At 35.9% G+C, this 57,671-nt stretch carries 62 protein-coding genes, 1 tRNA gene, 1 pseudogene and 1 other annotated feature (2 of these 65 cut by a window edge); of the genes and pseudogenes, 21 read left to right on the forward strand and 43 right to left on the reverse strand.

Translation table 11 applies throughout. From position 1 onward, the window contains the following. Positions 1-578, reverse strand: the 5' end (the start) of a protein-coding gene (gene argS, locus BN999_RS04600; protein ID WP_096270203.1) for an arginine--tRNA ligase. 1,102 nt of this gene lie to the left of the window's left edge; 578 of the gene's 1,680 nt are visible here — the first part of the coding sequence; its start codon is at positions 576-578; its stop codon lies beyond the left edge, outside the window. A 72-nt stretch (positions 579-650) separates the two neighbouring features. Then, positions 651-878 (reverse strand) — a binding site (T-box leader). A gap of 141 nt (positions 879-1,019) precedes the next feature. Here argS and BN999_RS04605 point away from each other — a divergent pair. Beyond that, the gene (locus BN999_RS04605; RefSeq protein ID WP_096270204.1) at positions 1,020-2,285 is read left to right on the forward strand and encodes an AAA family ATPase; all 1,266 of its coding nucleotides are present in this window, start codon (positions 1,020-1,022) and stop codon (positions 2,283-2,285) included. A gap of 116 nt (positions 2,286-2,401) precedes the next feature. Continuing rightward, positions 2,402-2,707 carry a hypothetical protein gene (locus tag BN999_RS20980; protein WP_255247399.1) on the forward strand — a complete coding sequence of 102 codons (306 nt, stop codon included), beginning with the start codon at positions 2,402-2,404 and terminating at the stop codon, positions 2,705-2,707. Here the strand turns inward: BN999_RS20980 and BN999_RS04615 are convergent. Beyond that, positions 2,650-3,126: a hypothetical protein gene (locus BN999_RS04615; RefSeq protein ID WP_096270205.1), complete on the reverse strand. Its 477-nt coding sequence runs from the start codon at positions 3,124-3,126 to the stop codon at positions 2,650-2,652. The genes BN999_RS20980 and BN999_RS04615 overlap by 58 nt on opposite strands. Positions 3,127-3,215: 89 nt before the next feature. Between BN999_RS04615 and BN999_RS04620 the strand changes: the two genes are divergently transcribed. Beyond that, the gene (locus tag BN999_RS04620) at positions 3,216-4,709 is read left to right on the forward strand and encodes a nitrate/nitrite transporter (RefSeq protein ID WP_096270206.1); all 1,494 of its coding nucleotides are present in this window, start codon (positions 3,216-3,218) and stop codon (positions 4,707-4,709) included. Between the two features lie 430 nt (positions 4,710-5,139). Here the strand turns inward: BN999_RS04620 and narI are convergent, their stop codons facing one another. The 7 genes from narI to BN999_RS04655 all read right to left on the reverse strand — a co-directional run bounded on the left by narI (position 5,140) and on the right by BN999_RS04655 (position 12,755). Then, positions 5,140-5,835 carry a respiratory nitrate reductase subunit gamma gene (narI, locus tag BN999_RS04625; RefSeq protein ID WP_096270207.1) on the reverse strand — a complete coding sequence of 232 codons (696 nt, stop codon included), beginning with the start codon at positions 5,833-5,835 and terminating at the stop codon, positions 5,140-5,142. 36 nt (positions 5,836-5,871) lie between these two features. After that, complete coding sequence (gene narJ / locus BN999_RS04630; RefSeq protein ID WP_096270208.1) at positions 5,872-6,474, reverse strand: nitrate reductase molybdenum cofactor assembly chaperone; 603 nt, start codon at positions 6,472-6,474, stop codon at positions 5,872-5,874. Continuing rightward, positions 6,471-7,979 carry a nitrate reductase subunit beta gene (gene narH / locus BN999_RS04635; protein WP_096270209.1) on the reverse strand — a complete coding sequence of 503 codons (1,509 nt, stop codon included), beginning with the start codon at positions 7,977-7,979 and terminating at the stop codon, positions 6,471-6,473. Before narH ends, narJ begins: the two co-directional genes overlap by 4 nt. Continuing rightward, positions 7,969-11,646 (reverse strand): nitrate reductase subunit alpha, encoded by a 3,678-nt coding sequence (locus tag BN999_RS04640; RefSeq protein WP_096270210.1) that lies wholly within the window; start codon positions 11,644-11,646, stop codon positions 7,969-7,971. The genes narH and BN999_RS04640 overlap by 11 nt, the downstream gene beginning before the upstream one ends. Further along, on the reverse strand, positions 11,647-11,916 hold the full coding sequence (locus BN999_RS04645) for a hypothetical protein (protein ID WP_096270211.1): 270 nt from the start codon (positions 11,914-11,916) through the stop codon (positions 11,647-11,649). 62 nt (positions 11,917-11,978) lie between these two features. After that, complete coding sequence (locus tag BN999_RS04650) at positions 11,979-12,296, reverse strand: hypothetical protein (protein ID WP_096270212.1); 318 nt, start codon at positions 12,294-12,296, stop codon at positions 11,979-11,981. Between the two features lie 42 nt (positions 12,297-12,338). Then, positions 12,339-12,755, reverse strand: a complete 417-nt coding sequence (locus BN999_RS04655) for a hemerythrin domain-containing protein (protein ID WP_096270213.1) — start codon at positions 12,753-12,755, stop codon at positions 12,339-12,341. A gap of 463 nt (positions 12,756-13,218) precedes the next feature. On the opposite strand from BN999_RS04655, the gene BN999_RS04660 reads away from it, so the two are divergent. After that, complete coding sequence (locus BN999_RS04660) at positions 13,219-13,806, forward strand: cell wall hydrolase (RefSeq protein ID WP_096270214.1); 588 nt, start codon at positions 13,219-13,221, stop codon at positions 13,804-13,806. A gap of 90 nt (positions 13,807-13,896) precedes the next feature. Here the strand turns inward: BN999_RS04660 and BN999_RS04665 are convergent, their stop codons facing one another. The 5 genes from BN999_RS04665 to BN999_RS04685 form a co-directional block, all read right to left on the reverse strand. Further along, entirely contained in the window at positions 13,897-14,256 is a 360-nt protein-coding gene (locus tag BN999_RS04665; protein ID WP_096270215.1) for a VOC family protein, read from the reverse strand. Between the two features lie 14 nt (positions 14,257-14,270). Next, positions 14,271-15,221, reverse strand: a complete 951-nt coding sequence (locus tag BN999_RS04670) for an RNA polymerase sigma factor (RefSeq protein WP_096270216.1) — start codon at positions 15,219-15,221, stop codon at positions 14,271-14,273. Between the two features lie 230 nt (positions 15,222-15,451). Next, positions 15,452-15,763, reverse strand: coding sequence for a DMT family transporter (locus BN999_RS04675; RefSeq protein WP_096270217.1), 312 nt, complete (start codon positions 15,761-15,763; stop codon positions 15,452-15,454). Beyond that, positions 15,763-16,104 carry a DMT family transporter gene (locus BN999_RS04680; protein ID WP_096270218.1) on the reverse strand — a complete coding sequence of 114 codons (342 nt, stop codon included), beginning with the start codon at positions 16,102-16,104 and terminating at the stop codon, positions 15,763-15,765. The genes BN999_RS04675 and BN999_RS04680 overlap by 1 nt, the downstream gene beginning before the upstream one ends. A gap of 131 nt (positions 16,105-16,235) precedes the next feature. Then, positions 16,236-16,829, reverse strand: coding sequence for a TetR family transcriptional regulator (locus tag BN999_RS04685; protein WP_096270219.1), 594 nt, complete (start codon positions 16,827-16,829; stop codon positions 16,236-16,238). A 205-nt stretch (positions 16,830-17,034) separates the two neighbouring features. Here BN999_RS04685 and BN999_RS04690 point away from each other — a divergent pair, with 205 nt between their 5' ends. Both BN999_RS04690 and BN999_RS04695 read left to right on the forward strand, forming a co-directional pair. Beyond that, complete coding sequence (locus BN999_RS04690; protein WP_096270220.1) at positions 17,035-17,493, forward strand: CBO0543 family protein; 459 nt, start codon at positions 17,035-17,037, stop codon at positions 17,491-17,493. 19 nt (positions 17,494-17,512) lie between these two features. After that, the gene (locus BN999_RS04695) at positions 17,513-18,037 is read left to right on the forward strand and encodes a CBO0543 family protein (protein ID WP_096270221.1); all 525 of its coding nucleotides are present in this window, start codon (positions 17,513-17,515) and stop codon (positions 18,035-18,037) included. Between the two features lie 23 nt (positions 18,038-18,060). On the opposite strand, the gene BN999_RS04700 is transcribed toward BN999_RS04695, so the two are convergent. Beyond that, a complete protein-coding gene (locus BN999_RS04700) occupies positions 18,061-18,486 on the reverse strand; it encodes an OsmC family protein (protein WP_096270222.1) in 426 nt (141 codons plus the stop codon). Positions 18,487-19,011: 525 nt separating this feature from the next. Between BN999_RS04700 and BN999_RS04705 the strand changes: the two genes are divergently transcribed. From BN999_RS04705 to helD, 3 genes are all read left to right on the forward strand, one after another. After that, positions 19,012-19,800 (forward strand): nucleotidyltransferase domain-containing protein, encoded by a 789-nt coding sequence (locus tag BN999_RS04705; protein ID WP_176481872.1) that lies wholly within the window; start codon positions 19,012-19,014, stop codon positions 19,798-19,800. 139 nt (positions 19,801-19,939) lie between these two features. Then, the gene (locus BN999_RS04710; RefSeq protein WP_096270224.1) at positions 19,940-20,317 is read left to right on the forward strand and encodes an SLAP domain-containing protein; all 378 of its coding nucleotides are present in this window, start codon (positions 19,940-19,942) and stop codon (positions 20,315-20,317) included. 147 nt (positions 20,318-20,464) lie between these two features. Then, entirely contained in the window at positions 20,465-22,741 is a 2,277-nt protein-coding gene (helD, locus tag BN999_RS04715) for an RNA polymerase recycling motor HelD (RefSeq protein ID WP_255247400.1), read from the forward strand. Between the two features lie 65 nt (positions 22,742-22,806). Here the strand turns inward: helD and BN999_RS04720 are convergent. The 10 genes and pseudogenes from BN999_RS04720 to BN999_RS04760 form a co-directional block, all read right to left on the reverse strand. Then, positions 22,807-23,650, reverse strand: a pseudogene (locus BN999_RS04720) (AraC family transcriptional regulator). 121 nt (positions 23,651-23,771) lie between these two features. Beyond that, positions 23,772-24,428: a reverse transcriptase-like protein gene (locus BN999_RS04725; RefSeq protein ID WP_096270225.1), complete on the reverse strand. Its 657-nt coding sequence runs from the start codon at positions 24,426-24,428 to the stop codon at positions 23,772-23,774. Between the two features lie 115 nt (positions 24,429-24,543). After that, the gene (locus BN999_RS04730) at positions 24,544-25,713 is read right to left on the reverse strand and encodes a hydroxymethylglutaryl-CoA synthase (RefSeq protein WP_096270226.1); all 1,170 of its coding nucleotides are present in this window, start codon (positions 25,711-25,713) and stop codon (positions 24,544-24,546) included. A 124-nt stretch (positions 25,714-25,837) separates the two neighbouring features. After that, complete coding sequence (locus BN999_RS20515) at positions 25,838-26,011, reverse strand: hypothetical protein (RefSeq protein ID WP_217988461.1); 174 nt, start codon at positions 26,009-26,011, stop codon at positions 25,838-25,840. Positions 26,012-26,078: 67 nt separating this feature from the next. Continuing rightward, entirely contained in the window at positions 26,079-26,369 is a 291-nt protein-coding gene (locus BN999_RS04735; RefSeq protein ID WP_096270227.1) for a HesB/YadR/YfhF family protein, read from the reverse strand. Between the two features lie 709 nt (positions 26,370-27,078). Beyond that, positions 27,079-27,480: a VOC family protein gene (locus BN999_RS04740; protein ID WP_096270228.1), complete on the reverse strand. Its 402-nt coding sequence runs from the start codon at positions 27,478-27,480 to the stop codon at positions 27,079-27,081. Positions 27,481-27,489: 9 nt separating this feature from the next. Next, positions 27,490-27,978 carry a GNAT family N-acetyltransferase gene (locus BN999_RS04745; RefSeq protein WP_096270229.1) on the reverse strand — a complete coding sequence of 163 codons (489 nt, stop codon included), beginning with the start codon at positions 27,976-27,978 and terminating at the stop codon, positions 27,490-27,492. Positions 27,979-28,000: 22 nt separating this feature from the next. Further along, positions 28,001-28,594, reverse strand: coding sequence for a GNAT family N-acetyltransferase (locus tag BN999_RS04750; protein WP_096270230.1), 594 nt, complete (start codon positions 28,592-28,594; stop codon positions 28,001-28,003). Next, the gene (locus BN999_RS04755; protein WP_096270231.1) at positions 28,578-29,099 is read right to left on the reverse strand and encodes a DNA topology modulation protein; all 522 of its coding nucleotides are present in this window, start codon (positions 29,097-29,099) and stop codon (positions 28,578-28,580) included. Before BN999_RS04755 ends, BN999_RS04750 begins: the two co-directional genes overlap by 17 nt. Further along, complete coding sequence (locus tag BN999_RS04760) at positions 29,096-29,668, reverse strand: histidine phosphatase family protein (protein ID WP_096270232.1); 573 nt, start codon at positions 29,666-29,668, stop codon at positions 29,096-29,098. Before BN999_RS04760 ends, BN999_RS04755 begins: the two co-directional genes overlap by 4 nt. Positions 29,669-29,861: 193 nt before the next feature. Between BN999_RS04760 and BN999_RS04765 the strand changes: the two genes are divergently transcribed. The 5 genes from BN999_RS04765 (at position 29,862) to BN999_RS04785 (ending at position 34,953) form a co-directional block, all read left to right on the forward strand. Further along, positions 29,862-30,587 (forward strand): Crp/Fnr family transcriptional regulator, encoded by a 726-nt coding sequence (locus BN999_RS04765; protein ID WP_096270233.1) that lies wholly within the window; start codon positions 29,862-29,864, stop codon positions 30,585-30,587. A gap of 246 nt (positions 30,588-30,833) precedes the next feature. After that, positions 30,834-32,066: a hypothetical protein gene (locus tag BN999_RS04770; RefSeq protein ID WP_096270234.1), complete on the forward strand. Its 1,233-nt coding sequence runs from the start codon at positions 30,834-30,836 to the stop codon at positions 32,064-32,066. Positions 32,067-32,093: 27 nt separating this feature from the next. Continuing rightward, positions 32,094-33,254 carry a hypothetical protein gene (locus BN999_RS04775; protein ID WP_096270235.1) on the forward strand — a complete coding sequence of 387 codons (1,161 nt, stop codon included), beginning with the start codon at positions 32,094-32,096 and terminating at the stop codon, positions 33,252-33,254. A gap of 85 nt (positions 33,255-33,339) precedes the next feature. Beyond that, positions 33,340-34,230: an ABC transporter ATP-binding protein gene (locus tag BN999_RS04780; protein ID WP_096270236.1), complete on the forward strand. Its 891-nt coding sequence runs from the start codon at positions 33,340-33,342 to the stop codon at positions 34,228-34,230. Between the two features lie 30 nt (positions 34,231-34,260). Continuing rightward, positions 34,261-34,953: an LptM family lipoprotein gene (locus BN999_RS04785; protein ID WP_096270237.1), complete on the forward strand. Its 693-nt coding sequence runs from the start codon at positions 34,261-34,263 to the stop codon at positions 34,951-34,953. 208 nt (positions 34,954-35,161) lie between these two features. On the opposite strand, the gene BN999_RS04790 is transcribed toward BN999_RS04785, so the two are convergent. The 8 genes from BN999_RS04790 to BN999_RS04820 all read right to left on the reverse strand — a co-directional run bounded on the left by BN999_RS04790 (position 35,162) and on the right by BN999_RS04820 (position 41,574). Continuing rightward, positions 35,162-35,722 (reverse strand): hypothetical protein, encoded by a 561-nt coding sequence (locus BN999_RS04790; RefSeq protein WP_096270238.1) that lies wholly within the window; start codon positions 35,720-35,722, stop codon positions 35,162-35,164. Between the two features lies 1 nt (position 35,723). After that, positions 35,724-36,356: an SCO family protein gene (locus BN999_RS04795; RefSeq protein ID WP_096270239.1), complete on the reverse strand. Its 633-nt coding sequence runs from the start codon at positions 36,354-36,356 to the stop codon at positions 35,724-35,726. 74 nt (positions 36,357-36,430) lie between these two features. Continuing rightward, the gene (locus tag BN999_RS04800) at positions 36,431-38,104 is read right to left on the reverse strand and encodes a cbb3-type cytochrome c oxidase subunit I (RefSeq protein ID WP_096270240.1); all 1,674 of its coding nucleotides are present in this window, start codon (positions 38,102-38,104) and stop codon (positions 36,431-36,433) included. An 18-nt stretch (positions 38,105-38,122) separates the two neighbouring features. Continuing rightward, the gene (locus tag BN999_RS04805) at positions 38,123-38,590 is read right to left on the reverse strand and encodes a cytochrome c oxidase subunit II (RefSeq protein WP_096270241.1); all 468 of its coding nucleotides are present in this window, start codon (positions 38,588-38,590) and stop codon (positions 38,123-38,125) included. Positions 38,591-38,607: 17 nt separating this feature from the next. Beyond that, on the reverse strand, positions 38,608-38,763 hold the full coding sequence (locus BN999_RS20520; RefSeq protein ID WP_176481874.1) for a hypothetical protein: 156 nt from the start codon (positions 38,761-38,763) through the stop codon (positions 38,608-38,610). Between the two features lie 693 nt (positions 38,764-39,456). Continuing rightward, the gene (locus BN999_RS04810) at positions 39,457-40,479 is read right to left on the reverse strand and encodes a multicopper oxidase domain-containing protein (RefSeq protein WP_096270242.1); all 1,023 of its coding nucleotides are present in this window, start codon (positions 40,477-40,479) and stop codon (positions 39,457-39,459) included. A 291-nt stretch (positions 40,480-40,770) separates the two neighbouring features. Beyond that, a complete protein-coding gene (locus BN999_RS04815; RefSeq protein ID WP_096270243.1) occupies positions 40,771-41,169 on the reverse strand; it encodes a cupredoxin domain-containing protein in 399 nt (132 codons plus the stop codon). Positions 41,170-41,334: 165 nt separating this feature from the next. Continuing rightward, on the reverse strand, positions 41,335-41,574 hold the full coding sequence (locus tag BN999_RS04820; protein WP_096270244.1) for a DUF2249 domain-containing protein: 240 nt from the start codon (positions 41,572-41,574) through the stop codon (positions 41,335-41,337). Between the two features lie 155 nt (positions 41,575-41,729). Here BN999_RS04820 and BN999_RS04825 point away from each other — a divergent pair, with 155 nt between their 5' ends. Next, positions 41,730-42,419, forward strand: a complete 690-nt coding sequence (locus BN999_RS04825) for a Crp/Fnr family transcriptional regulator (protein ID WP_096270245.1) — start codon at positions 41,730-41,732, stop codon at positions 42,417-42,419. 156 nt (positions 42,420-42,575) lie between these two features. Here BN999_RS04825 and BN999_RS04830 read toward each other — a convergent pair whose 3' ends face one another. Continuing rightward, positions 42,576-43,712 (reverse strand): TIGR04053 family radical SAM/SPASM domain-containing protein, encoded by a 1,137-nt coding sequence (locus BN999_RS04830; RefSeq protein WP_096270246.1) that lies wholly within the window; start codon positions 43,710-43,712, stop codon positions 42,576-42,578. Between the two features lie 201 nt (positions 43,713-43,913). On the opposite strand from BN999_RS04830, the gene BN999_RS04835 reads away from it, so the two are divergent. After that, complete coding sequence (locus BN999_RS04835; RefSeq protein ID WP_096270247.1) at positions 43,914-45,395, forward strand: multicopper oxidase family protein; 1,482 nt, start codon at positions 43,914-43,916, stop codon at positions 45,393-45,395. An 84-nt stretch (positions 45,396-45,479) separates the two neighbouring features. On the opposite strand, the gene BN999_RS04840 is transcribed toward BN999_RS04835, so the two are convergent. Together BN999_RS04840 and BN999_RS04845 are read right to left on the reverse strand one after the other, a co-directional pair. Beyond that, positions 45,480-46,307 carry an SDR family oxidoreductase gene (locus BN999_RS04840; RefSeq protein ID WP_096270248.1) on the reverse strand — a complete coding sequence of 276 codons (828 nt, stop codon included), beginning with the start codon at positions 46,305-46,307 and terminating at the stop codon, positions 45,480-45,482. A gap of 50 nt (positions 46,308-46,357) precedes the next feature. Further along, positions 46,358-47,584: an MFS transporter gene (locus tag BN999_RS04845; RefSeq protein ID WP_096270249.1), complete on the reverse strand. Its 1,227-nt coding sequence runs from the start codon at positions 47,582-47,584 to the stop codon at positions 46,358-46,360. 187 nt (positions 47,585-47,771) lie between these two features. On the opposite strand from BN999_RS04845, the gene BN999_RS04850 reads away from it, so the two are divergent. Then, positions 47,772-48,635, forward strand: a complete 864-nt coding sequence (locus tag BN999_RS04850; protein ID WP_096270250.1) for an ABC transporter permease subunit — start codon at positions 47,772-47,774, stop codon at positions 48,633-48,635. Continuing rightward, positions 48,628-49,545, forward strand: a complete 918-nt coding sequence (locus BN999_RS04855) for an ABC transporter permease (RefSeq protein ID WP_096270251.1) — start codon at positions 48,628-48,630, stop codon at positions 49,543-49,545. The genes BN999_RS04850 and BN999_RS04855 overlap by 8 nt, the downstream gene beginning before the upstream one ends. Before the next feature lie 134 nt (positions 49,546-49,679). Here BN999_RS04855 and BN999_RS04860 read toward each other — a convergent pair whose 3' ends face one another. The 3 genes from BN999_RS04860 to BN999_RS04870 form a co-directional block, all read right to left on the reverse strand. Further along, positions 49,680-50,834, reverse strand: a complete 1,155-nt coding sequence (locus BN999_RS04860) for a hypothetical protein (RefSeq protein ID WP_096270252.1) — start codon at positions 50,832-50,834, stop codon at positions 49,680-49,682. A 286-nt stretch (positions 50,835-51,120) separates the two neighbouring features. Continuing rightward, positions 51,121-51,480 carry a response regulator gene (locus BN999_RS04865; RefSeq protein ID WP_096270253.1) on the reverse strand — a complete coding sequence of 120 codons (360 nt, stop codon included), beginning with the start codon at positions 51,478-51,480 and terminating at the stop codon, positions 51,121-51,123. Between the two features lie 191 nt (positions 51,481-51,671). Continuing rightward, a complete protein-coding gene (locus tag BN999_RS04870) occupies positions 51,672-52,340 on the reverse strand; it encodes an HAD family hydrolase (protein ID WP_096270254.1) in 669 nt (222 codons plus the stop codon). Positions 52,341-52,470: 130 nt separating this feature from the next. Between BN999_RS04870 and BN999_RS04875 the strand changes: the two genes are divergently transcribed. Beyond that, entirely contained in the window at positions 52,471-53,298 is an 828-nt protein-coding gene (locus BN999_RS04875; RefSeq protein WP_096270255.1) for an alpha/beta fold hydrolase, read from the forward strand. An 80-nt stretch (positions 53,299-53,378) separates the two neighbouring features. Here BN999_RS04875 and BN999_RS04880 read toward each other — a convergent pair whose 3' ends face one another. From BN999_RS04880 to BN999_RS04895, 4 genes are all read right to left on the reverse strand, one after another. After that, the gene (locus BN999_RS04880; protein WP_096270256.1) at positions 53,379-54,089 is read right to left on the reverse strand and encodes an MOSC domain-containing protein; all 711 of its coding nucleotides are present in this window, start codon (positions 54,087-54,089) and stop codon (positions 53,379-53,381) included. Between the two features lie 52 nt (positions 54,090-54,141). Beyond that, complete coding sequence (locus tag BN999_RS04885; RefSeq protein WP_096270257.1) at positions 54,142-54,777, reverse strand: hypothetical protein; 636 nt, start codon at positions 54,775-54,777, stop codon at positions 54,142-54,144. Between the two features lie 124 nt (positions 54,778-54,901). After that, a tRNA-Val gene (locus BN999_RS04890) sits at positions 54,902-54,974 on the reverse strand. Between the two features lie 102 nt (positions 54,975-55,076). After that, complete coding sequence (locus tag BN999_RS04895) at positions 55,077-55,445, reverse strand: YybH family protein (protein WP_096270258.1); 369 nt, start codon at positions 55,443-55,445, stop codon at positions 55,077-55,079. 225 nt (positions 55,446-55,670) lie between these two features. Here BN999_RS04895 and BN999_RS04900 point away from each other — a divergent pair, with 225 nt between their 5' ends. Continuing rightward, positions 55,671-57,401, forward strand: a complete 1,731-nt coding sequence (locus BN999_RS04900; protein WP_096270399.1) for an ABC transporter ATP-binding protein — start codon at positions 55,671-55,673, stop codon at positions 57,399-57,401. Beyond that, positions 57,391-57,671, forward strand: partial view of an ABC transporter ATP-binding protein gene (locus tag BN999_RS04905; RefSeq protein ID WP_096270259.1) — the beginning only. It continues 1,552 nt past the right edge of the window; only the first 281 of its 1,833 coding nucleotides appear in the window; it begins with the start codon at positions 57,391-57,393; the stop codon falls past the right edge of the window. Before BN999_RS04900 ends, BN999_RS04905 begins: the two co-directional genes overlap by 11 nt.

The raw sequence follows: 57,671 nt of genomic DNA on the forward strand, positions 1-57,671 counted from the left end.
TATAAAGCTAGTAATTCTTTTATTGGACTTTTTCTAACGTCATCTTCGTCTCCCCATTTGTTGTATGCCACAATCAGCTTACCAAATTGTGTTCCCCAATCACCGAGATGGTTAATACGGACAACCTGATACCCCTGTTTCTCTGCAATTAAGGCCAAGGAATTTCCGATTACTGTTGATCGTAAGTGTCCCATAGAAAATGGCTTTGCGATATTTGGCGAAGATAAATCAATGGTCATAACCTTATCTGTTACCGGTAATGAGCTATACTGTTCTTTTTCTTTTAATATTTTATGAATGGTTAGTGTAGATATCGCTTCTTTATTTAGAAAAGTGTTCACATAACCCCCAACCGGCTCTACCTTTTCGGCGATATGTAAAGTAAGCTTTGAAGCAATGTCTTCCGCAATGCTATTGGGTGACTGACGATAATACTTAGCTAATCCAAAACAAGGAAATGCTAAGTCACCTAATGTATCATGCTTAGGCTTCTCGATCAGCATCATGATTTCTTCTTGTGTTAATATATCCCCTATTACTTGTATTAATGATTTTGCAAATTCTAGTTTATACTGCAATCCTTTTCCCTCCAAATCAAATCATAAGGGGACTACCCCTAAATAATAAAAAAACTCTCACCCCTTCCAAACGAAAGAGGCGAGAGTTTGTATGTTATCCCGCGGTACCACTCCAATTATTTTTAACCATAGTTAAAAATCACTCAAAATTATTAACGAGGGTTCGCCCCGACTTTCCCTACTACCATTTCAAGAAAGCATCTCCGAAGTCCGGTTCATCGTTCAAATAAGCACCAGGCTCTCACCATCCCCAGCTCGCTAAGCCACCCAAACAACTACTCTCTTCATCACCGATTTTAAAGTTTTCTCCATTATAGCAAAAGTTTCGGTGCCTGTCACTAGCCGAATTTTGTGATATTTTGTCGAATTATAAATTTTATATCTAACCTTAATAATCTGGTATAATCATCTTAATTAATCTACCACAGAAAGGATCTGTCTATGAGGAACCAAAAGACTCTGATTCAATATACAAATGAAGCAAGTAAAGAATTAAAATCATACTATGGTTATGCTTATCCACTTAACAAAATTTTAGAACTTTTAAATGATAATTATGGACCAGAATTTAAGCTTTATAATATGGAGAGAGATCGACTATCCGATTGTCGTGATGTATTAGAAGATATCCTTACATATCATCCAGATGAAATTGAATTAGTTACCCGTGTATTTGATTCAATCGGTGCATCAAACGTACAAGCATTAAAAGAAGGAAATTACAACGTAAAACCTTCGACTTTTAATAATCTTTTTTACTTTCATAAGTATGAAGTTGCAGTAGTTAGCATTCCAATATACAGCTATGGACATCCTTTTCCAGAGAACTTTATACTTGGAAAAAGCGATGAACAGATTGCTGAATTTCTAACTTTTTATGACGAGATAGAGCGTAAGTCCATGCTTAAAGGTATAACTGTTTTCACTGATACGGATGAAGGACTAGTAAGATCGAAGGAAAACATAACCCAACAAATCAACCGGGAAGACGTTCTATTAGAAGATAGACTAAAAACAGAAATCTTTCGTTCCATTGATGAATTTTTCTTAAATAGTGGTTCTTTCTTTAAGACATACAACATCCCATATAAACGAGGAATCTTACTTTACGGAAGTCCCGGAAATGGAAAAACGACACTGGTTAAATCTATTGCCGGAAGTGTCTCAGCCCCCATTGTCTATTGGCAAATTACTGAATTCACTTCTAGCTATTCCATTAATGATGTTTTTTCCAAAGTATTAAGATTATCTCCAATGGTACTAGTAATCGAGGATATTGATTCTATGCCCGAGCATTGTCGTTCTGTATTTCTAAATACTCTTGATGGTGCGACTACTCAGGAAGGTATATTCTTAATTGGAACAACTAATTATCCAGAAAAAATTGACCCTGCTCTAATCAATCGTGCTGGTCGATTTGACCGTGCATATGAAATAAAACAACCGAACGAGCAACTTAGGAAGAAATATTTAGCAGAAAAAGGTACTAATCAATTTCTTGATGATTCCGAGTTAGATGAGTTGGTTAGAATAACGAATGGCTTATCAATTGCCCAATTAAATGAAGTATATATGTCCATAGCACTTGAATGGCATTATGAAAAACAAGTTGATATCAAAAAAGTAATTCATGATTTACAAACCAATCAGAAAAAAGTCCGTAAGCAAGACTGGATAACAGATCCAGTAGGCGGAATTGGATTCTAACATGTAAAAAGGAACCTCCTCAATTTCATGGAGAGGTTCCTTTTCCATAATTCTTGTAGAACTTTTCAACCTTTTTCAGTATAATAAAAAGCACCTAACAAGAAGGAGTGATAAAAATGAGCAAATCCAAAGCTCAGAAAAAACGGGAAAAATTAGTTCGGGAAGGAAGACTTAATCCTGAAATTAATCGAAGCCCATATGCAAAGTTAGATTTAAGTACAAGAAGAACGAAAACAAAAAAAGACTATCTATACCGCATGAAACACAAGAACCGTCATCCAAAACAAGAGGAAAACGGTTCTTTTTATTTTACCAAAAAACATTTTGTAATTAACTTGAAATCGATATTAACCAGACTTGCCATTTATAAAATGATATGTAGAAGAATTAAAAAGAATAAAGCCATCCCAGTATACAGATGAATATAACGCAGTTTAATAGTTGGTTTATAGAGCCTTAACCAACCAGTAACAACTTGAAAAGATAGTACTAATAATGCCAGAACACCAACTAGCATCTTGCTATGACTAAGAATAAGTCCATAATGATTAACCACTAGTAAACCATGAACCAAAATCGCTAATAATGCAATATTGCCTGTCCAACGGTGTATGGTCACCACCCGCTTAGAAAACCTCGCTAATCTCACTTTTGTCCTTCGGTTAGGAACATTTCTAATCGTTTCAAACACTGCATTTCTCGTCCAATTATATAGAAATAATAAAGCTCCGGTTACACCGAACCATATATGTAAAGGTAAATTGGGGAATGAAAAATAATTAGTGACATTCCAAAGTAAAATAACTAATAAGATAAAATTAAAAAGAAACCATTTACTCATGAAATTTCTCCTTTTTCTCATACTATAACTAAAGATAACATCTACGAATATTAAATACATCACACTTATAAGAGGGGCATGTTTATTTCATGAATAAAGCTGGAATGCAATTAACGCTTCAAACCTCCAGTCTTGTCATTGGCTTTATGGTTTGGGTTCTAATCTCTTCATTAATGACCTATATTCAACAAGACATTTCGTTAACTACCGGACAAGCATCTATCGTGACTGCTATTCCAGTTATACTTGGTTCATTACTTAGAATTCCAATTGGCTTTTACACAGACCAACTTGGTGCACGATGGATATTTTTTATTAGCTTTATCATCTTATTGTTTCCTGTTTTCTATATTAGCATAGCAGATTCTTTTGCCGATCTAGTAATAGGGGGACTTCTACTAGGTATAGGTGGGGCAGTATTTTCCGTAGGTGTAACTTCCCTTCCAAAATATTATCCTAAAGAAAAACATGGCTTTATTAACGGGGTGTATGGAGTAGGTAATATCGGTACAGCAATTACGACCTTTGGCGCTCCTATAATTGCTGAGGCGACAAGTTGGCAAACTGCTGTACGGGTTTTCTTAATACTTCTACTACTATTTGCAGCTTTAGTTTTTATATTTGGAGATCGAAAAGAAAAACGATCAAAGAAATCCTTAATCGAACAAGTTAAAGGGGTCTATAAAAATCCAACTTTATGGTTCTTAAGCTTATTTTATTTTATAACATTTGGTTCATTTGTTGCATTTACCATGTTTTTACCATCATTCCTTGTAGATAACTTTGGCTTAGAACCTGTAGATGCTGGTATCCGTACAGCAATTTTCATTGCCATCACTACATTATTACGGCCAATTGGTGGTCTACTAGCAGATAAATATAATGCTTTTGTCATTTTACTATTCGTCTTTCTAGGGGTATCTTTTTCGGGGGTCTTACTCTCATTTTCTCCAGGCATTAAATGGTACACAGTCGGTTCTTTATGTGTTGCCATAACAGTTGGGATTGGAAATGGAACCATATTCAAATTAGTTCCACTATATTTTTCTCAGCAGGCTGGAATTGTCAATGGTATTGTTTCTGCAATGGGTGGTTTAGGTGGATTTTTTCCTCCGTTATTATTAACAGCAGTAAGCAATATTACAGGTCATCATGCCATTGCTTTCATGCTCCTATCTGAGTTTGCTTTGGTTAGCTTTGTAATTGTAATATTTATGTACTATCGTGATAGGATGAATGTGGAACGTAACATTATCGAAGGAACTGCAGAGGGAATTATGGTAACAAATAAGTCAGGTATTATTCAAAATGTTAACCCAGCATTCACAAGAATTACAGGGTATTCATTGGAAGAAGCGAAGGGCAATACTCCACGGCTTCTTCAATCTGGGAAACATGGAAAAGAATTCTATGATGAACTATGGAAATCTGTAAAAGAAAACGGATATTGGGAAGGTAAGATCTGGAATAAACGAAAGAATGGCGAACTATATCAAGAACTTCTCTCCATCAGCCCCATTAAAAATAATGTTGGAGATACGGTGTATTATGTTGGGATATTTAATGATATATCAGATAGTTGATTAAGAACAGAACCCCCCCTGAGTTTAGGAGACTCTGGGGTTTTGTTTTGTTATATGTTATGTTCCTGTGTGTTTTGGTCTTGAAGACTTGATCCTCTAACCTTATTTCTGTTACTTGTGATCTTGGTGCAATACTAGGGTCACTTGCATTTGGAGCTTACAACTGATTCACATTACCTTGGTACCGAATTACCGGAGCTTGTGACCAATTTCCGTTACCTTGGTACCTAACGTCCTGAGCTTGTGACCGAATTAAATACCTTGGCACCTAATATCCTAAACTTCTAACCAATTCACCCTTCCTTCGCCCCAGACATCCATACATTGTGACCAAGTTACAAAACCATGTACCATCTCACACAGAACTTGCACCCTCCACCCAAATCAAAAAAATAACCTAAGAGCAGCCACTCCTAGGTTATTTCCCAGCTCATAATTCCTGTCTACGATAATTGTTTCTAGAACGGTATTGTTGTGGGGGTCTTGCTGGATATCGAATCGGTAAGCTAAAAATATGGACTAGCTTTGTAAATGGAATCGCTGCAAAAAATGCAAAAGCTGATGCTACATGTACTTTAAACAATAATGGAACCCCAACCATTAGATCATATTGTGGTTGTAAAGCAAACAGGCTTCTGAACCAAGGACCAATTGTTTCCCGATATTCATATTCAACAACAGTCGTGTTAAAAATTAACGTCATATATGTACCTGTTCCTGCTACAAAAAGTAACATGAGTACAGATGCAAAGTCTGCAAATGTTGCTTTAATACGAACTGGATCAATGGTTGATTTCCGAATTAATAAAATGATTAATCCTGCAACAACCATTAAGCCAGCCAATCCCCCTCCCCATATTGCACCAAAATGGTAAAGGTGATCAGATATGCCTAATGCCAGATAAAAATCATGTGGTATAACCATTCCCATGACATGACCAATAAATGCAAAGATAATTCCCCAGTGGAATAATGGCGAACCTATTTTCAGCCATTTTTTTTCAAAGATCTCTGTCGATGGTGCTGCCCAGGTTAGTTGTCTGAAAGCAAATCGATATAACAATCCTAGGATCATAATGGTCAACATAATATACGGGAATATGACCCACCAAAAAATGTGAACCATCGCTATCCCTCCTTTTATTAAATTGGATGCCTTATTCTATTGATACATGATTGGATAAGGCAATTCTTCTAAGTCTGCTTCTTCTCGGTTGTTTTCCAATTGTTCAATTTCTTCCCTGGAAGGGTTAGGAAAAACACGATTCATTAGTATCCTGATAATTTTTGCATAAGGAGTTTCTTCCTCCAGATTTTTGCGAATCCGCTCTAATGCTATCGCCATTCTATATTCTAACCGTTCCTTTTCCTTTATTTCTGGTGCAATTGAAAGGAACTCTAGAAGCATTGGAATGTAATCCACCAGTTCTTCGTCCACACGCTCAAAGCCAGCCTGATTAATTATCTTCTGAAGTTTGATTAGTGCTGCTCCCCTTTTGTTACTGTCACCCAGTTCATGAGCTGTAAGATACATCCCTGTTTTGGCTTTTAAGTCAAATGTAGCAACATACATTTCTTGTATTTCTTTTATTTCTTTATCTTTAAATGAAGAATAAACTTCATTAAATTCTTTTTTAACCTCATCTGACTCAAATGCTTCCTCTGCTAAAGATATTAGTTCTTTCATTTCTTCCATGAATAGATTAGAAGGATATCCTAGCAATCGAGATGCAATTACTAGGATGCCTTGCTTGTCATTACTCATAAATTTTCTCTCACCTTCATATATCCAAAAGTAGGATTGACACCTTCTCGTGGAGCTAGCTCCTCAAGACTACAGGTACCTTGTTTCTCATATAAGTTATCATCCATTTCTCTTCGACCAGTTGGGATGACAAATCGCTCATTATATTTCGCAATTCCAAGTAGGCGTGCCATATCCTCTATTTCTTCTGGATTCGTATCTGCTTGTTTCACTAATTCACTCTGCTTAAATTCATCCACCCCACCAACAGTCTTACCTCTCATATAGACACGCATTGCTGTTAGTTTTAGAAGCACCTTACGAATTACACTAGTATCACCTGCTGATAAGATGGAGGCAAGATATTCCATTGGAATTCGCATTTGATCCACTGCTGGTATATATCCATCCGTGTTTAGTTCATCTTCATTCGTTATGTGGTTCATAATCGGGCTTAGTGGAGGTACATACCAAACCATTGGCATGGTACGATATTCCGGATGAAGTGGTAATGCTATCTTCCATTTCATAGCCATTTTATAAACAGGCGACTCTTTAGCCGCTTCAATCCATGAATCGTTAATTCCATGCTCACGAGCTTTCTCTTGAATATCTGGGTCAAAGGGATCTAAGAAACATCCTAATTGAGCCTCATATAAATCCTGTGGATCCTCCACAGAAGCTGCTTCTTTTACTTTGTCGGCATCGTAGAGAACAACTCCAATATAGCGAATCCTTCCAACACATGTTTCTGAGCAAATCGTTGGTAGTCCTGCTTCTGTACGTGGATAACAGAAATTACATTTCTCTGCTTTATGTGTTTTCCAATTATAATAAACCTTATGATAGGGACAACCGTTCTGACAAAATCTCCAACCACGACAAGCATCGTGATCAACTAATACAATTCCATCCTCGTCACGCTTGTACAAAGCTCCTGCAGGGCAGGAAGCTACACATGAAGGATTTAAGCAATGTTCACAAATTCTTGGCAAGTACATCATAAACGTTTTTTCATATTCCATCTGGATATGCTCCCCAAGCTGTTCTACGTTAGGATCCATTGGAACAATTTCACTACCACCTGCCAAATCATCATCCCAGTTAGAACCCCACTCTGGTTTATCCATATATTCGCCAGTAATTTGTGATTTTGGCCTAGCAACAGGAAGATTTTTCCGTTTCGGACTATGAATTAAATTGTCGTAATCATATGTCCATGGCTCATAGAATTCGTCTAACTTAGCCATATTTGGGTTATAAAAAATATTGGCTAGCTTGGTAATTGGACCACCTGCACGAAGTTTCAATTGTCCGTTCTGTAACTTCCAACCACCCTTATAACGGTCTGTATCTTCCCATCTTCTAGGGTAACCTGGGCCAGGTCTTGTTTCGACATTATTAAACCACATATATTCTGCACCAGGACGGTTTGTCCAAGTATTTTTACAAGTAACAGAGCAGGTATGGCACCCAATACATTTGTCAAGATGCATGACCATTGCCACTTGCGCCTTAATTCTCAAGCCAATCAACCTCCTTCAGTCCTCTGATGATTGCAATCGTGTCTCGTTGATGTCCGGTCGGTCCATAATAGTTAAATCCATAACTTAACTGTGAGTAACCACCAATCATATGGGTTGGTTTTAAGGTAATTCTTGTTACACTATTATGTGTTCCACCACGTTTATTACTAACGGTCGTTCCTGGGACCCCCATTGTTCTGTCCTGTGCATGGTACATATAGGCCATTCCCTTTGGAATACGATAGGTGAGAACTACCCTTGCCGCCACTGCACCGTTCCGATTATATACTTCAATCCAATCATTATCCTTCAGACCAATTGATTTCCCATCATCTTCGTTCATCCAAACAACTTGCCAGCCTCTAAATAAGGTAGACATTTGTGTTGTCTCGGTGAACATGGTATGGATTCCCCATTTTTGGTGTGGTGTTAAATATCTAACCGTAATAGATTCTGTTGTCTCTTTTACAGTATTTTCATTCTTCATAAATGGACCCTTAGTAAGTGGTGGGAGATATAATGGTAGCCCCTCACCAAAATCAAGGATCATCTCATGATCTAAGTAGAAGCTTTGTCTTCCCGTTAACGTACGCCACGGGATGTTATACTCCTTATTCACGGTAAAAGGAGAATAACGTCTATTATCTTTTTCCATACCACTCCAGACAGGTGTTGATATCGATGTTCTGGGTTGAATGGTTAAGGCATCTAACGTAAAATCCTCTTCTTCACGAGCTTCTGCAATCTCCGTTAATTTCTTACCAGTTTTTGCTTCTAGCGATTTCCAACCTTCAACTGCCCGCTTACCATTTGTTGCACCAGACATGAGAAGAATTGCATTGATTGCCTTTTTATCTGTAAGCAAGTCTGGATTACCTTTTCCAATTCCCTCACGCTTACTAACACCAAGCCTATCCTTCAATTCTTCATACACTTTTTCTCCAGGTATCTTTACTCCTTTACCACCATAGCCATTTTTAAGATTTGGTCCAATAGTCGTCATCTTTTGATAGACATTTGGATAGTCTCGTTTCACAACAGCAAGGTTAGGCATTGTTTTTCCTGGAATGGCCTCTACTTCACCATTACGCCAATCCTTTATTTGACCATATTCTTGAGCAATTTCATCAACTGAATCGTGACCTAATGGACGCATCATGATTTCTTCTTGTTCAGGGAGATGTGTCTCAGCAAGTTCTGAGAATACTTTTGCGATTTCTCGGAAAGAGTCCCAGTCACTTTTAGCTTTCCATGGTGGTGATATGGCAGCATTAAATGGATGAACAAATGGGTGCATATCCGTACTACTAATATCAAATTTTTCATACCAAGTTGCTGCTGGAAGCACGATATCCGAGAAAAGTCCTGAACTAGTCATACGGAAATCAATACTAACAAATAGGTCTGTCTTTCCTTCCGGAGGTTTTCCGTCTACTTTTACATGTTCGGGTTGCCAGGAATGGGCAGGCTCTGAGAGGACAGCATTATCCGCACCTATTAAATGCTTCGCAAAATATTCATGTCCTTTCCCACTATCACCTAAAAGATTTGAGCGCCAATTGAAGAATAGTCTTGGAAAATTTTGTGGATCATCTGGATTTTCAATAGCCCATTCTATTTCTCCATTCTTGATCCGCTCTACTACATCATTAACTATTTCTTGTGGCGTAGTTGCTCCCCGTTCTTTGCTCTCTTTCACAAGATCGATTGAATTCTGAGTGAACTGTGGAAAAGATGGTAACCAGCCCAGTCGAGCCGCTAAAGCGTTTACATCAGCGGGATGCATGTGGTTATATTTTCCACTCCAAGTTGTGTTTTCCTTGTTGATTTCATCCTCATAACGAAACTGATCCGTTGCAAAGTAAAAGAATGACGTACCATTTTGTAAACGTGCCGCAGATCCCCAATCACCAGCAAATGCAACCTGTTGCCACCCTTCAACTGGGCGGACCTTTTCTTGACCAACATAATGAGCCCAACCACCACCATTAACACCTTGGGAACCGGTTAATAGGATTAAGTTTAGGATAGAGCGATATATTTGATCACTATGATACCAGTGGTTAGTACCTCCACCCATTGCAATCATTGATTTTCCTTTAGTTCGAGCTGCGTTATCGGCAAACTCCTTAGCAACCATAATGACATGATTTCTGTTAACACCTGTGATACTCTCCTGCCAACTAGGTGTATATGGTTTCGGATCGTTGTAGTCAACTGGATAGTCACCCGTAAGACCCCTATCAACCCCAACATGGGCCATCATTAGATCAAAAACGGTTGTAACTGTTAAATCATTCCCGTTTTTGTCCTTCATATTTTTTACTGGGACACCTCGTGTTACCGTTCCACCTTCTTTTTCCGCAAAATATGGAAAGGTGACTTGAGCTACTGCATCAGAGGTTTCTAAAAAGCTTAGTCTTGGTTTTATCTGACTTCCGTCTTCCTTCTCTAGATCTAGATTCCACTTACTTCCACCGTCCCATCTAAAACCCTGACTTCCATTCGGTGTTTCAATTTGATTGGTAACCTCGTTCCATACGACTGTTTTCCATTCACCAAGATTTTCTTCATCATGAAAGTCGGAACTACGTAAGAAACGACCTGTCCGTGTTTCACCATTATGATTTTTTAACATTACTAAAAAGGGTAGATCTGTGTACTGTTTTACATAATCCATAAAATACGGAGTCTGTTTCTTCACATAAAATTCGGTAAGAATCACATGTGTCATCGCCATCGCTAAAGCACCATCCGTACCAGCACGTGCAGGTAACCAAATATCTGCAAATTTGTCGTACTCTGCATAATCTGGACTAACACCTACTACTTTCGTTCCGTTATATCGAGCCTCTACCATAAAGTGTGCGTCTGGTGTTCTAGTTTGTGGTAGGTTGGTACCCCAAATGATAAAGTATTTCGTATTGTACCAATCCGCACTCTCTGGTACATCTGTTTGTTCACCCCATACTTGCGGTGATGCGGGTGGTAAATCTGCATACCAATCATAGAAACTTAAAATGGTCGCACCAAGTAAGGAGAGAAAACGCGCACCACCGGCATAACTAACCATGGACATCGCAGGAATAGGGCTGAATCCGACAATTCGATCTGGTCCGTATTTTTTTATCGTATGAATTGCAGAGCTTGCAATCATCTCACAAACTTCACGCCACTCTGCACGTACAAAGCCCCCTTTACCACGTGCTTTTACATAGAGACTCCGCTTACTTGGGTCACTTACAATGTTCTCCCAAGCTACTACAGGGTCGTGGCCTTGTTCACGCTCTTGTTTCCACAATTCAAATAAATCACCACGTACATAAGGATATTTCACCCGAGCTGGACTATAGGTATACCAAGAAAAGCTAGCACCCCTTGGGCACCCTCTGGGTTCATATTCTGGAAAATCATCTCCAGTTGATGGATAATCCGTTTGCTGTGTTTCCTGTGTAATGATTCCATCTTTTACATAGATCTTCCAGCTACAGGATCCAGTACAGTTAACCCCATGAGTAGAACGTACTATTTTATCGTGGCCCCATCTATTTCGGTAAATATCTTCAGAGTCCCGTGACTTAGGGCTTTCCTCTGTCCAGCCTTCATTTATCACGTTACCACGCTTTATGTACTTAAACTTTTCTAGTAACTTATTATTTATTTTCATTTACATGCCCCCGTCTCTGAAGGTACTTAGTGGATTAAATCGGTCCCCAACAATTCGAAAACTACCTTCTTCTTGTAGTTCTTCTAGAAAAACCTTGTTGGTTGGAGCATTAGCTGCAACTAGAATAAGTCTCTCAAGCGTATTTAAGTCACTTATTTCATAAATACTTTGGACAATATCCGGACTCATCTCGCCAAAGCGCATACGTAAGATAGAAAGCAAATCTTCACGGTCCTGTACCAAACCTGCTTCTTCTTCAAATAAAAACACAACATCTTCCTCCTTTTTCTCTTCAGTTCCAACACTAACCAGGAGTGAGGTGGAACTTCATTCTAAGGTGCATAGATTTTAAAGTAATCATCAATTAACACTTCGGTACATGCTTCACCAGTTTTGGCCACGAACTCTCTAATGTCATCACTAATTTCAGCAATTTCTTTATGAGGGAAGAATTTAGATTCTTTGTTTGAGAAAGTTTCTCCAAAACGGATTGTTATCTCCATTCCTTCATCCATAATGGATGCATCAATCTGTATATCATAGGAATGAATATTATGTTTATCTTCTAATTCTTGTATTATGTAGTTGTACAGTTTAGGGGAAACAATTCTTAACGATTTCTGTTTTATTTCCGTCTTACTATCATTCATACTAGTCACCTCCAAATGCCCCTGAACAGGTAGTTGAATGGGCTAATGATGTGGAAGAATCCGCTCTTCCTCAAGATTGTGATATTCATCTACATGTACTAATGAATAAAACTGTTCCAAAACCGTCTTGGTGATTCCGTCCGTATCTAATGTATCTTTAATCCTTTTCACCAAATAACGTAATGTATCATGGTCTCTTTTCAAGGCAATAATTGAATCTCTTAATTCTGGGTTTTCTTCTTCTAACTCCCTGTATAGTCCTTTTTCCTCCGCTTCCGCATGACGGAGTGTTCTAGTTTCCCAGTGTTCCACCGTCACATAGGCAATCTCTAATGCTTTTTCCAAATCATTATGCTCAAGAAGCTTTGCTAAAATTTCATTTAATTCTCTCGCTTCATTCAATGCAGCCTCATGTATAGCCGCGTGACTTTCAGCATGTTTTAACCCTGGACCAGACATCTTAATCCACCCTCCAATTAAATTCTTTTTTGGAAATACCTGCTAAAAAATATACATATTCCATTATTAGATATAGAGACCCTTTTTATACATGTTTCGACAAGCGTGATGAAATTGTCGAAACTCAACTATCAACCTAAACCCCTAATTATTTATGGATAGCTGATAAACAGAAATGCTTAGTTACATCCTTGAAACATATGTAAAGATTGTGTCTTGAGTTGGTATTTTTACCAGTTCTTGGAGCCTTTCTTAGTTAAGGAAGATTCTTCCACGCACCTTCGTACCCCTTGTCCTATCTTGATTTACTAGATTGAAAGATTATTTTCCATTTTTTACTACTGATAAAGTATGTTACATCTAGTAATCTCGTAAGTGGTACAGAGAAACTGACCTGTAAATGTTTATATTCGACATTACTTTAATGAAATCTTTATATATAAATACACTTAGGAGGCACAACATGAATAAATTTAAAAGATTATTAATAACATCGACATTATGTTTATCTATTTTTGCATTACCAGTAGTTAGTGGAGCTTCACCTTATACTGTTCAAAATGGTGATACGTTTTGGAAGATAGCTCAAAAATACGGTACTACAGTTGCAAACCTACAAATTGCTAATGGTCGTAGTGGAAGTCTATTATTTGCTGGCGAATCTATTCAAGTACCAGATTATGTTTCTAAGGCGGATAAAGAATTAATGGCAAAATTAGTACATGCTGAGGCTAAAGGTGAACCATACGCTGGAAAAGTAGCCGTTGCAACCGTCATTCTAAATCGAGTGGACCATAAAGAATTCCCTAATACTATTAAAGAAGTTATCTATGAAAAATCAGGTGGTTATTATGCATTTACTCCTGTTCAAAATGGAGAGATCAATGGTGGCTACACTGCCGAGGATATGAGGGCGGTTAATGAAGCCATCGCCTTTCGTGGACAAGGGAATGGATCGATTTACTTCTATAATCCAAAAACAGCAAAAAGCAACTGGATTACGACACGTGAAGTAACTGTGACGATTGGTAATCACCGCTTTGCCAAATAAAAGAAAATGACTGTTAAAAATAATATTGCCAGGTACCGATACGAGACAAAAGTCTTCATATCGGTACCTGGCACTTCTTATTACCGATTCTTATTGACACACCATAAGCATGTTACCATCTGGGTCTTTAATAGTGAAAAAGTGACCATGTTCAATTCCTGTTACTAATTCTACTCCGTTGTCTTTCATGAATTGGAAGGACTTATAAATATCGTCAGTTGCAAATTGAATAAATGGAATGTTTATTGGATTAATTTTATCCTCACTTTCTCTCCATAACGGCATTTCATCCAGCACAACACTAGTCCCTTTCATATCTAATACACATAGATGACCATGCATGATTTCTCCGTCAATCCCAAGTATTTTCCCATACCATTCTTTTGCTTTTTCTATTTCATTAACTGGAATAAAGACTGTATTTACCACATTCTTTACCGGACTATTCATCTCAATCTCCCCCTTTATTTTTTATCCCAATCTACAGGGAACTTATCCAACTGAGGCTTGATTCCCAATTCATCTGCAGCTGCTAAGATAAACTCTTTTCTAAAGTAATAACTCCGATGAAATACAATTTTTCCATTTTCCACTTCTTGATACTGTATATCATGAATTAGAGGACCCTCGTTACTTTCAGCAATCTTAAGGATTACCAATCTACCCCATAACCAATGTTCTTCGGCACGATAGGAAGGAAGTCCATTCTGCATGGATCCTTTTCGAATTGATTCTGCAGAAAACTCTTGGAAACCAAGAGATGCCTCATGATGTAGGTGCTCACTAAGTACTTCAAATAGTGCATCAAGGTCTCCACTATTTATTGCTTTTATGTAGGTCTGAATAACCTTATCTTGCGTTATATTCTCGTATTGTTTATCTAATTTATTTCCAGTACAAAAGTCCATCGTACTAAGCCGCTTCTCCATTCTTCTTAAAGTTGAATAGATCGCACCTTTAGTAGTTTTAATAATACTTGCAACTTCTTCTGCTTTAAATTTAAAAACTTTAACCAATAAAAACACGGATACTTGTCTCGGGGTAAACAAGTTCACCAAATATTCAAGGGCTTCCTCTACATCTAGATTATCTGAAAAGTACTCACCTTGTTCTTCCACTTCCTCAAGTGTTCCAACAATGCGCTTTTCTCTTCGGCAATGGTCAATCCATGTATTAGTAGCAACTCTATATAAGTAAGACTTTGGGTTTTCAGGATGCCACACTTGATAAAATCCACCAAAGGCCTTAATTAACGTTTCTTGGAATAAATCTTCCCCATCCCAAGGAGAGCCTGTTAAATATCGACAATATTTCCATAAGTCTTGACGAAACTCAAGAATTAAGTTACTAAACTCATCTCTTAACTCCCTCGATTTCTCTGTAAAAAGCATAGCTTTTTCCTCAATTGAATTCATCTTCTTCCTCCTTCATCATATCTCTACTTATACAAACGAATTTCGAATAAAAAATTGTACTACCTTACAAAAATATTCTTCTATATATCTTTTCAACAAAGAAAAGCTATATCCCTTTAAAAAATTCGACAAGTTTCAGGCTCTTATCGAATTGATCAATTAACTCATGAAAAATGCCTGCCGTGTGCTAACTTCATTCGAAATATAGCACATGACAGGCATCATTTTAATTAAACAACTTTTAAACCAGCAACACCAATTATAATAGCGAATAAACTTACAACTCTAAACAAATTCTTAGATTCCCCAAAGAATAGCATATTCATAAGAACTACTCCACCGGTTCCAACCCCAGTCCATGTAGCATAGGCAATACTAGTTGGTAGATAATCAAAAGAAGCATAGATAAAGGTAAACGAAAGACCAAGTCCACCCGCATAAAGAAGTGCATTGGTTATATTTCTTTTTTCCGTATAGCGATTCAAACCCCAAACACCTACGAGCTCATTCACAGCAGCTAACACAACATATAACCAGCCCATTATTCTAACACTCCCTTCGATTCTTTTTTGTCATCGGATAGTTTTAAACCAACAACCCCTGCAATGATCAACATAATAAAGAAAATCTTAGCTATACTGATTTGTTCATGAAAAATGAAAATATCCATTAAAAATGTTCCAACCGTACCAAACCCTGCAAATATTGCATACACCGTACCAGTAGGAAGTCCTTCACAAGCTTTAGCAAGAAAATGTAAATCTAATATAATAAATGAAACTATTAATGCCCAATGCCACCAGGTAGATGCCGTGTTGAACCCATAAATCCAAACCAGTTCAGCTAAACTCGTTAACACCACATACATCCATGATTTATTCATACTAACACTCTCCATTTTCTCCGTGACTGACATTCAGTCATTTTATGCCTAAAAGAAAATTCCTTTTTAAATAAAGGAAGTATTTCTTTTATTATTCAAAACTATGGGCATCTTTTAGTGAGCTATTGGTATTAATCTTCTATTTGATTTATCTTTACCCCTAAACCATACATGGAAAACTCCCAGACTTCTTTTTTCTTAATTGCTTCCATATCCTTATCGCCATGAGAATATAGAAATGTCTGTTCTGCTGCTGATTCAATTAAATCAATTAAAAGTACAGCAGTTTGGTCAGGATCCAAGTTTTGACGTAAGGTTCCAGCGTCTTTTGCTTGACTCAAAAATCTACTCATCCAAGTATAATATTGCGAATACAGTGCTTCCCATTCCTGTAAGTAATCTGTTGATGCAAGACCTGCATAAACCAAAGCAAAAATTTGGCGGTATTCTTTTGTAACAGAAAAGGCTACATCAATAACGTCCTTCATCTGAGTAGAAAAGGGATCATTTTTATTAACTTTCTTAATAATTTCATTCAACGTTTTTTCGACCATTACCTCTGCAATAGATGGTATGACCGATAATTTAGAAGAAAAATAAATATAAAAAGTCCCCTGTGCTATGCCAGCCTTCTTCACAATATCAGATACTTTTGTTTTCTCTAAGCCCTTTTCCGTAAATACATCCATTGCTGCATGTATAATCCGTTCTTTTTTATTATCCATTTTGTATCCTCCACCAAAATGACTGATTGTCATTCATTATACAGTAATTTTCAAAAAAGTCAATACGAATACCTGAAATGGGTGTATAATCACCCGACACTATTAATGAATCTTCTCCTGATTCTAACTATATTCTACATGGTTAAGGAATAAAATAGCTAGCAATAAGAATAATAACCATAACTTATCATAAGGTGCGATAATCATGATCTTTACGTTGATCTCTGCATTTATTTTTATAGTCATTGCCTATTTCATACATAAACGGATTAGCTATATGGAAATGTACACAGCTGTCCTATTTTCAGCAGTTTTTCAATTAATTGTAGATATTTTATTAGAATTTAAGTATGAGCTATATGGATACTTTGATAAAGGGGTTGACTATCAAACATTTATCTTTATTCTCATGATTTATCCATCACTTACCGTTATTTTTTTAAACTACTTACCTTTAGGAAGAGGAAAAATAATTTTTATCTTATACATGTTAGGTTGGATCATATTTGCCATTATTTATGAGTACTTTGCTGTTCAAGTAGGCGCATTTTATTATGTGAATTGGAAGCTTTGGTATTCAGCTATTATTTACCCTTTCGTTTATTTATTAATTGTCCTTAATTTCCTATTCATTAGAAAGTTAATAGCAGTGAATACAAAGTAATATATTTGGAGCGATTACCATGCATTTTGTTTACAATCTTTTATTTTTACTAGCTGGCTGGAAATGGGGAAAGTGGCAAGAATGGAGAAAATACTACTCGACAATTTTGTTCTTCATTCTATGTGACTTTTTTGCTAATGTTTTAACATATAACTATCCCCTATGGCGATATCAGGAAAGTATATTTGCAACGAATATATTAAGTAATCATTCTTATATATCCATCATGATCATGTTTATTGTGTACCCTGCTACAACCTTAATCTATCTTGGGCATTTTCCTAAGGAAACAGGTAAAAAGATTCTTTGGATTTTATTTTGGGTATTGCTTTATTGGATAGTTGAATTTATCAATCTACATCATTTAAAGCTCATAAGACATGATAATGGATGGTCTATGGGTTGGTCGTTTATATTTGATGTTGTAATGTTCACAGCAATTTGGGCACATTACCGAAAACCAATCATTGCTTGGGTGATTGCCATTATCTGGTCTATTATTATCATCCTTTTTTTCAGAATCCCTATCTGGTCCTTACCTTAACACCAACAAAAAAGGGGAAAAGCTTAAATGCTTTTCGCCCCTGCAACACCATTAATTGAATAAGTTGCTGTAATCTCTGCACTCAGTGAATGAGAAACCGAACAGTATTTTTCCATAGATAATTCAATCGCACGTACTACTTTGTCTTCTGGTAATTCTCCTTCAAGCGCATAATGGAGATTTACCTTGGTGAATTTTTTCGGATGTTCATCGGCACGTTCCCCACTAACGTCCATTTGGAATGAGGTTGGGTTGAGTCTCATTTTTGTCAAGATTGATATGATATCAATCCCAGTACACCCTGCAACTGCACTAAGTAATAACTCGGTCGGCCTTGCACCAGTATTTTCTCCACCAACAGATTCGGCTGCGTCCATTTTAAGTTCGTGTCCAGATGGTGCAAAACCAGTAAAAGCCATTTTACCATCCCATTTTACATTCATCTCCATTTAGAATCCCTCCATATAATTTATCCTTCTGACCTGTAGTTTGCCTCTATTTGGAGTAAATTACAACTATATTGATTCTGTTATTCAATAGAGCAAGGCTATTCGTAAGTTACTATTGATAGGAACTTCACGGTAAATAGTTTAATTACAACAAAATTAGTTATTGGGTATAGCTGTACGACACCGCTCCGGCAGAATACTCCGCTTTCCGCGGGCCCGGCCTCAGCCTCCTCGAGGGAAGTTCGCCTCTGCGGGGTCTTCGGACACGTGCTTTTCCCGCAGGAGTCTACGTATTCTGCCTGCGCTAGTTTGGACTTTCTAAATTATGGTTGGTTTTAGATTTAAACAATAAGGTTAGAGGTTCGATGAGTTTCCAATAATTTAATCCAAATTTCCGTAGCGGGTATGGTGCTCTATCCAAGATGCTTATTTACTGCACAGTTTCTAACAATTATCAGTTAGATTAAATATAATCGGCGAAACAACACTCTTATATAAGGCTGCCTTGAAGAAAGGATGTTAGTAGTGAAAGAGACCATAGTGGATAGTCTTAGACAGATTGAACAATCTCATCAGGTTACTATCTTATATGCTTGTGAAGCCGGGAGTCGGGCATGGGGGATTGCCTCTCGAAGCAGTGATTATGATGTTAGATTCATTTATATACACCCCAAAGAGACTTATTTAAGTATTGATCCAATAGGAGCTGGGAAGAATCGAGATGTGATTGATTTTAAAACGTCTACACCAGATAAGTTCGATATACATGGTTGGGAAATCACTAAAACACTAAGATTATATCGAAAGTCCAATCCATCATTATTAGAATGGCTTCAATCTCCAATCATTTATCACCAAGCTTACTCGACAATTCCCATGTTGAACGAACTCTTACCTAGCATATACGATCAAAAAGCCTGCATACTCCACTATTTAAATATGTCATTTGGAAATTATAAAAAAACACTCAAACAAGAAATTCATCATACCAAGACTATTATTAACACTTTCCGTCCGTTACTTGCTGCAAAGTGGATAGTGCAATACAATAATTTCCCACCTTTAAACTTTCAACTATTGCTTGATTCTGTCATTCAACAGAGCGAAATCAGAGATTATCTTCACTTGTTAATTAATCGAAAAATAACTAGTGAGACTAGAGACGAAATAAATATTCACACCCTGTTACAATATAGTTATGAAGAATTTAATCAACTAAAAAACCATGCTCAGTCATTAGAGACCAAGAGCATGGATATTACTGAAAAATTAAATTATATATTCCGTCAAACACTAAAAGAAGTTAGTAAATAAGCTGATAAAAAACTGTGCTTTTTACTATACTTTACCTTAGCAGAAGAGTAATCATTGTCTCATTAACATGAAGCAATGCTTTACTTAGGTTATAATTAAGTTCTATAAAAATAATCATCACAATAAGGAGATTTCTACCATGCAAAAACTTGTCTATGAATCCTCTTGGAAAAAACAAATTTCAGATAAAGATCGGAATTTAGTTGAGAAGACATTTTTGGAGATGACATTAACAGATGAACCCATACAATTTACTACCCTACGTACAGATTGGAATTATAAGAAAGAGTTGCTCATTATGGTAATGGTCCATAATGTTACCGAAGAAGAAATATCATTCAATCAAAAAAAGTTATGCTATAAGCATAACAATGAAGTATTAGCAGAACATATATTTAATTTATCAAATCTATCCGTAGAACCGAATACTAGTATGCCATGGACATTTATTTTCCCTGTAGGAAGTTATGTTGATGCGGCGATTTTTGAACATGGGGAATTAGAATTAAAGGAATAAATTGGTATTGCGGGTTAATAGTACATATGTTAAAGTAAGAAAGTGACTGTATTTTTATAAAAATATAATATAATTATCCAATTATATTATATCACCAATCGAACTTAGAGTCAACAAAAAGAAATAATTTAGATTGGGGTTGATTTAGTGAGTAATGACACTAGTATGCAAATGGAACAAAAACGCGTTGATGATGTAGTAAGTGAGATCAACATGAAGGAAGAAAAACTACTCTCCAAAGCAGGCGGACTAAAGGAAAGCATTATTGATCTCCGTAAAAACTTCTGGGAAGATGTAACGGTTAACTTAGATGAACCTGATGATGTCATTGAGACACAAGCCAGCTTAAAACAGCAAGCAGAGTTACTTGCAGAGCGAGAGAGGTCACATGGAGAAATAGGTAAAGAACTTAAGATACTTAATCGCCTGAAAGAGTCTCCCTATTTTGGGAGAATTGATTTCACTGAAAGTCCAGTAAATGAAAAAGAGCAAATTTATGTTGGTGTTGCTTCCCTAATGGACCGCAATGAGGAAGAATTTCTAATCTATGATTGGCGGGCACCAATTTCCAGTCTTTATTATGATTTCTCTCCTGGTGAGGCTTATTACGACACCTCATTTGGAACTATTTCGGGTGAAATAACACTTAAAAGACAATATATTATAAGGCAAAGTAAAATCAAAGGTATGTTTGATACAGGAGTTACAATCGTCGATGGTCTCCTACAAGATGCACTTGGGAACAATGCCAGTACCACTATGAAAAGTATTGTTGCTACCATCCAAAAGGAACAAAATAAAATTATTCGTAATGAACATAGCAAATTACTTGTTGTACAGGGGGTTGCAGGTAGTGGTAAAACATCTGCCGTCTTACAACGTATCGCGTACTTATTATATCGTTTTCGAGGAAGCTTGAATTCCAATAATTTATTATTATTTTCACCGAACCCACTATTTTCAAGCTATATAGCGAATGTACTTCCAGAACTTGGAGAGACCAACATTAGTCAAACAACTTTCTTAGACTTTTTACGAAATGGAATTGAAAGTAGTATTTCGATAGAATCCCCTTTTGAGCAAATGGAGTATATTCTAACCTGCCGAGATAAGAATGTATTAGCAGCCAGAGAACAAAATATGAAGCTTAAGTCTAGTATTGATTTTAAAGATATTTTAGATGACTATATTACATCCTTGTTATCAAGTGGTATTCAATTTAGAAATATTACCTTTCAAAACAGGATATTAATCTCGAAGGAACGTATTTCAGATTATTTTTATTCACTGGAAGATGTTGATTCCATTCCAAACAGAATGGAATATGTGGCAAAATGGCTATTGAAAGAGTTACGATTCCATCAAGAAGAAGAGAAAAAGAAAGACTGGGTTATGGATCAAATTGAGTTGTTAGATAAAGAAGCTTATCTACAAGCCTATTATGAAAATCAACGGGTTGATGAAGAAGATTTCAGCTTAGAAGAAGATATCCTACGTGCTGAAGTAATTAAGAAACAATTCACTCCTATTCGAAAGAAAGTCAAAAAGTTCGCATTTGTTCACACCCTAGCATCATATAAGCAGCTATTTGAGAACCAACAAACAAAAGATGATGATTTATGGCAAATTATCGCTAAATTGACATTAGAAAATATTTCAAATAGATTTCTTACCTGGGAAGATGCAACAGCCTATAGGTATTTTAGAGGTAAACTAGTTGGGGATAAGGAAAATCGTGGGGTCCGTCATCTGTTCATTGATGAGGCACAAGATTATACTGCATTTCAATATGCATATATTAAAGAGATTTTTCCTTTTACTCGACTGACGCTCCTAGGTGATATTAACCAAGCAATCTACACCTATGCCTCTAAGGAAAATCCACTAGTACCGGAATTTATAGAGGGGAATCATGAGAGAATCCTACTTACGAAAAGCTATCGTTCTACGAAACAGATTGTTGAGTTTACCAAGAAGTTTGCACCGGGTGGAGAAATGATCGAACCGTTTGAGCGTGATGGAGATCCTCCACATATTATCATGAAGGATGATAATACAGAATCACCCGTGACCTTGGTTAATACGATTGAAAAACTACAAGAGAAAAAGTTCGAGACCATAGCAATCATCTGCAAGACCTTAGAGGAAAGTAATCAGATCTACACATTATTAAAGGATAACATTGCTATTAAACAAATCAATGAAGATACCTATTCATTTGAAAAAGGTATTGTAGTATTACCTGTTTATCTAGCTAAAGGTATTGAATTTGATGCTGTAATAATTCCTGATGCTTCGAGTGACCATTATCATCAAGAATCAGACCGAACACTATTCTATACTGCATGTACAAGAGCCATGCATTCCTTAACCATTCTCTCAGGACACCATCCATGTATCTTCTTGCAAGAAGCTCTTAATTAAGAAGAGGTTGGGACAATAGGATTTCACTTTGACTAATCACCTATTGTCCCAACCTTTTTTATTACTTATTTTTTTATTGGAATCCATATTTCACTATAATAATCTTCCGAAGATGGATCACCGTTACTACTATACACTTCCATTTCTGGACCACCAGCATGTTCATAACCTGTTGCTGGGAACCATTCAGAAAAAATTCGTTTCCAGGTTCTAGGCATAGCATCAGGCATAGCTCCTATTACCGGAAAGACAGCCCATGTTGCAGCTGGAATTTCTCTTTCTTCCAAACCATCTGGTACTTGCTCTTTATTCTTTTCAGCAAGCAATTAAATAGGTTAAGTTCTCTAACTTATGGTCATACTCCATACAAATACCAAGTATGCCAAGAGAACCGCAATCCTTCTCTAACTCTTCTACAAAACCATTCGAATTAACTTCTTTCCAAAAAGATGCTATCTTACGATTATTTTCGCCTCCTAATGTAGAAGTCTGAATGCTCTTCCCTATTACCTTAAACGATTCTTTCCCTACAATCTTGTAATCCATTTCCACATCTCCCTTTATCTGAATTTGAAAAGACAGTTTAGGGTAGGCCTTCAAAGATTGACTATTTTTCTTTGCAGCGGATGGGGTAACGCCATGAATGGCTCGGAATGCCTTAGTAAATGCTTCCGGACTTTCGTAACCATACTTCAAAGCAATATCGATTATTTTTCGATTTGAATTAACGAGTTCTTGTGCAGCTTTCGTGATTCGCCGATTACGAATATATTCACTCACGGTATAACCAGTGAGCATACTAAACATTCTTTGAAAATGAAATTTAGACATAAACGCATTTTTTGCAATCTCCTCAATAGCTAGTTCCTCGTCAAGATTGGATTCAATGTATTCAATACTATCAATCATTCTTTGAAGTTTTTCCAAGTCTCCCCAACTCCCTTTTCTATATTCAGTTTAACAAGTAGCTATAAGTGAATCCTGTTTTTACGTGCTCTTCTAGAACAGTTCTATACTTATATTAAATAATCTACTCTACTTCACTATTACTAAATATCTCTACTCCATTTAAGGCTTGTGTTGCTAAGTGATCCGCTTCCCTGTTCCTCTTCCTTGGTACCAATTTATATTCTGGGGTAATGCCTAATTCCTCTACCTTACTTTCAATTCGTTCAATCCAACGAAGTAATTCTTCTTCGTAACACGGCCATTCATCATTCATTTGTTTAATCACACCTTGGGAATCTCCTGAAAATGTAACAGGTATATGATGCACTCCCATAAATTCCAATTCAGAAACAGCTAAATGGAGTGCAGCATATTCCGCTTCACCATTCGTATTTAATTCCTCTACTAATGCGTTTTTACGGACTCGTAATTGCTTTCCAGCTTGCTCATAATAAATAACACATCCAAGGCCAGAATGTTTAGTTCCTACATCAAACCCACCATCAAAAAAAACAACAATGTTATGAGGCTCATCATCCACACTTTGTACGTATTTTCTCAGTTCTTTTAACATCCAGGTCGTATCATGATTATCATAAAATATCATATTTTTCACTCGTCCTGTACGCTCTAAGTCTTCCGCAAGCAATAGAGCTTTCTCTGGATTCATTTCATCTGATATAAATGTTGTTTCAGTTCCTTTTGATGATTTATATAAGATCTCAATTCTAATATTCATTAAAAATCATCCTAATCTATATAAGTTTAAGTATATTTTCTGTCAAATATAAATTACCATTCTATATACAATTATAAAAGAACTCTAGGAATTTCTCCTAGAGTTCTTTTATAGATTACCTATTTTTATTCACATATTGGCGTTTATTATCTAGAGTTCCACTAAGTACAATGGTTGCCGGATCTTTTGAAATATCGAATTCAATATCCGATCCATCTACTGGTAACGTTTCTTCAAAGATGGTTTCATATTCTTCTACCGATACTTCTTTACGTGATTTAAATAAATTTTGATGTCCAGCAATATTTAGATATTCTCGATAGTTCGGTTGGAGAATCCCTGTGAAGAACTCTCCTACCGCACCAGAACCATAGCTAAACAAACCGATTCTTGAGCCGTCCGCTAATTCTTTATTCTCTAGTAAAGAGAGTAAACTCAAATAAAGGGCACCAGTATATATATTACCGACGTTCCGATTATAGGTTGTACTGATTTGATAATTCTCTAATAGTCGTTCGCGTACATCCTCTGGTGCTTCGTCTAATACAGTCCGTAATGCCTTCAGTCCCATTTTTGTATATGGTAAATGGAAACAAATTGCTTCCATATCCTTTAATTCGAGGCCAGACTTTTCCTTATAAATTTCCCAAACTTTATTAAAGAATAAAATATACTGCTCATTGGAGAATTTCCCATCAACAAAAGCCTTGTCCGAATAGATTGGTCTCCAAAAATCCATAATATCATTTGTCAAATAAACATTATGTTCTTCTAGCTCCATAATTCGAGGATTAGCACTTATTACCATGGCCACTGCGCCTGCACCTTGTGTTGATTCCCCTGACGTATTTAAACCATAGCGTGCGATATCTGTCCCTAATACCAACACCTTACTTTCTGGGTTTAACGCGACATGACCTTTTGCCATCTGAATACCAGCAGTAGCTGCATAGCAAGCCTGTTTCACTTCCACTGCGCGCGCATTAGGATTTAGCCCTAAAAGACGATGAACATAAACTGCTCCTGACTTTGAATGATCAATCCCTGATTCAGATCCAAATATAACAAAATCAATTTTATCTCGGTCCTCATCATCAATTATTTCTAATGCTGCATTAGCAGCTAATGTTACGGAGTCCTGTGTTACGGGGGCAACAGCCATTTGACTCTGACCAATCCCAATTGTAAACTTTTCAGGCTCTACGTCTCTAGCAACCGCAAGTTTATTCATATCCACAAACATATGCGGTGTATAAAATCCTATTTTATCAATACCTATTTTCATGCTGATAACTCCTTTACAGTTTTCCTCTTTCCCTATTATATCTATATGTGAAAAATCACACAATCCAAACCTCTTACTATGTATAATGGAGCTTGTTCAGTATACCAAACAAGCCCCAACTAGGTTAGCCATTATCTCTTTTTCGTTTGTTCTTCTTCCCATTAATATTTAGAAACTCACTATCACTAGCAAATTCTTCTTTATGTTGTCCATTACGTTCAGGCTCTGTGTTATATTTAATTCCGTGGTTCTTCTGTTTCCCAGTATCTCGGTTCATATTTTTATTTTCTTCTGACATCATAACCCTCCTAAGAATAACTTATTCAAGGATTATTATGTCCAGGTTAAAGTAACTTATTTCTAAACTACCTCTCCGTGAATTGATACTCAACTTCTTCATTTCCCATTACAACTTTCATATCATATTCTTTCAAAAACCAGACATCTTTTTGACTAAAATAAAATGTAATTCCGTCAATGACTATACTTTCACCAACTTCACCATCTTTTCCTACTGATAGTCCTAGAAAATAATTCGGATGATCCGTTTTAATTCCACCATATATTTTAAGGAAGAATTTTACATAATCTCCCTCTTCTAAGCCCATTTCGTCTTTATACCATTTTACTGCCTCATCTGTTATTTGAAAACTCATCAGTACACCCCACTCATTTTTCATTTCCAATACCTATTCTATATTAGATTAACTCAAAATGCGGGGGATATGACTTAATCCATTCGAAAATAAAATGACAATATCAGTTTCATATTTAATTCTGATAAAGGAGTGGTAATCGTTAGAAGGGTTAGAGCCACAGAGAAGGGTTGATATTATAAATATAGTAGGAGTATAGATGTTATAAAAGAAGTTTGTATTAAGGTGAACCTCTTATAACAAATAGTCCATAGTTGCTGTGCAGTAACTAAGTATTTTGAATAGGACATTACTCCGCTTTTCTCTAGGAGTCTAAATCCGGGCCAGTAGAAGCGGAGTATTGCCGGAGCGGTAACATACCAAATGAGGCTGGGACATAACTAAAAGTATAAGTTGAGAACCTGAACGAAACACCACATCAGCTCCGGAAATATACGGAGACTCCTACGGGAGGATAGGCATCGGTGAGACCCCGGAAGAGCTTTAGCTCTGAGGAGGCTCACCAGCCGCCCGTGGCAAGGTAGACACTGTGAGGTCTTTTCGAACAGATGTCGCCCCTGTGCTGACAGTAAAAGCGTAGTATATTTCCGGAGCGGGTCTATGCGCTTTTCATGTTCGTTCGGATTTTAATCAACTAAAACTCTTTTGTCCCAGCCTCTTAATTATAATCGCGGAGTTCCTAAATGACACCTAACTTTTCGAAGACGGTCTATTCTTTAAAACGCGGACTTAACTCACTCCACACATCAAACTTATTTCCATCTAAATCTACAAACACAAAATTATTACCCGGATGACCCCGATCCTCAATTTCACCAACTTTTACATCATGCTGCTTTAGATATGTATGAAATTCTATTAGCTGTTCATAACCATCAACTTCAAATGTAAGAGAAAAACGCTCATTACCATAACTATCACGGAAACTCAATCGTTCACCTGGTGATGCTTTTACGAGAAAGAAACTTTGGTTTGCAAATTCTAAGATGGCTTTATTCTCGTCAAGATAATTTACTTTTGCTCCAAGAATAGTTTCGTACCACTTTGAAGAAGATTCTGGATTTTCAACAGGTAAATAAGTCGTTCCAACACGTTTTATAAAGTTCACTATTATTTCCTCCTAAATATTTCTTTTATATCGTAGTGAAACATAGCCATCAGTTAATTCTTCCGATTGTAATTCAAAACCTTTTGATTCATAAAAAGGAATTCCTTTGTCGTTCCCTTTTTGAACAGACAACCATTGTTCTGTTGCATGAAAAGACTTGTGTTGTTCTGTAATCTCTTTTAAAAGAAGTGTTCCAATTCCCTCCCTCCTTCTGTTAGGGTCAAGATACAACACGTATACCTCCCCTGATTCAGGACTAGTCATACCTCCACCACCTGCACCAACGACTACTTCGTTATCTAATGCAACTAAGTAGCCACCCCACTCCCTTGATGAACTCGAAACCTCTTGTAAAATTCGTTCTGGAGAGTAAAACTCGTTAATAATGGATTCCAAATAATCCTTGCTATAAATTTCACCATACGTATCCCGGTTAGCTTCTGTACAAACCTTAACGATGCCCTCTACATGCGAAGGATTTGCTTTTTCTATTCTTATCATCGTGATTCCCCCTGTAAGAAACTTAATTAAATAAGGGCTTCTCAAAACACACACACTCATGTACACGTTTAAACTTCTTTATCATTGCCTCTTTGTTATCGCCAACATAATGTGCAAATGAGAAGATTGGATGCAATTTTGGGTGTTCAGTTTCAAAATGCCCCTTCAGTTCCTCCCCTTCCAAATACACATGAAGATAGGAGTCAACCTGTTGAAAGCCACTGTTTTTATACCAAGTATTAACCCATTCATCATCTCTTGTCCAGGCTTCCAAACGATTAAGGCCGTTAACTTTAGCCATTTCTTCTCCCTTTTTTAAAAGTTTGGTCGCAATTCCATTACGTCGGTAATCCGGATGAACAGCAATATGCCAAATCATACCTCCTAGCCCTGTTCCTCTTGAACAAACGGTCCCTTCTTCTACTTCATATTCAATATCCAACAACCCTACAATTTGATTGTCTTTCACTGCTACTAATTCAATTGAAGGATTATCGTAGTGTTCCTTTTCCTTTAAGACGTTATCAAAATATGCTGTATCCAAAAAGGAAAGTACCCGACAACGTAGCCACCCTTGTTCATCAGTTGGTCGATATTCTCTAATTTCCATCCACATAATCCTCCAAATGACTTAAAAATCTCTCCACCTCATGCGGTGAGGCTAGAATTATTACCTTCTTATCTTTTTCTTTTTCCAATCGAGCAAGAATACCTGGCTTCTTTTCAATTGGGTATTTCCAAATCCATTTTAGAAATTCTAAATTAAGTCTCTCCTCACAGCCTTCTCCCATATCAGGTCGAGTTTTGTTATGATATTGAAGTCGCCTTTTTATGACTCGGTATATACAGGTGCTTCTTGGAATATCTAAAAAGATTATGGTATCTGCCTTTTGCAATCGAATATCCATGGTACCGCCATAATTGCCGTCCATGATCCACTCTTCCTGGAAGACTAATTCATGTTGCAAGCTACTTTGCTCTTCCTTAGAAGTACCAACCCATCCAGGCTTCCAAAACAAAGAATCCAAATGATAAACGTCTATCTTAAGAAGTTCACCTAGCCTTGTAGCCAACGTGGATTTCCCAGAACCACCTGAACCAATAATCGCAATTCGCTTCAATCTTTCCCCTCCCCTTTATTCCAAATTCTAATAACATCAAGTAAACTATCTTGTTCAAATGAAAGCTTATAAATATCCGGCATTTCTAGTTCCTGCCAAAATATAAAATCATATGTACGATCAAAATAATTCATTATTAATACCATAATATTTCCATGAGTTCCTATTACAATATTCTTACCTTTATGATGTTCTAGCACATTGTATAAAGCCTGTATTCCTCTTTCTTGAGCCATATGATTTGATTCTCCACCAGCAAAATGGAAATCATAATCCTCCCACACTTTACTAATGGCGAATTTAAAATCCTCCACAGGTTCTTCTGAGAGAATTCGTTCTTTAAACCCTTCTTCAATAATAATCTCCTTACCGATAGTCCCAGCAATTCCTTGTACAGTTTCTATTGCTCGTTTATAAGGACTTGCATAAACCAGATCTATATTTTCAGATTGTAATAAGGAAGCAACCCGAACTGCATCCTGTTTCCCTTCTTTAGATAAAGGTCTACCTAATTCATCCGGAGTATAAATAGAATGGGCATGTCTGACAAAGTATATATTTGTTTTCATTTTACCACCTAATTTACATTATATTATAAAGATTACCATAATTATATTTTGATGTTATCAAAACAAGCAATCATGAAGCTTCTTCAGGGTGTGTTAAGATTCACAATATCGTAACCAGTAAAGACTCTTTTGTAACTTGTTCAATGGTAAACTAATGGTAGAGTGTAACAGCTTTTTAAAGGAGATGGTATTGATGCTAGCCGGTTTAATGTTAGGATCTAGGAGCAATACAAACTTACCGATTTCAGATGAATTAAGAGAGTTATTAAATTCTATCAGCACAACTAGAAAAGTATTTAGAGGGACCTATCTATTCCATGAGGGTTTAGAGGCAAATGAAATATATATTGTTAAATCTGGACTTGTACAAGTCTCCAAACTGACCGCAGATGGTAAAGAGTTAATATTAAGAATCTGCAATCATGATGACATTGTAGGAGAATTATCATTATTTAGTGATGACCCAGTATATTTACTAAGTGGTAAAGTTCTTTCTTCTGGTGAAGTACATGTAGTGGATAAAGAACAATTAGAAAAAGCTTTAGTTTCCAATAGTAACCTAACTTTTGAGTATATGAGATGGACTAGTACACAGATGAGAAAATTCCAGTCCAAAATTAGGGACCTCCTATTGAATGGAAAAAAAGGCGCACTATACTCCACCCTCATCCGTTTAGCGAATAGCTATGGGCTCGAAAGTGATAGTGGAACACTGATTAACGTTACCCTTACCAACCAGGAGTTAGCAAATTTTTGTGCAGCATCACGAGAAAGTGTCAATCGAATGTTAGTAGAACTAAGAAAACGAAAGGTAATAACCATAGAAAAATCCGGAAAAATCTTCATCAAAAACATGGATTACCTAAAAAACGAAATCGGCTGCGAAGAATGCCCCCTAGAAATATGTAATATAAATTAATATAAATGCCATGGAAAATGGTGGTGCCTGTCACTCCCCGAAATTTGGCATATCTTGTCGAAAAACTGCTTGCGCTAATAAGTAAGCAGTTTTTTTCTCGTTATAAATTAAATTCATTATTTTTCCATTACATATTTTACAATCTTGTTACAACCATTTATACTATATAAACAGAAACAAGATTCAGTAAATTCTAATTCTACATAAAATAATGCTCGATTAGCATTTTAAAAGGGGTATTCTATGATGAGCAAATCGATGATCGTTCATGAATTTAAAATGATGATGAAAAACAAAAAGAACGTCTTATTCATTATCGCGCTTGTTAGTTTAATTTTAAGTTACTGTTTTTTAATTCTCCCTGCGAAAGAAACACCGGATTCTTTTGATCCGGAAGCAATGAAAACAGAAATCAAAAACCTAGAAGCAGTTTCAGAGGGGATGATTGCTAGAGGCGGAACAGGCACCGGTGGTTATACAGGCGTGGCAGCATATGCCAATAACGTGTATGCCCAAAAAGTACAATCTAGAATGATAAAGGCATTTGAAGACGATAACCTTAATCGCTTTATTCAATTACGGATGAAGGGGTTCGATTATGATGGCCAAAGTGTAAATAGAGATTGGAGGTTATATGCTAACGCTCCTTACAGTTATTTAGACCAGAGCCGTGAAGTTAGTTTAAAGAACCTTCGATATGAAGGATATTTAAATGAAAATATTAAAGTTACTTATAAAATGATTGAACAAAAAACAGCTTTACAAACAGTCGTAAACTTTCTCCTAGGGACAACAGCCTTTATGGTTTTATTTTGTGCAATCTACTTTAGTAGTGACATGCTATCCAAGGACAGGCAGCACAGAACTATCTTACAGGGGTTACCTATAGGCTGGTATCGACTAATTAATGTAAAATCAATGGTTGCATTTTTCTACACGATGTTAATACTATTTGGATTATTATTGCTAACAGTGATTATCATAGGTATTCAAAACGGTTTCGGTTCATTTAAACTTTCTGTACCTATTACAATTCCTAGTACGCAACCAGACGATTATTTCGGATATCGATTTAGTGAATATGACACTATTTCCATTGCCAAATTTTTGCTATTAGCTATTGGGATAATACCAATACTTATTTACTTATTCATTCGATTAAATGCTATTCTGAGCTTAATATTTAAAAATTCTTGGATAGTTCTCATGGTTAGTTCACTTCTATTGTTTTCAGAGCGAATCTACTATTCTAGAACATTAACTGAATTATTTGGTATTGAAATAAGTAATATGCCGCAAACTTATTTTGATTTTGGAAGAATTATTTCAGGGGAAAAATATTATTTAGTTACTTTAGAGTCGATTACATACGAAAAAGGGATAATCGTTTTACTCAGTACGGTCTTAGTCCTTGAGGTCACCCTTTTTGTAGTTTCACAAATAGTGAGCAAACGCCGATTCTACCGCAAAGCGGCATAATGTCTATAGACAGAGAGGAGAGTTGATATGTTCTGGAAATATACACGTTTTGAAACAAAGTTACTATTAAAAAATCGAAAAAGTTGGTTTGTTGCCGTATTCCTCCTATTCTTTTTTATGTTATTTTTTATGTATTATAGTCAAGAAACACCAGTACCACTTGACAAAAAGAAAGCAATAGAACGGGACACGTCCTATGCTGTATTTGAATATCTAGATTTGCAGCGCCATGATCTACCTGAAGTTGCAGAAGTATACAATTACCATACACAAATTCAATCATTACTAGGAATGCAAACTTGGTTTATAGGTAATGGGGATGATAGTGAACAATATATAGAAAATGGTCTTGAAATAAATAGTTTACGACTTGAAGTTCATGAATTAGGAAATAAAGGTATTCCTGAACATCTAATTGTTCCAAGGGAAGAAATATTAAAAGAAGATGCCTTATTACACTATATTAAAGACAATAATTTACCAATCGAATCCGACTCTTTTGCGACAAATCATTATATTTCAAATGTCCTTACCATGTTTTCTGGGCTTTTATTTCTTGTAATTGTCTTAATTAGTGGAAATGAAATGCTAGTATATGAGCAGAGACACCAATCTGTCTTAAGAGGGTTTCCTTTATCATTCATGCAAAAAGTAACAAGTAAAGTAATGATACATTTTGTATATCTATATACTTTTTTACTGCTTGGATTTACATTAGGCAGTACTTACGTAGCGAAAAAGTTTGATGCTGGAGAGTTTTCTTTCCCTGTTCTAATTTATAAAAATGAAGATTATATTGCGATTTCTACCGGCCAGTACTTAGTTTATATCTTTTTAGGCCTGGCGCTGGCAACTATCCTAATATTACTTTTGTCAATCTTATTAAATATGTTATTCAGAAATGCTTTTGCCAATATCCTGATTGGTCTAGGGATATTCCTACTTCCTGACATCGCTATGGCAGCCGGATTTAAGGCCACATTTTTACACCCAATAAAATACATCGATATTTTCAAAGTTCTTTCCGGTGACCTTGCTATAGAATTAGGGAATAGTAGTATTGATTATTGGAATGCAATGACGACACTTGGCATCATAACTGTTCTCTTAATTGGTGTTATTTATGGGATCAATAAATTCACTTACCATAGAGTACCAAAAGAAGTCCCACTAGAAAAAGCATTCTAGCATTCTAAATTTGAATCGATTAGTTAGTTTAGAATAATAGCAACTTCAAATACAGCCAAAATAAATAATAGAAAAGAGGATTGTCATGCTAAAACTTGAAAACATATCCGTTAAATATAAAGACAAAGTAGTATTAGATAACCTTTCCTTAACTGCTAAAAGCGGAGAAATTATTGGGTTAGTAGCCCCAAACGGAACTGGTAAAACTACATTATTTAATGTTATTTCTAACTTTCTAAAACCCAACAAAGGTAACGTTACATTCAACGGAGATCTTCAATATAAAACCGAAAGAAAAGAAATATCGATACACAAACAACTAGCTACTTTTCCAGACCAAGGAGATTTATTTGAAGAATTAACCGGCGTTGACCATATGAAGTTATACGCAAATATGTGGAAAGGTACTACAAAACATGTAAAAGAAATATATGAGCAACTTCAGATGGAAGGATATGTGAAGAAAAAAGTAAAAACATATTCACTTGGTATGAGACAAAGACTATGTTTTGCCATGATTGCAGCAGCCGACACTCCAATCATGCTTATGGATGAGGTAATGAACGGACTGGATGTGGCTAATGTTTCCCTAATTTCCAAGAGGTTGATGCAGATGAAACAAGAAGGAAAGTTAATTTTCGTAGCATCCCACTTACTAGCAAATTTGGACTTGTATGCAGATCGCGTCATTTATTTAAAAGGTGGCGACATTATTCATCAACAACCTCTAAATGAATCTACTGATGAATATATGAAACTGGAACTAACACCGGAACAATATGAAAAGTTAGCTTATACACTACCAGATGACCATCTTTATATTGCGGATCATTTATGCTGTATCCCTATTAAAAATATGAGCATGGATGAACAAAAGGAATGGGTTGTAAGATTGTCTGCTTACAAAGGTAAAGAATTAACAATTGGACCACTTGGTACGGTTGAATACTATGAAAAATATTACCATGAATTTTAAAAGATGTTAGATTACTAGGAGGGAAGATATATGAAACGAGTGCTTTTCCTGGTATTGATCATAGGTTTATTCGCTTTAAGTGGTTGTGGGCAAGAACCTTCAGAGATAGTATTAGCTTACCAAGAAAACAGCGAAATCATCGGTTCTGAGAAGGATTCGATTATTGGAGAAGTTAGTGACACTATCTATGATTCTATTGATCGCAGTAATGCAAAAGCAGAAGAAATTTTTCTTGGACCTATCGAAGGTCAAGGTGTAGATATTACCCCTCCTGAAGGTAGATACAGGATCAGTGCTGATATGCCACCAGATGGTATGCCACAATCTGGTAGGATACTTGTACATGATGAGGAAGGAGTCCTATTATTAAGTGAAATAATAGACTATTCATTTGCAGGCAGTGTTACGGTTGATTTAAGCGGTTCTCACACGGTTCATATTGATGGATTGGACTATGCAATGCTTATTCCAGAAGAAACCAAAGTTTCAGATGATCTATCAGCAGGTATTTGGGAAGTCGGAAAAGATATTGCAGCAGGGAATTATTCTATTTTCCCTACAGACTATGGTTTTGGGGATTTACAAATTTTCGAAGAAGGAAAATCTCCCAGACTCTTCGAATTCCTTAACACTAGCCCTGAGACAGCAGTTGAGCTTGAATTAAAAGAAGGACAAAAATTAAAGATTACTGGGATTTACTCACTTAAATTCAAACCCCTTTGAGAGGTGCCTGTCACCTCCCGGAAATTATCGAATATTGCCAGAAAAAATGTCTACCATTCAAGGTGGGCATTTTTTTCAGACTCTGAATTAGGAATTCACATCATCGATTTAGATTTAACTTATGGTATCAGTACTAATGAGGATAACAATGTTTAAAAAACACCTGCAAATTTCGCAAGTGTAGACATGAATAGTTCATTTCCTTTCACTATTCTTCTAGCTCTTCTTCAATAAACAACGATTGTACGTAATAGATCAAGATACCAATTGCAGTAAATAACGATGTCCAACCTAAAGCTTTTTGTTCTGCAACGATATAGTTATTACATAATTGATTAGGCGATGCAATGTACAGTAATGAAACAATCCCATAAACAATTGCAAAACTAATCAATGCTGTACTCTGTCCTCTTTTCGATAACTTTTTCCAACTATCTCGTAAAGGAACACCAGCTAAAAACGGTAGACTGATAAACTTAAAGATTTCCACAGATAAAGTTGAGATTGCATCATCCATCGCCCTTGGTACCATCATCCAATAAATAAGGATAATGAAGAACAACAAGGTTCCTGGAACTCCATTTGTATTCCATTTTTCAAAGAAACCAGGGAACTTCTCCTTTAAATAGGGTGTGAATAACATTCCCACAATCACAAGTAGTGGCATTTGCATATGCATGTGTAATACCATAATAGACTCAGATATTGAAATAACAGGTGGGAGCATTAAAAAGATATAAAATATAAGTCCATAAATAGCTTGTTTCATATTACTCCCCCACTTTCTTATTTAATATCGCATTTACTTTCTTAGCTGCTTCGTCTATTTTTGTATAATCCATTACTTCTACTAGTTTCCCTTCAGGATCTACTAAATAAAATGCTGAGTTATGGGTAAAGTTTCCACTATTATCTGGGATAACAATAACTCCAAAGGAATCTAGTAAATTCTGTAATTCCTGTTTATCAGGAATGCGAGTCATTCTCCATGTTTCCTCATCACTATTAAAGTAGTGGCTATATTTTTTCAAAGCTTCGATATCATCTCTATCTGGATCAAAACTTATGCTAAGAAAAACGATCTCTTCCCCGATATAGTTATCTGGGATTTGTTTATAAACTTCTGCCAAATTCATTTCTAGTTGAGGACAAACGTCTGTGCATGCGGTGTAAATAAATGTAAGCATGACATATTTCCCCTCAAATTCAGAAAATGAATACATTCTCTCTTTACTATCTTCTAAAATGACATTAGGAAAAGTTGGTCTGTCCTGTTCTAATTGAAGAGTTCTTGCCGATTCTGCTGTAAAAGCTTTGAAGCCATCTGTCCCAACAAAATATAAAATAAATCCAAATACCATCACGAGGACAATCGCAATTACTTGTTGTTTATTTTTCATCATACTTATCACATCCTTATATGACGGAAATAGAAAGAGATAGCCTAACAAGTTGCAAGACTATCTCTCATTTTCATTTACCACGTTCTAATTGGAGGTGATCCAGGAGGTCCATTAAATATCATTTCTGTTAGTGGCATTGCATAACCCATAGCTAGGATAATTATGAGCAATGCAACCACTAGCCCCCAGTTCTTTGTCCATTTCGGAGTATTCTTTGTTCCATCGGTTTCAGCTACTGGGAATTCAGTAAGCCCTTTTGGTGCTTTAAACATTAGATGGAAGACAATGTACACCATTAAGATAACTGCTATCATTAGTAATGTTCCACCAATTGCTAAGAAGAACAAGTATGGTTCCCAGCCAAGTGCTGTTGCATTATCACCATATGTTGAGTAAGAAGTTCTTCTAGGTGAACCAAGTAAACCTACCCAGTGCATTGCACCAGCCATGAAAATCATACCAGTAGTCCAAAGAATGGTTTGAATAACACCTAATTTATTCATTTTAGGAGTAAGCACACGACCTGAGAGGTGTGGAACTAACCAATATACAATCCCAAAGAATGTCAATGCTACAGTTAAACCTAAAGTAAAGTGGAAATGACCTGTAACCCATAATGAGTTGTGGACTACTTGGTTTAAGTGATGGTTTGTTTGAGCAATACCACCAGCTCCCCCAGGAATAAATGCTGCCATTGCTATGAATGGTGCTAAGAAGCGTACATCACTCCATGGTAATTTTTTGAACCATCCAAGTAATCCTTTTCCACCGTTTTTACGACCAACACGCTCAAATACTGCAAACATCGCAAAGGCTGTCATTAATGAAGGGAAGGCAATGGATAAACTCATAAATACATGGGCGAATTTCCATCCTTCTGTAATCGCTGGGTCAACAATTTGGTGGTGGAATCCACCAGGGATGTTTAAAATTACTAGTAATATTACTACTAATCTTGTTAGTGAATCACTAAACCCTTTTCCACCGATAAGTTTCGGAACTGCTACATACCATGCTGATACCGCTGTAAAGTACCATACGTTAACTAATGTGTGACCAAATCCCCAGAACAATGTTCTTGAAACCATAACGTTAACCGTTTCAGTCCATCCAAACGCCCAAGGTATAAGTGTTAATACTTCAATTGCAACTAATATACTTGCACTAAATAATAGAAGGAATGCACCAACTGCAAAGTATGATAGTAATGGCAGATGCTCTCCTTTATGTTTCTTCTTCCAATCCCATGCATTTAGAAATACACCTATTGCTGCAAGCCAAATACCTACTACTAGAAAGACTAACCCAATATAAAACCAAGGTGAAGCTTGCATTGGTGGATAAAATGTGAACATAACAGAGGCATTACCAGCAATGATAGTAATAGCTACCAGAACTGTACCAAACACAGCTGAACCAAATGCGATCCAACCTAGTTTTCTTGTAATTGGTATTAATCCCCCAAGCACATGTGAAATAGAAGCGTAAAAATATCCAATCATGAATAATGTTGTAAATACAAGTATCATTAAGATACCGTGTGCTGTAAGCGTTTGATAGTAATCAAACCAAGATGGTAAAGTGAATAAACCAGCACGGTTTAATCCTTGTAAAAGTCCTAAAGTTCCTCCAATTAGTAATACTATAAATGCTAGTGATAAATATGTTTTAGTAAGCTTTGCATCCTGTGGATTAACACCTAAAGCTTTATTTACTTTATCCCCTAATTTCTTCTCTGCTAACGCCATGTAAATCTTCCTCCTTTCTTACTTAACTGTAATCGTTGTACTCATAATTTGGTGTCCAATACCGCAATACTCATTACATAAGACTAGGTATTCACCAGATTCATCAAATGTTTGCTTTATTTTCTGAATATATCCAGGCATGACCATAGCATTTAGATTAGTTCCCGCAACTTGAAAACCATGAATAACATCTTTTGATGTCATAATAAACTCCACTTCCGCTCCAACAGGAATTTCAATATTACTTGGTGTAAACTGGAACGCTTGTAATGTCATGACAACTTGATATTTATTTTCTCCAACTTCATAAACACCAGGTTCGCTAAATAATTCATGTTCATCTACTTTCTCTGGATCAAGTGTTTCCATACCACTTGGGGGGCCCATTTGTTTAGCAAAACCTTGATAACCAGTAATAACCATTGAAAGTACTAAAATAGCAACACCTATTACTAGAAAAATCTCTTCAGCGCGATGAAACTTCATTTCACTTTACCTCCCTCTTATACTCGTGTCATATATAAAACTAAGAGTAATGCAATAACTAATATAATTCCGCCACCGACAAAGATCAGTGAAGAAGCTAGTGCTCCTTTATAAGAATGCTCTTCATGATCAATTTCTTCTTGATTAGGTACAATCCCTTTATTCACTGCCACCTGAATCCCTCCTTTATCTTTCACTTATATTGTATTTTTTGAGGGGACGTTTCTAAGTGAAATATGTCACACTTAACGTGTGATTTTTGTCTCATTTCCAGATGAAAATGACAAGATTGTGAACGATGTTACAAGGTTGGATAATGTGTAAGTAAAGAAAGTCATGTGCTTTTACCATTCTTGTTGTTTGATGCGATATATAAAGATTTCCTATTCTTCATTTCAAATTGATGTCCAGATCAATTTAATTCTTTAAAATCACCTATTGTTCATTTCAAGTAGAAGTCCTGGACCAATTGATTCACAAGCTTCACCCATTCTTCATTTCATGCAGAGATCTTGAACCAAATGATTTACAAGATCCGCCCATTCTTCATTTCAAGTAGAAGTCCTGGACCAATTGATTCACAAGCTTCACCCATTCTTCATTTCATGCAGAAGTCTTGAACCAAATGATTTACAAGATCCGCCCATTCTTCATTTCAAGCAGAGATCCTGAACTAAATGATTTACAAGCTTCGCCCATTCTTCATTTCATGCAGAAATACTGAACAAATTGATTCACAAGCTTCGCCCATTCATCATTTCAAACAGAAATACTGAACTAAATGATTTACAAAATCCGCCCATTCTTCATTTCAAGCAGAAAAACACTAGGTACCTGATGGGTACCTAGTGTTTAATAAAGCTTCGTTATTCAGTTACGATAATCTTACCAGCTGCACCTTTTTCAACATGTTCAAATTGATGCGTTACAAATTTGTATTCACCTGGTTCTTTTACAACGAACTCTACAACAGCTCCACCACTTGCTGGTAAGCCAACTGTTTGCATTCCTTTTTGATGATTAGCTGGATGACCATCGATATAAACATCTTCCATGATGGTACCAATTACGTGGAAGCTACTTATTTCGTTAGGGCCGATATTATTGATATAGAATCGTATCTTATCGCCCACTTTTGCTTCTAGTGGAGTATCTATTAAAGCCCCTACCGTACCATTCGTGTTCACTTGTCCTGGCTCTAATGCTTTAGCAGAGAATACTACTTGGTTAGGCTCCCCCTCTATCATATCTCCCATGTCATTGTAGTCGTACCATTCATTTTGAATGATGACAAACTCTTTGTCGACTTCATTATCTGTTGGATATCCATCAGTTGGTTTTACGATGATGACACCGTGCATTCCGTTTGCGATATGAGCTAATACAGGTTCCGTACCACAATGGTACATGAAGACACCAGGACTATTAGCTTGATATACAAAAGTACCTTCTTCATGTGGCATAACATTAGCAAATCCTACATTAGGTGCCGTATGCACAGCGTGGAAATCCATACTGTGTGGCACTGCTGGGTCCATATTATCAAGAGTAAAGTGTATCGTATCTCCTTCATTTACAACTACTACTGGACCAGGCGCTTCACCATTAAATGTCCAAGCTTTATACAAGGTATCATTATCAAGTTGAATATCAGTAATTTGTGCTGTCATCTTAACAAAGACATCCGTTCCATCACGTTCTACTTCAAGAGGAACCGGTTCCTGATTTATTCCTTCATGAGGAGCAAATACTTGTGCACTAACTGTTTCAATATTCTTATCTGTCGTATCCAGTTTTTCTGTATTCTCTAATTGATCACCACAAGCAGATACTAATAGAACTGGAATACTTAACCCTACAAGCAACCCGAATTTAATTTGTTTTTTCATATTGCTCACCTCAGAGTTTTTGTAAGATAAGATATTGTGATGTAATGAACATTAAATTTACTACTTATCTTATCTTCAACTTAATTATAATTGTCACGACAGTTACTACATGTGATTCAAATCACAATTTATTGTGAAATTATGAACAATATATGTCTAACATTTCTTACGGAATATGAAATTTTCAATTGATTGATTCTCCTAGAGATAATCATGACTCCATGTATTTGAAAAAAAGTAAACCCCAAGCTCACTATCAAAGCCTGAGGTTTATAAGAGTATTAAATTAAATTATTGTACGACTAATGTTGAAACCATTTCTCCGTGACCTTCACCACACATAATGCTACATAAAATTTTATATTCTCCAGGTTCAGTAGGTGTAAAAGTAGCTTCTCCCTCACCATCAATTGTTACATCTAAACCTTCAATTATAATTCCATGCATACCTTCATCATTAGTTAAGGAAACTTTAACTTCTTCACCAGCTTTGACTGCATAAACATCTTTATCAAATTCGAAATTTGAAGCAACGATATTTACTTCGTTATTAGGATCTGGAGTTGCTGTTTCTGTACTTTGTTCTGTATCAGATGATGTATCCGCCTCTTTAGATTCTGAATCATCTCCCCCACATGCTGCTAGAACCAAAACTAATGAGAATAGTAATGCAAAAAGTATTTTTTTCATATTGAATTCCTCCTATGTGCTTTATTACTTACAAGTTAATCATAAAGTGTATTGTTGCATTTGAATGTGATGTAAATCACATTTAATAACCAAAATATCCATTTTTCGGCATCTTGTCACAAATCTTCCATATTTCCAAAGGAAATAAAATATCTAAATCCTACTTTATTTTTTTCCGATTGCCACTCTCCATAGGGTTGGTCCTTCTTCTAAATATTCCCATGAAAATTGTCCATCTCTTTCCATCATAAACTGGTAATACAGTGGTTTAGGGTCATGATCATTAGAAAGTTCCATATACTCCCCAGCCTTTAAACCTTCAAACACTTCAAAGATTTTTGGATGACGAATTCTTGGTTCTATGTCTGGTGCATGCAATTTTGTTGCAAATTGTATCTCTTTCATTTAAATTCCTCCTTTTCATGTACATGTACATCATATGCTTTATAGAGGGATAATTTAGTGAGTTACTTCACTACACCCCTGTGATTTTCATCACACCTGAAATGGGGTATCATGATAATATAGTGATAGATATATCCAACGGGAAGGATGGTACTATGTCACCAGAATCAATACGTGAACTCTTACAACAATTTCCTATGTTTAAAGACTTAACGAAAGATGAAATGATGCCAATTGTAGATATTGCTAAAAGTCGCTTTTTCCCACAAGGGACACATGTATTTATGCATGGAGATCCTTTGACAAATGTTTATTTTATACAAAAAGGAAAAATTAAAATCTATCGAACAGATTTGCAAGGTAAAGAACAACTTATTAATGTGTTGAGTGATAATGAGATGTTTCCACATCAAGGATTCTTTCGAAAAGATGACTATCCAGCTCATGCAGAGGTAATGGAGGATGCAAATCTAATTTATGTTCCTATTAAATTGTTTGAAGAGTTGCTTTTCACTCACCCAGAAATTTGTGTGAAACTCTTTCGGGTATTAGGAGATAAGATAGTAGAATTACAAAATCGCTTAGAGGAAAAAATGTTACATAATACGTATGAACAGATTATTATGCTTTTATTAAGACTTGCTAAAGATGGAAAAAAACATGATGAAACATTCACTCGATTAAACTTACAATTAACCAATCGCGAATTAGCAAATATGATAGGCTCTAGCCGTGAAACAGTAAGCAGAACACTAACACAACTTAAAAAGAAAAAGTTAGTAAGCTCTGATTATGCAAGTTATTTAGTAATAGATGTAATGGGATTGCACAAAGAAATATTTTAGTAAGTAAGAGAATGTAGATGGGTTTCTCTTATCTACACTCTTTTTTCTCCATAAAAATAGAAATATAATAACAAATGAACAAATATGGTTATAAAATGACTTATGTAATATTGTTCAACTAATAATAGCCAAGCAATCTCGTTGCTTGGCTATTATCTACACGGTCCGCTTCTGCTTTCCTTTTTGTCGCATCGCTTTCGGTATATAGACACAATATGGTTCACTTTCCATATAGTCACCTGTTATATTATAGGCTCTAGAACGGGATCCCCCACATACATGACGGAACTCACAAACGCCACATTTCCCCTTATATTTATCTGGATTTCTTAGATTTTGAAAAATCTCTGATTCACGATATATTTTAGAAAGTGGTGTAACACGAACATTCCCTGCCTTAATCGGTAATAATCCGCTAGGAAAAACATCTCCAGTGTGGGAAATGAAAACAAAACCATTTCCATCATTTACTCCTTTAGGTGCACGACCTAAACCATCTATTTGCCCTGTTTTCCCTTGATTGATTGCATCCTCATAAAAGATATGCTCTGCACCACTCATTCCTTTTTGTTCACGCATTTTCTGTTGAATAACGACACGTCGATAATGTTGACCAGCCGTTGTTTTAATATCAAATGGTACTCGTTTAGATAGCTGATATAGCCACCTAAAAACTTTTTCATGCTCAGCAGGAGTTATCATATCCGATTCCTTTCCCCTACCAGTAGGCACAAGGAAAAAGACGCTCCATAACACACAGTTTAAGTTCTCCACCATTTCTGCCATTTCATCTAAATAATCATAATTATATCTTGAAATAACCGTATTAATTTGGAGTGGCATATCCAGCTCATGCAAGTAACTAATTGCGTTCATCGTTAAGTCGAATGAACCAGATGTACCACGAAAATGATCGTGTACTTCCGCGCAATGTCCATCGATACTAAATGCCCATCTTGCCAATCCAATATCTTTTGCCTGTTGCATGGCTTCTTTCGTAACGTTAGGTGTTGCAGATGGTGTCATCGATACCCGGACACCTTTCTTAATTGCATATTCCGCTATATCAAATACATCCGGACGCTCCAAGGGATCCCCACCAGTAAACACTAGCATTGGATTATCCATTTCATAAATATCATCTATTAATTTCTTACCTTCTTCAAATGTCAATTCTAGTGGATGACGGTGATGCTGTGCTTCAGCCCGGCAATGTAAACAATGTAATTGACAAGCCCTCGTTAACTCCCAAATAACAATAAATGGATTTTCATTATAGTCTCGATTAAACAAGTTAATCCCTCCTTGTCAATAATGACAATTTCACTTTAGAATGATTACACGTCACTTGGTGTGACATTTATCACAAATAATTAGAAAAATAGTTTGTAGCGCAAGATTGTCAAAAAACGTTTAGAAAATAGCCATCAAATTTGCACATTTAACGGTACAATGATAAATAGACATTACGAAATAGTGATTGGAGATTTATTAATGAAAAAAGTCTATGCAATAATCATATTCATTGCCATCATACTGATTGGTGGTATTTTCCTTATACTATCTTTTGATTCAGATGATGATAAACAAGCAGATAAAAAATCTGTTGAGGATGTTTCTTCCCTTGTGGAACCTCAACCCTTACCAATCCCTCCTATTCTTGAAGATATGAATCCGGATCCTAATCAAGCAGAATTTCATTTAACTGCCCAAAAAGGAACTAGTGAAATTTTGGATGGTGTGGAATCTACAACACTTGGTTATAATGGAAACTTTCTCGGTCCAGTTATTCGAGTTCATAAAGGGGAGAAAGTAAAAGTAAAAATGAAAAATGATTTGGATGAAGCAACTACTTTACACTGGCACGGTTTACGTGTAGATGGTAAAAATGATGGTGGTCCACATTCTGGAATTAAGCCTGGTGAAACTTGGGAACCTGAGTTCACAATTGTACAACCAGCTGCAACACTTTGGTATCACCCCCACATGATGCACATGACTGCAAAACAAGTCTATGAAGGTTTAGCTGGGTTATTTTACATTGAGGATGAAGTATCAGAACAACTTGCGATTCCAAAAGAATATGGTATTAATGACTTTCCACTGGTTGTACAGGATAAGAGACTAGATTCTAACGGTAATATGCAATATGATCCTGGAATGACTGATATTATGATGGGACTTTATGGGAATGCCTTTCTTGTGAATGGTGCTATTTCACCTTATTTAGAAGTACCAAAGGGAATGGTTCGCCTTCGACTATTAAATGGTTCAAACGGTAGAACCTATCATTTTGAATTAAGCAACAGTCAACCCTTCTATCAAATAGCTAGTGATGGTGGATTTCTGGAAGAGCCAGTTGAGATGACATCTATACGCATGAGTCCAGCAGAACGTGCAGAAATTCTAGTTGATTTTTCTAAATTAGAAACTGGCGATATCATCAAACTAATTGATACCGGTTCTGATTTAGCTAAGACTGTTACCGATGCTCATGAAATAGAATTAATGGAATTTGTTGTGACAGATAAAACATCAGAGGTATTTGACATTCCTGAAAAATTAACAGACATCGAATCTATTGATCCAGATAGTGCCGTCGTAACAAGAGATATGGTAATGGCTGGGGTAGGTGCAACATTAACCATTAATGAGAAGTCAATGGACATGTCACGAATTGATGAAGAAGTAAAATGGAATGATACAGAGATTTGGGAGGTTACGAATCAACGTACTGGGCTAAATGGAGGCATGCCACATCCCTTCCATCTGCATGGTGTACAATTCCAAGTACTAGACCGAGACGGTAACCCACCTCCAGCAAATGAATCCGGCTGGAAAGATACCATCCTAGTACACCCAGGAGAAACCATACGAATCATAACAAAATTCACCCACAAAGGAATCTTCATGTACCACTGCCACATCCTCGAACACGAAGACGCCGGCATGATGGGACAATACGAAGTGAAATAGGGGGTGCCTGTCACTCCCCGAAGTTTGTCGAAAAGTAGTAAAGTATAACAAAAAGTCGCAGAAATAAATCTGCGACTTTTTGTATTAATTCTTTAACTTTCTCACCACCGTTCTCTCAATAACACCCCATGGAATTATCTTTTTAATGAACCATAATGACCTAGTTCCTTTACCAACTCGATAACGTAACTTCGGATTTTTCTTTTCACAGATCTTCCGTACTAGATTAGCTACTTCTAATGGATCTCCTGCTGTCTCAGAAGCACGCTTCGCAAAGTTATAAGCATTCCGCTTCAAGGTTTCATCCTCACGTATTACTTTTCCAATTTCCAGCCCTTTTTCCCATATGCCTGTTTTGAAAGAACCCGGTTCTACTAGCGAGACGTAAATATTCTCAGTGAGTAATTCCAGTCTTAAACTCTCACTCAATCCCTCAATTGCAAACTTAGAAGAACAATATGGCCCCATACCAGGAAATCCAAAATACCCACTAACACTACTTATATTAATAATATGTCCACGATTGGAAAGTTTGATCAACGGTAATAAAATTTTAGTCGTTTGGATGACACCAAGTACATTTGTATCATATTGCCTCTCCCAATCTTCCATCGTTAAATCTTGAATAAAGCCTCCTTGTGAGTATCCTGCATTATTAATTAACACATCCAAATGACCGAATTTAGACTCTATCCAATTAGCTACTTCCTTAATCTGCTTCTCCTTTGTAACATCCATCTCAGCAATTATTAATTTATCTTCCATTTTTAACTTCTTTACCATACTCAGTAATTCATCTTCATTAGCCGTATTTCTCACGGCTGCAATCACTACAAATCCAGCTTTAACTAACTCCACCGAAATAAGTTTTCCAAATCCTCCATTTGCACCAGTTACTAGAGCAACCCTCATAACCTTCTCCTCTACTAAGTGTTTTATATCTCTAATCTTATAGTTCTATCTTACTCTTTGGGCTCTGGTAATAAAACATTCATTATTGCTGCCCCTATTAAAATAACTACTGAAACATAAAGTGCTATATCATAACTATTATATAGTGTATAAACCATCCCAGGAACATAAGCTCCTAATGCAGACCCTACTTGATGAGCAAGAGATAGACACCCAACAATAAATCCGATTGAGTAGGCCTTAAAATACTGGGTTGCTAAAAGTTGCGTGGGTGCAACCGTTGCAAAATCTACTAAGCCAAAAATAATAGCAAATATAATCAATAAAGTAGAATTCTGCGAATACAGTAATAACGCCATTGATAATGCCCTAGTTCCATAAAGTAACACTAATAATTTTCTACTACTCCAATGATCAACGATGATCCCCGACAACAAGATTCCAATGATATTGAAGGCAGCTAGAATGCTAACAGCAGTACTAGTAATAGCAGTTGAATGACCATGATGGCTTGAATACGGTATAAGATGAGTATCCATTAAACCAGTAGTCGTAAAGCCACAGATTAAAAATGGCAACATTAAAAACCAGAACTTTCTCATTCGAAATACTACCCAAATCGATTTGTGATTGTTTTCTTTCTGGCTAACACTACCTAATTCAAGCTCAGTAGCACTTCCTCCAATAGGAAATAACCCTTTATCTTTTGGATGATTCCGTATTGTGAGTAGTACAATTGGAAAAACAATAACCATTAAGAATAACCCTAGAGAAAGAATAGCTACTCTCCAGTCAAAATAATGTATTAACAAAAGTGATCCAGGTACTATAAGCATCTGTCCAAAGCCAAATCCAGCCTCTAGTATTCCAAGCGCCATTCCACGCTTCTTATTAAACCAGTTAACCACTAGTACCGTTCCGACTACATTAGATGCCCCACCAACACCGATTGAAACAATGGAGTAAAGAATAAACAATTGCCAAACATCTGTTACAAATGATATGAAAAAGAAACACGTCCCAACAAGAAATGTGCTTACAGAAAGTATTAATCTAGCACCAAACTTATCTACTAATCTTCCAATAATAGGTTGTGTAATTCCGTAAATTATAAAGCTAACGGTTGAAATAAGAGAAGTTATCCCCCGGTCTATTGAAAGATCCCTTTCCCAAGGTTCCATAAAAGCTCCAAATGCTAACCTGCCTCCTTGTACTGCTAAAAAGGCTAGAAAAATAACAGATACAATGACCCAAGCATAATGATTTTTTCCTTTCATATGCAGCCCTCTCTTTCCCCTCCACCAAAAAACAAATAGTTAATACTATTTAAATGAATTTTCATGAAAATTTCAATTAAATTCTGTTATCATCTGAAATTCTATTCAATTCCAACTTGACCAAGTTTTCTGAAAGTGGTAATTTTTAGTTATCTCTAAAAAAGTTACACAACAAGGATGATGATTAATGAGAATAGTCTTTTCAATAGCTGGGCTGATTACTTTTATATTTTTGTTAGCTGCAGTTCCTTTATCTATAAATATTATAGATGATAATTTGACTCTATCTTTCAAGACAATGGCTGAACTGATCAAGAATTATGCAACAGGACTACTAAATGGTGATTCCTTTACTTATCAAGAAGGAAAGAACCGTACATATAATCTCATCCATGATATAGCTTCTTATTTATTTACTTCCTTAAGGTACCTATTATTGGCAGGCTTTCTATCCGTTATAATTGGGTTGCTTATTTCCGCTTGGTACAGTAAGTCAAAGAAAGAATGGATGAAGGATACTATTGGTTTCTTGGGGACTATTCCTGATTTTATTTTAGTAATTTTTTTACAGCTTGGAGTAGTATCTATCTATCAATCTACTGGATTTAGATTGGCAAGAGTAGCATCACGATCTGCCGATGAAAATGCGTATTTACTCCCATTAATAACGTTGACTCTTATTCCAGCAATCTACCTTATACGAACATTATCTGAACGCACATATGATGTTCTCTCTGAGGACTATATTTTAACAGCTAAAGCAAAAGGATTGAAAAAAAGAGTCATCTATATTAATCACGTTATTCGCAATGTACTCCCATTTTTAAAGGCCGACTTACATAAGGTATTAGCAATTATGATGAGTAATCTATTTATTGTAGAATATTTGTTTAATATCAGAGGAATAACAGCTATGTTATTTGGTGGAACGATGTACCAATACAACCTTATTGTGAATACATTATTTGCTTTGGTTTTCCTTTATTTAATAGTATATTGGTCTATTCGTTTGCTTATCTTGCTTCTGGAGAGGGTGTTTGCCCATGACTAATTGGCGATTGTGGTTAGGAATCATATCAACTAGTTTAATACTTTTCATAGCGGTATTTGGTCCTTTGCTAGCACCATATGAAAAGGATTATGTAGAACCAACCGGATATTATTATAATGGTCCTGATGATTTTGGAGTACACTCATCTCCCTATCCACCCTCAAAAGAACATCTATTAGGGACTGACGAATGGGGATACGATATTTTAACACTTCTTCTGTACGGTGCAAAATACACCGTATTTGTCGGAATTGGGGTTGCCTTTTTTAGGATTGCTATTGGGGGTTCGCTAGGAATTTGGTTTGGATTATCAGGGAAAGAGAAAAAGAAAACAGGAACCATCTTTGGATTACTTGGCAGTATACCAGCATTCCTCATTATCTATTTTCTGTTAATCCGAATTACCATTAACTCACCACTTTCTATATTAGAGCTAATCCTAGTACAATCATTATTAATGGTAGTTGTTGGTTTTCCTGGGGTGTATTCAGCAATTTATAGTAAAACAATTGAACTAAATAAAGAGTTATATATTACAGCTACAAAAGCTCTCGGATCAAGCAAACTAAGAATTTTAGGGAAACATATCTTTCCCCATTTAAAAGGTACCTTACTGGCTATGTTTGTGAAGGAGATAATATTAGTTCTTACTCTAATAGGACAACTAGGTATTTTCAATCTATTCTTAGGAGGGAGTATCTTAAGACTTGGTGGGCCACCTGTCTACATATCTATTAGTAGGGATTGGGCAGGTCTTATCGGACAATGGCGGTCCTTCATCTATGATTACCAGTGGATTCTTTATTTCCCACTCTTAGCATTTGTCCTATTATTATTTTCATTTTACATGCTATCAAGAGGAATCGAACTAAGACAAAAAGCCACCATGCAAAAATATCCACATATATAAAAAAAACAGCCCCTTAGGCTGTTTTTTTTCATACTTTTATATAATGGAATTCATTTAAAAAATACGAAAGGGATCGGGAGTATAAGCTAATCATGTAAACTTCTCGAAGGTGACCCATGAAATTTAGTTGAATATCATAACCATTTAACATTTTTGAGGCCAATTTTTAAGTCATCAATATCCTTATCAGATACATTGATATTCCCATATCGCACTTTCTGATATACCTCCACATTGACCTGTAATCCAATACGATGAAACCACTCATTTAGCGTCTCTGATTGCTTCCTGCCCATTTTATTTTTAACCGCCTTTCGCTCAAATTCATGTATCATTATTCTTACAGGATGCTTCTTTCCTATACGCAAACGTTTAATGGCTCTCATGAACTTTTGATAGGAACCATACTCTCCTGTTTCCCACTCACTGTTTACTGACTTTCCACCAATTCCCTCCTGAGAAGAAGCATCCCTTTTAAGTAATTTTAGTACCACCAAGAGACCAAAGATTGCAATAATTACACCAATCGCAATATAGATGCCAACAATAGACCCAATATATTCCATAGCTGGTGTCTCAACTAATGCAGGTTTTTCTGGCAACCCCTCTAGTCCCTCTAAGAGGTTTTCAGCGGTGGATGGTTCCAAAAGACTAAATAGATTAAGAACTCTTCCTATAATAGAGAAAAGAATGTATATAAAATTATCAAACACCCTTTCAATATAGGACTGAGTACTAATTATGAAGGCCAGGAAAGCACCAATTAATAAAAAACAAATAAAGTAGAATCCACTCTGGTAGATTGGCAATTTCCGCCTACCGGAGACAGCTACATGACTAACCGCAAAACCAAACACGATAACGAACAATTGAAGAAATAAGTATCCAATTGCTAATACATCACTTGTAATGGTATACACTATAATGGATATCATAGCAGTCAATAATATGTAACTTGCTTCTCGGCCAATAAGGAAAAGCTGCCTAATGCGAAGGTATCTCCAAATAATTAGCAAAGATACTGGCAGACAAAGTAACAAAGGAAATTTGAGTAGGGAGTAGAATGTGATCAGTAATAATGGGACTATAAGATAATATGATTTGTAGTCAACTCTATTTTTCTCCAACAAGATGAATGCAATACAAAGGGGGATTATCACAGCAAAAATACTCCACTTTGGAATCCACATATAGTAAAAGTGGATTGGAAGTAATAGCCCAATTGAAAGAATAATCATTTCTGCAATAAAATGATATTGATCAGATATAAAATGACGTCTTTTACTCATGGAATCACAACCTAGGGAAAAGTTATTTTAAGTAATTACCCTATTATACCAAATCTTCAAACAATTAATATAGTAAAGATAGCTTCTTCAAAAATATTCTTGGAGAAGCTATCTTTATTTACCTCTATAATACTCTGTAGGAACGTTTTCCTGACTCTTTTGCCTTATAAAGTGCTTTGTCTGCATTTTTTAATAGTTCATATGAAGTAGACGTTATATGGAAAGGCTCATTTCTTTTATACTGCATATCATTATTATCCTTCTCTTACGCTCTAAGACACTATCATCAATTCTCTACAACACTTTTAATAACATCTACCACTTCATTAAAATAGGGTTTTACAATAAACCCTTTAGCACCTATTTTTATAGATTCCACTATATTAAATCCCGTACCCATGGAGGAACACATAATAACTGTCGCATCAGGATCAAACTCTAGAAATTTTTTAAGTACTGTAAGCCCACTTATATTCGGCATCGTAATATCTAGGATTACAATGTCTGGATTTACATACATGTATTGATCAATAGCCTCTTCACCATTCGAGGCTTCATATATGGTCGTGTAACCATGTTGGTTAAGAATTCCTTTTAAATACTTCCTTATAAATCTCGAATCATCCACAACCATAATTTCTTGCATAACATAAACCTCCAGTTTCACATAACAAGTTTCTTATTTGTTCTAACCTCTATTTTTCCATAAATAAAAAATATGACTACTACCCTCTATTCTCATTTTTGTGGTGCACATGTAGGAATACACTCCTATTTTTAGTTTTGTCTTTTATTGAAAAACAAAAAAAGCAACCAAACGGCTGCTTTTTTTGTTCACTATGAAAGTAGATCCAATACCTGCATTGGTTCTGATAATTTAGGAAACCCTTCTATTCTCTCACTTATATAAGTTGGTAAGAACCAAGTTGCCTGATAGGCTTTCATTCCAACATTCGACGCTCCAATCAACTCATTTGACCCACCATCTCCAATAAAAAGGGATTGCTCCGGAGAAACATGTAAATTCTGACATGCAATCCTGTAAATCTCAGCATTAGGCTTTGCTTGTTTTACTTTGTATGAAAAGATAATATCATCAAATAGATTCGCCAATTTTGACTCACCAAATCCGATTACTTCTTCTGGTGTACAATTACTAATTAACCCAATTTTTATCTTTCTTTCTCTTAAAGTCTGGATCATTTGAATAATTTCATTATCAATATCATGAAAAGGTACTAATTTAGCCTTTATTCTTTGTTGATGTATTTGTTCAATAATATTTTCATCTATTGCTTTCCCTAATGTAGTCAGTATATCTCTTAGAACACTTTGATGATCTGGAAAAGTACCATTCATTCTTCTTTCTACTCTTAGCGCCCATTCTTTCTTATATGTTTCTTCCGTTATTGGTAATGCCTCTGTTGAGTAGGTCGCTTTCTTCTGATTGCCCTGCCATTCTGTAATAAGCGTTTCATATAAATCAAAGAATATAGCCTTCACCACTTCAAAACCTCCCTAGATTTTTTCAAGCGTTCACCATATTTTCTTACTAACTATCATATATATAGACATTGGATAGTACAATAATAGAATTAGAGTTCTTTAATTAAATATTTTGTTGGGGGGGATATACATGGCAGTTGCTCAATATGTTAATATCAATGGTCATAGCATCCATATCAATATTATTGGTGAGGGGGAACCGATCATTTTCCTCCATGGTGGACCTGGAAGCGAACACCGCTTTTTTCTCCCACATGTATTACCATTATCCAAGAAATATCAATTAGTTTTGTACGACCAACGTGGATGTGGTAAATCTGACCCTTTTCAAGATAACAACTATTCCATTGAAGAAGAGGTTAACACCCTTGAATCTTTACGTAAGCAATTACAGCATGAAAAAGTCAATATATTTGGGGAATCATGGGGAAGCATGCTCGCACTCAGTTACGCTTCAGCCTATCCTAGAAGGGTTAATAAACTATTTTTAACGGCTGCAATTGGGATTACACAAAAGGGTTTAAAGACATTTGAGAAAGAATTACTTAAACGAATTACACTTAAGGACAAAATTAAACTGTTAAGTATGGATAGAGAGGTTAGGAAAGGGACGGCTACTACTGAAAAGCTACTCGATATATTGGACCCTTACTATGTGTTTTCCAAAGACTCCATACAAAACTATGGAAAAACAAATATGAATCATACTGTTAATCAAATCTTAATTGAGGATATCGAGAAAAATTACGATTTATCAAAAGACCTGGATAAGTTAGTAGAGATACCTATTTTAATTGCTCAGGGAAGTCATGATATACTACCTCCCCCATTAATTGAAAAACTATTAATTAATTATTTACCACATGCCAGATTACAGGTGATTGAGAACTGTGGACATTGGACATTATTAGAGAAATCAAGTGAAATAAACAAACTAGCGGAAGATTTCTTTGGTTAATAGATACTTCTTTTCAACTACTTAAAACAAAACAAGCAAAGGAAAAAGAGTCTCCTACACTGTAGAATACTCTTTTAAAGTTAATCCATATTCGGCCCAAACACACGCTTTTCAGGTGTTGATTCTTTCCCTGTTAAACGTTTTGTAAGTGTTGCTTTCCAGTTTTCAGCTAGAAATTCACATGATGCTAATTCTTTAGCCAGTTCCAAGTCATCTTTCTTGTCATACATGACTTCATTACATGTTGCGATTGTCCATTTGGGATAGGGACGTTCTAACAAAGTTAACTCAACTTCACCTTGGACAAATCCTTCCTTCAGAATACGAAAATACCACCCCGTCTTACCCGAATGCTGGATGCGTAATGCAAGGTCCATAGTCTGAAAACGGCGAGCAGGTTTCCAGCAAGGTCTCCTAGGCTGGGAAACCTGTATAATTGCATCACCAAATTGATATGTATCCCCGATACAAACATCGTTTTCATCCATATTCTCAACAGCTAGATTCTCTCCAAACCCACCAACATGAATAGTATCGATGTTCTCTGCTAACTTCCAGTAATCATAGTGATGTATTGAATATGTAAAAATTGCTTTCTCAGGTCCACCATGGTTTTTCTTATCTGCTACCTCATCACCAATTAATCCAGTACGACTAAGCCATACTTTTCCTTTTGTTTCTTCTTTAAACATACCACTTTCCCATGCTCGATCCATTTGATTTGCTGCATTAGGATCACCAATCTGTTTCACTTTCCCGACAAAAAGCTCTTTAACATAAGGATTACCCATTAGTACTTCTCCTCGTTCATAAAAGTTAAGATATATATAAAATAATCTTTAATCATTCTTCAGGAGGTAATTTATACGTTACTTCTCCTTTTTCATTCAAAAATTCCATTCTTGGTACATCATTTTCATCCACAACCATTCGAATACGTGGATTTCCTTTAGAATCCCATAATTGAACGGATACATTTCCATGTATGTCTTTACCCATAAAAGCTCGTTGTGTATTCCCTTCATAAAGCGCATCAAGTTCCTTTGTCTTTTCTTCATCACTTAATCCAGAGTTAATTATTTGGTCTTGTTGTTCCATAACCTTTGATAAAGGGATATTAGGTCGATCAAAAACAGAAAAACCATAGGAGCTTTCACCATTGTCTTCCGAGAAATACATTTGAACAACTTGGTCTTGTTTATACTGATCAAATGTCAAAGAACCTCCAGAAAATAGATTTCCATCCTCATCTACTTCACTTCCAAATATAAGCCCACCACACTCTTCCCCAATCCCATTATAAAACATAATTCCAGAGATTGGATCATTTTGTCTGTGTCCAGGTAAGATATCTTTTCCATCCATAATAAGTGGTGGAATATTCTCTTGGTTGAAAAGCGTCATTTTAACTTTGCCTTCTTTATCAACAATGTTAAGTTTCTCTACATTTAATTGTGTATAATGATCCCGTTTAGTCATTTAACTATCCCCCTACCCCATTATTCTAAAGTATTCTTTAATTAGTGTACCAGAAATATTCCGATAATTTAAATATTGAACAATAAAAAAACTATGATACTTTCATACCATAGTTTAATACAAGTGATTCCGATTGGGCTCGAACCAACGACCTCCACCCTGTCAAGGTGGCGCTCTCCCTGCTGAGCTACGGAATCATATGAAGTTATTATAATGTATTATATATAGCTTACTAGAAATAATCAAGTTGTTTCAATTCCATTCTCCACCTTCCAACCAATATTTCATAGTAACTTTAATTATTTTATATTAGTGTTTTGATCAAGAACAAGCAACCAGTTTCCGTTAACATTTTCAAATACTAGTTGTAAATAATAGTCAAATTCATACGGATCGTTGTTCTCATCTAAATCCTCGTAATGAATCCTTAATACAGCGGTAGCCAAACTGATCGACTCAACAATTTTTACGACTTTATAAGTAATACTCCAATCTAAATCAGCAAACCACTCTTCATGAAAACGAATAAATTCTTCTCTATTTTGAATAAATTTGCCGTTTCCCAATATTAGAGTAATTGAATTTGTATGTATTGTTGAATTAAAATCCTCAATATTTCTTTCCATTATTGCATTCATATGTTTATTTAAGGCTTGTTTAAATATCATTTATATACTCCTCTTCATAATTCCCCTCAGATTATTATATATTCCATAGACTATATGCTATATCCTGCTTATAATTCTAAAAATATTATCTAAATAAAAATTAATTTCATTCGATACACGAAATAAATCCTTGGAACTGAACCTGTTTATCCTTTATAATAAAAAAGCACTATATTATTTTATATTAAAAAAATTCACAATTTCGACAACGGGGGTTAAATGCACGTGAAAACAGTTTTTTCCTTTTTAAAGCCATATAAATTGCCTGCAGTTGTTGCCTTCTTGCTCATGCTCGTTGAACTTGCTGTTGAGCTACTTCTTCCATTCTTTCTAGGTAAAATGATTGATAATGGGGTTATGAATGGCGACTTAAATAATATTATTATGTGGGGAAGTATCATGATTGGGCTAGCATTTTTCTCTTTTGTATCAGGGATTATTAATTCCTTTTATGCTTCCCATGTTAGCTGGGGATTTGCTTATGATATTCGAGAAAGATTATTCCGTAAAATACAAGAATTTTCTTTTGCAAACTTAAATCATCATCCTACATCACATCTTATGACACTATTTACAAATGATGTTAGGCAAATACAAAATACGATTTTTATGGGATTACGAATTATGATGAAGGCACCGCTTATAGCATTAGGTGGAGTTATTATGGCGTTTGTCGTAAATCCTAGACTCGCTATTATTTTCTTAATTACTGTCCCTCTTCTACTAGGATTCCTGTTATGGGTTCTAAAAAGAGCATCCAAAATGTTTAATCGGGTACAAAAAAGTATTGATAAAGTGAACCTAGTGATGCAAGAGAATCTGGCAGGGATGCGATTAATCAAAGCCTTTTTCAGACGTGATTATGAAGAAGACCGTTTTACTGATGCCAATACAAACCTAAGAAACAATACACGATTTACCTTTCGTTTCATTGAGGCTTCTATGCCTATACTATTATTCGTTATGAATCTAAGTATCATTGCGATACTCTGGTTTGGTAATACGCAATCTATTGCTGGTACTACAGAAGTTGGGGATGTGGTTGCTATTCTTAACTATGCGATGCGTGTTGCGATGGCTATTTCCATGTTTTCATTCATTATTATGGCACTATCTCGCACCAAAGCATCAGCAGAGCGAATAAGCGAAGTACTGGTGGAAGAAGTAGATCTATTAGATTCAAAAGATGCCGATATAAATCAACTGGTTACAGACGCAAAGGTTGAATTTAAGAATGTCTCTTTCCAATATCCTACTTCCGATGGTCCTGTACTTAGCAACTTATCTTTCACTGTCAATCCTGGTGAAAAACTCGCTATTATTGGAGCAACTGGTTCTGGAAAGTCTTCCTTATTCCAGCTCATCCCAAGATTATACGATGTCACTGACGGCGAAATATTAATTGATGATAAACCAATCTCTTCTTATAAACTAGAAACACTCCGTAAAAGTATTGGATATGTACCTCAAAGTCCATTGCTTTTCAGTGGGCCGATTATCGACAATATATCTTGGGGTAAAGATGATGCTACGAAGGAAGAAATCTATAAAGCAGCAAAGGATGCACAAATCCACGACACTATTATGGAGTTACCTAATCAGTACCAAACACAAATTGGTCAGAAAGGTGTCAACCTTTCTGGTGGACAGAAACAACGTATTTCTATTGCCAGAGCATTAATACGTAAGCCTAAGATTTTAATGCTTGATGATAGTACTAGTGCACTAGACTTGGCAACTGAATCAAAACTATTAGCTGCTATTCAAGATGACCTAAATACATTGTTTATTATCACACAAAAGATTTCTACTGCAATGAATGCGGACCGAATCTTGCTTATAGATGAAGGTCAAATGTTGCATATTGGTACTCATGAAGAGTTACTTCAATATTCTGAGTTGTACCAAAGAATTGTCGAATCACAATTTGGAAAGGAGTATCCACATGTCCATTAAACAACAACTAAAAGCTCCCTTTCAATATGAGAAAATACCAATTGAAAATATATCAGAGGAGATTACGAAAAAACGCGCACGTAATACGGTCGGTACAATAAAACGAATTTGGACCTACCTAGCTCGTGAAAAGGCACGATTATGGCTTGTTGTACTAATGGTCCTAATTAGTTCTGCCATGAGTTTACTTGGACCATTTATGGTTGGAATGGCCATCGACAATTTTATTGTTGAACAAGAAATTTCTGGATTTGGAATGTTAGTAATTGG

Source organism: Paucisalibacillus globulus (assembly GCF_900184735.1).
Taxonomy (GTDB): Bacteria; Bacillota; Bacilli; order Bacillales; family Amphibacillaceae; genus Ornithinibacillus; species Ornithinibacillus globulus_B.

Bases quoted from the DNA above. Each gene is read 5' to 3' on its own strand.
- BN999_RS04640 (WP_096270210.1), bottom strand. From the start codon at position 11,646: ATGAAAATAAATAATAAGTTACTAGAAAAGTTTAAGTACATAAAGCGT.
- BN999_RS04835 (WP_096270247.1), top strand. From the start codon at position 43,914: ATGAAAAAAGTCTATGCAATAATCATATTCATTGCCATCATACTGATT.
- BN999_RS04770 (WP_096270234.1), top strand. From the start codon at position 30,834: ATGAGCAAATCGATGATCGTTCATGAATTTAAAATGATGATGAAAAAC.
- BN999_RS04820 (WP_096270244.1), bottom strand. From the start codon at position 41,574: ATGAAAGAGATACAATTTGCAACAAAATTGCATGCACCAGACATAGAA.
- BN999_RS04605 (WP_096270204.1), top strand. From the start codon at position 1,020: ATGAGGAACCAAAAGACTCTGATTCAATATACAAATGAAGCAAGTAAA.
- BN999_RS04745 (WP_096270229.1), bottom strand. From the start codon at position 27,978: ATGATAAGAATAGAAAAAGCAAATCCTTCGCATGTAGAGGGCATCGTT.
- BN999_RS04730 (WP_096270226.1), bottom strand. From the start codon at position 25,713: ATGAAAATAGGTATTGATAAAATAGGATTTTATACACCGCATATGTTT.
- BN999_RS04710 (WP_096270224.1), top strand. From the start codon at position 19,940: ATGCAAAAACTTGTCTATGAATCCTCTTGGAAAAAACAAATTTCAGAT.
- BN999_RS04825 (WP_096270245.1), top strand. From the start codon at position 41,730: ATGTCACCAGAATCAATACGTGAACTCTTACAACAATTTCCTATGTTT.
- BN999_RS04875 (WP_096270255.1), top strand. From the start codon at position 52,471: ATGGCAGTTGCTCAATATGTTAATATCAATGGTCATAGCATCCATATC.
- BN999_RS04760 (WP_096270232.1), bottom strand. From the start codon at position 29,668: ATGAAAACAAATATATACTTTGTCAGACATGCCCATTCTATTTATACT.
- BN999_RS04700 (WP_096270222.1), bottom strand. From the start codon at position 18,486: ATGGAGATGAATGTAAAATGGGATGGTAAAATGGCTTTTACTGGTTTT.
- BN999_RS04750 (WP_096270230.1), bottom strand. From the start codon at position 28,594: ATGTGGATGGAAATTAGAGAATATCGACCAACTGATGAACAAGGGTGG.
- BN999_RS04865 (WP_096270253.1), bottom strand. From the start codon at position 51,480: ATGCAAGAAATTATGGTTGTGGATGATTCGAGATTTATAAGGAAGTAT.
- BN999_RS04685 (WP_096270219.1), bottom strand. From the start codon at position 16,829: ATGGATAATAAAAAAGAACGGATTATACATGCAGCAATGGATGTATTT.
- BN999_RS20980 (WP_255247399.1), top strand. From the start codon at position 2,402: ATGAGCAAATCCAAAGCTCAGAAAAAACGGGAAAAATTAGTTCGGGAA.
- BN999_RS04675 (WP_096270217.1), bottom strand. From the start codon at position 15,763: ATGGGCTGGTTATATGTTGTGTTAGCTGCTGTGAATGAGCTCGTAGGT.
- BN999_RS04795 (WP_096270239.1), bottom strand. From the start codon at position 36,356: ATGATGAAAAATAAACAACAAGTAATTGCGATTGTCCTCGTGATGGTA.
- BN999_RS04815 (WP_096270243.1), bottom strand. From the start codon at position 41,169: ATGAAAAAAATACTTTTTGCATTACTATTCTCATTAGTTTTGGTTCTA.
- BN999_RS04670 (WP_096270216.1), bottom strand. From the start codon at position 15,221: ATGAATTCAATTGAGGAAAAAGCTATGCTTTTTACAGAGAAATCGAGG.
- BN999_RS04620 (WP_096270206.1), top strand. From the start codon at position 3,216: ATGAATAAAGCTGGAATGCAATTAACGCTTCAAACCTCCAGTCTTGTC.
- BN999_RS04690 (WP_096270220.1), top strand. From the start codon at position 17,035: ATGATCTTTACGTTGATCTCTGCATTTATTTTTATAGTCATTGCCTAT.
- BN999_RS04615 (WP_096270205.1), bottom strand. From the start codon at position 3,126: ATGAGTAAATGGTTTCTTTTTAATTTTATCTTATTAGTTATTTTACTT.
- narJ (WP_096270208.1), bottom strand. From the start codon at position 6,474: ATGAGTAATGACAAGCAAGGCATCCTAGTAATTGCATCTCGATTGCTA.
- BN999_RS04775 (WP_096270235.1), top strand. From the start codon at position 32,094: ATGTTCTGGAAATATACACGTTTTGAAACAAAGTTACTATTAAAAAAT.
- BN999_RS04885 (WP_096270257.1), bottom strand. From the start codon at position 54,777: ATGACTAAACGGGATCATTATACACAATTAAATGTAGAGAAACTTAAC.
- BN999_RS04680 (WP_096270218.1), bottom strand. From the start codon at position 16,104: ATGAATAAATCATGGATGTATGTGGTGTTAACGAGTTTAGCTGAACTG.
- BN999_RS04665 (WP_096270215.1), bottom strand. From the start codon at position 14,256: ATGAATAGTCCGGTAAAGAATGTGGTAAATACAGTCTTTATTCCAGTT.
- BN999_RS04765 (WP_096270233.1), top strand. From the start codon at position 29,862: ATGCTAGCCGGTTTAATGTTAGGATCTAGGAGCAATACAAACTTACCG.
- BN999_RS04660 (WP_096270214.1), top strand. From the start codon at position 13,219: ATGAATAAATTTAAAAGATTATTAATAACATCGACATTATGTTTATCT.
- BN999_RS20515 (WP_217988461.1), bottom strand. From the start codon at position 26,011: ATGTCAGAAGAAAATAAAAATATGAACCGAGATACTGGGAAACAGAAG.
- BN999_RS04845 (WP_096270249.1), bottom strand. From the start codon at position 47,584: ATGAAAGGAAAAAATCATTATGCTTGGGTCATTGTATCTGTTATTTTT.
- BN999_RS04695 (WP_096270221.1), top strand. From the start codon at position 17,513: ATGCATTTTGTTTACAATCTTTTATTTTTACTAGCTGGCTGGAAATGG.
- BN999_RS04780 (WP_096270236.1), top strand. From the start codon at position 33,340: ATGCTAAAACTTGAAAACATATCCGTTAAATATAAAGACAAAGTAGTA.
- narI (WP_096270207.1), bottom strand. From the start codon at position 5,835: ATGGTTCACATTTTTTGGTGGGTCATATTCCCGTATATTATGTTGACC.
- BN999_RS04800 (WP_096270240.1), bottom strand. From the start codon at position 38,104: ATGGCGTTAGCAGAGAAGAAATTAGGGGATAAAGTAAATAAAGCTTTA.
- BN999_RS04850 (WP_096270250.1), top strand. From the start codon at position 47,772: ATGAGAATAGTCTTTTCAATAGCTGGGCTGATTACTTTTATATTTTTG.
- BN999_RS04655 (WP_096270213.1), bottom strand. From the start codon at position 12,755: ATGTCTGGTCCAGGGTTAAAACATGCTGAAAGTCACGCGGCTATACAT.
- BN999_RS04725 (WP_096270225.1), bottom strand. From the start codon at position 24,428: ATGAATATTAGAATTGAGATCTTATATAAATCATCAAAAGGAACTGAA.
- BN999_RS04810 (WP_096270242.1), bottom strand. From the start codon at position 40,479: ATGAAAAAACAAATTAAATTCGGGTTGCTTGTAGGGTTAAGTATTCCA.
- BN999_RS04805 (WP_096270241.1), bottom strand. From the start codon at position 38,590: ATGAAGTTTCATCGCGCTGAAGAGATTTTTCTAGTAATAGGTGTTGCT.
- BN999_RS04735 (WP_096270227.1), bottom strand. From the start codon at position 26,369: ATGAGTTTTCAAATAACAGATGAGGCAGTAAAATGGTATAAAGACGAA.
- BN999_RS04895 (WP_096270258.1), bottom strand. From the start codon at position 55,445: ATGATATTTAAACAAGCCTTAAATAAACATATGAATGCAATAATGGAA.
- BN999_RS04880 (WP_096270256.1), bottom strand. From the start codon at position 54,089: ATGGGTAATCCTTATGTTAAAGAGCTTTTTGTCGGGAAAGTGAAACAG.
- BN999_RS04855 (WP_096270251.1), top strand. From the start codon at position 48,628: ATGACTAATTGGCGATTGTGGTTAGGAATCATATCAACTAGTTTAATA.
- BN999_RS04790 (WP_096270238.1), bottom strand. From the start codon at position 35,722: ATGAAACAAGCTATTTATGGACTTATATTTTATATCTTTTTAATGCTC.
- BN999_RS04785 (WP_096270237.1), top strand. From the start codon at position 34,261: ATGAAACGAGTGCTTTTCCTGGTATTGATCATAGGTTTATTCGCTTTA.
- BN999_RS04860 (WP_096270252.1), bottom strand. From the start codon at position 50,834: ATGAGTAAAAGACGTCATTTTATATCTGATCAATATCATTTTATTGCA.
- BN999_RS04650 (WP_096270212.1), bottom strand. From the start codon at position 12,296: ATGAATGATAGTAAGACGGAAATAAAACAGAAATCGTTAAGAATTGTT.
- BN999_RS04840 (WP_096270248.1), bottom strand. From the start codon at position 46,307: ATGAGGGTTGCTCTAGTAACTGGTGCAAATGGAGGATTTGGAAAACTT.